This window comes from Chryseobacterium taklimakanense (assembly GCF_900187185.1).
In the GTDB taxonomy this organism is placed as follows: domain Bacteria; phylum Bacteroidota; class Bacteroidia; order Flavobacteriales; family Weeksellaceae; genus Planobacterium; species Planobacterium taklimakanense.
Genome location: NZ_LT906465.1, coordinates 1,151,175 through 1,208,845, shown reverse-complemented (window position 1 = coordinate 1,208,845; position 57,671 = coordinate 1,151,175). Strand labels below are relative to the sequence as shown.

The 57,671-nt window shown below is 42.1% G+C and carries 53 protein-coding genes and 1 other RNA gene (1 of these 54 only partly in view); 26 read left to right on the top strand and 28 right to left on the bottom strand.

Annotation, left to right across the window (positions count from 1 at the left end; all coding sequences use genetic code 11):
* Positions 1-263 precede the first annotated feature (263 nt).
* The 4 genes from CKV81_RS05715 to pfkA all read right to left on the bottom strand — a co-directional run bounded on the left by CKV81_RS05715 (position 264) and on the right by pfkA (position 4,226).
* Positions 264-1,073, bottom strand: coding sequence for an oxygenase MpaB family protein (locus CKV81_RS05715; RefSeq protein ID WP_407641683.1), 810 nt, complete (start codon positions 1,071-1,073; stop codon positions 264-266).
* Between the two features lie 395 nt (positions 1,074-1,468).
* Positions 1,469-1,870, bottom strand: coding sequence for a hypothetical protein (locus CKV81_RS05710; RefSeq protein ID WP_095071327.1), 402 nt, complete (start codon positions 1,868-1,870; stop codon positions 1,469-1,471).
* A 329-nt stretch (positions 1,871-2,199) separates the two neighbouring features.
* Entirely contained in the window at positions 2,200-3,204 is a 1,005-nt protein-coding gene (gene gap / locus CKV81_RS05705) for a type I glyceraldehyde-3-phosphate dehydrogenase (RefSeq protein WP_095071325.1), read from the bottom strand.
* Between the two features lie 32 nt (positions 3,205-3,236).
* Positions 3,237-4,226, bottom strand: coding sequence for a 6-phosphofructokinase (pfkA, locus tag CKV81_RS05700; RefSeq protein WP_095071323.1), 990 nt, complete (start codon positions 4,224-4,226; stop codon positions 3,237-3,239).
* Between the two features lie 101 nt (positions 4,227-4,327).
* Here pfkA and CKV81_RS05695 point away from each other — a divergent pair, with 101 nt between their 5' ends.
* From CKV81_RS05695 to CKV81_RS05680, 4 genes are all read left to right on the top strand, one after another.
* Positions 4,328-4,681, top strand: coding sequence for a hypothetical protein (locus CKV81_RS05695; protein ID WP_095071321.1), 354 nt, complete (start codon positions 4,328-4,330; stop codon positions 4,679-4,681).
* Between the two features lie 71 nt (positions 4,682-4,752).
* On the top strand, positions 4,753-7,140 hold the full coding sequence (locus CKV81_RS05690; protein WP_095071319.1) for a TonB-dependent receptor: 2,388 nt from the start codon (positions 4,753-4,755) through the stop codon (positions 7,138-7,140).
* A 20-nt stretch (positions 7,141-7,160) separates the two neighbouring features.
* Positions 7,161-7,721 carry a hypothetical protein gene (locus tag CKV81_RS05685; protein ID WP_095071316.1) on the top strand — a complete coding sequence of 187 codons (561 nt, stop codon included), beginning with the start codon at positions 7,161-7,163 and terminating at the stop codon, positions 7,719-7,721.
* Positions 7,722-7,864: 143 nt separating this feature from the next.
* A complete protein-coding gene (locus CKV81_RS05680; protein WP_095071314.1) occupies positions 7,865-9,199 on the top strand; it encodes a trigger factor in 1,335 nt (444 codons plus the stop codon).
* Positions 9,200-9,355: 156 nt separating this feature from the next.
* On the opposite strand, the gene CKV81_RS05675 is transcribed toward CKV81_RS05680, so the two are convergent.
* Complete coding sequence (locus tag CKV81_RS05675) at positions 9,356-10,234, bottom strand: IS982 family transposase (RefSeq protein WP_095070070.1); 879 nt, start codon at positions 10,232-10,234, stop codon at positions 9,356-9,358.
* Positions 10,235-10,653: 419 nt separating this feature from the next.
* Between CKV81_RS05675 and CKV81_RS05670 the strand changes: the two genes are divergently transcribed.
* Positions 10,654-14,100, top strand: coding sequence for an insulinase family protein (locus tag CKV81_RS05670; RefSeq protein WP_095071312.1), 3,447 nt, complete (start codon positions 10,654-10,656; stop codon positions 14,098-14,100).
* A gap of 177 nt (positions 14,101-14,277) precedes the next feature.
* On the opposite strand, the gene CKV81_RS05665 is transcribed toward CKV81_RS05670, so the two are convergent.
* Together CKV81_RS05665 and CKV81_RS05660 are read right to left on the bottom strand one after the other, a co-directional pair.
* A complete protein-coding gene (locus CKV81_RS05665) occupies positions 14,278-14,865 on the bottom strand; it encodes a DUF3109 family protein (protein WP_095071310.1) in 588 nt (195 codons plus the stop codon).
* A 10-nt stretch (positions 14,866-14,875) separates the two neighbouring features.
* Complete coding sequence (locus CKV81_RS05660; RefSeq protein ID WP_095071307.1) at positions 14,876-15,781, bottom strand: DUF6427 family protein; 906 nt, start codon at positions 15,779-15,781, stop codon at positions 14,876-14,878.
* Positions 15,782-15,823: 42 nt separating this feature from the next.
* Between CKV81_RS05660 and CKV81_RS05655 the strand changes: the two genes are divergently transcribed.
* Positions 15,824-16,054 (top strand): hypothetical protein, encoded by a 231-nt coding sequence (locus CKV81_RS05655; protein WP_095071304.1) that lies wholly within the window; start codon positions 15,824-15,826, stop codon positions 16,052-16,054.
* A gap of 72 nt (positions 16,055-16,126) precedes the next feature.
* On the opposite strand, the gene CKV81_RS05650 is transcribed toward CKV81_RS05655, so the two are convergent.
* From CKV81_RS05650 to lpxK, 4 genes are all read right to left on the bottom strand, one after another.
* Entirely contained in the window at positions 16,127-16,564 is a 438-nt protein-coding gene (locus CKV81_RS05650) for a universal stress protein (protein ID WP_095071301.1), read from the bottom strand.
* A gap of 133 nt (positions 16,565-16,697) precedes the next feature.
* Positions 16,698-18,170 (bottom strand): alpha-amylase, encoded by a 1,473-nt coding sequence (locus CKV81_RS05645; protein ID WP_095071299.1) that lies wholly within the window; start codon positions 18,168-18,170, stop codon positions 16,698-16,700.
* Between the two features lie 75 nt (positions 18,171-18,245).
* Complete coding sequence (dinB, locus tag CKV81_RS05640; protein ID WP_095071296.1) at positions 18,246-19,325, bottom strand: DNA polymerase IV; 1,080 nt, start codon at positions 19,323-19,325, stop codon at positions 18,246-18,248.
* A gap of 65 nt (positions 19,326-19,390) precedes the next feature.
* Positions 19,391-20,416 carry a tetraacyldisaccharide 4'-kinase gene (gene lpxK / locus CKV81_RS05635; protein ID WP_095071293.1) on the bottom strand — a complete coding sequence of 342 codons (1,026 nt, stop codon included), beginning with the start codon at positions 20,414-20,416 and terminating at the stop codon, positions 19,391-19,393.
* 233 nt (positions 20,417-20,649) lie between these two features.
* Between lpxK and CKV81_RS05630 the strand changes: the two genes are divergently transcribed.
* The gene (locus CKV81_RS05630) at positions 20,650-21,432 is read left to right on the top strand and encodes an XRE family transcriptional regulator (protein WP_095071290.1); all 783 of its coding nucleotides are present in this window, start codon (positions 20,650-20,652) and stop codon (positions 21,430-21,432) included.
* A 38-nt stretch (positions 21,433-21,470) separates the two neighbouring features.
* Here CKV81_RS05630 and ssrA read toward each other — a convergent pair.
* Positions 21,471-21,871: a transfer-messenger RNA gene (ssrA, locus tag CKV81_RS05625) on the bottom strand.
* A 333-nt stretch (positions 21,872-22,204) separates the two neighbouring features.
* Here ssrA and CKV81_RS05620 point away from each other — a divergent pair.
* Positions 22,205-22,969: a carboxypeptidase-like regulatory domain-containing protein gene (locus CKV81_RS05620; protein WP_095071287.1), complete on the top strand. Its 765-nt coding sequence runs from the start codon at positions 22,205-22,207 to the stop codon at positions 22,967-22,969.
* A 2-nt stretch (positions 22,970-22,971) separates the two neighbouring features.
* Positions 22,972-23,799 (top strand): peptidase associated/transthyretin-like domain-containing protein, encoded by an 828-nt coding sequence (locus tag CKV81_RS05615; protein WP_095071284.1) that lies wholly within the window; start codon positions 22,972-22,974, stop codon positions 23,797-23,799.
* On the opposite strand, the gene CKV81_RS05610 is transcribed toward CKV81_RS05615, so the two are convergent.
* The 5 genes from CKV81_RS05610 to CKV81_RS05590 all read right to left on the bottom strand — a co-directional run bounded on the left by CKV81_RS05610 (position 23,796) and on the right by CKV81_RS05590 (position 28,979).
* Positions 23,796-24,314, bottom strand: a complete 519-nt coding sequence (locus CKV81_RS05610; RefSeq protein WP_095074291.1) for a GNAT family N-acetyltransferase — start codon at positions 24,312-24,314, stop codon at positions 23,796-23,798. The genes CKV81_RS05615 and CKV81_RS05610 overlap by 4 nt on opposite strands.
* Before the next feature lie 67 nt (positions 24,315-24,381).
* Positions 24,382-24,618 (bottom strand): PspC family transcriptional regulator, encoded by a 237-nt coding sequence (locus CKV81_RS05605; protein WP_095071281.1) that lies wholly within the window; start codon positions 24,616-24,618, stop codon positions 24,382-24,384.
* Positions 24,619-24,677: 59 nt separating this feature from the next.
* The gene (locus CKV81_RS05600) at positions 24,678-25,940 is read right to left on the bottom strand and encodes a DUF2851 family protein (RefSeq protein WP_095071278.1); all 1,263 of its coding nucleotides are present in this window, start codon (positions 25,938-25,940) and stop codon (positions 24,678-24,680) included.
* Between the two features lie 103 nt (positions 25,941-26,043).
* Positions 26,044-27,180: an N-acetyl-alpha-D-glucosaminyl L-malate synthase BshA gene (gene bshA, locus CKV81_RS05595; RefSeq protein WP_095071275.1), complete on the bottom strand. Its 1,137-nt coding sequence runs from the start codon at positions 27,178-27,180 to the stop codon at positions 26,044-26,046.
* Positions 27,181-27,278: 98 nt separating this feature from the next.
* On the bottom strand, positions 27,279-28,979 hold the full coding sequence (locus CKV81_RS05590; RefSeq protein ID WP_095071272.1) for a glycoside hydrolase family 3 protein: 1,701 nt from the start codon (positions 28,977-28,979) through the stop codon (positions 27,279-27,281).
* A gap of 135 nt (positions 28,980-29,114) precedes the next feature.
* Here CKV81_RS05590 and CKV81_RS05585 point away from each other — a divergent pair, with 135 nt between their 5' ends.
* Both CKV81_RS05585 and deoD read left to right on the top strand, forming a co-directional pair.
* A complete protein-coding gene (locus CKV81_RS05585) occupies positions 29,115-29,627 on the top strand; it encodes a hypothetical protein (protein ID WP_095071269.1) in 513 nt (170 codons plus the stop codon).
* 94 nt (positions 29,628-29,721) lie between these two features.
* Positions 29,722-30,429, top strand: coding sequence for a purine-nucleoside phosphorylase (gene deoD / locus CKV81_RS05580; protein ID WP_095071266.1), 708 nt, complete (start codon positions 29,722-29,724; stop codon positions 30,427-30,429).
* Here deoD and ribA read toward each other — a convergent pair.
* The 9 genes from ribA to CKV81_RS05535 form a co-directional block, all read right to left on the bottom strand.
* Positions 30,426-31,028: a GTP cyclohydrolase II gene (ribA, locus tag CKV81_RS05575; protein ID WP_095074289.1), complete on the bottom strand. Its 603-nt coding sequence runs from the start codon at positions 31,026-31,028 to the stop codon at positions 30,426-30,428. The genes deoD and ribA overlap by 4 nt on opposite strands.
* Positions 31,029-31,062: 34 nt before the next feature.
* On the bottom strand, positions 31,063-31,524 hold the full coding sequence (locus CKV81_RS05570) for a hypothetical protein (RefSeq protein WP_095071263.1): 462 nt from the start codon (positions 31,522-31,524) through the stop codon (positions 31,063-31,065).
* The gene (locus tag CKV81_RS05565; protein ID WP_095071260.1) at positions 31,524-32,135 is read right to left on the bottom strand and encodes a DUF4254 domain-containing protein; all 612 of its coding nucleotides are present in this window, start codon (positions 32,133-32,135) and stop codon (positions 31,524-31,526) included. The genes CKV81_RS05570 and CKV81_RS05565 overlap by 1 nt, the downstream gene beginning before the upstream one ends.
* A 7-nt stretch (positions 32,136-32,142) precedes the next feature.
* Positions 32,143-32,322 (bottom strand): twin-arginine translocase TatA/TatE family subunit, encoded by a 180-nt coding sequence (locus CKV81_RS05560; RefSeq protein WP_095071257.1) that lies wholly within the window; start codon positions 32,320-32,322, stop codon positions 32,143-32,145.
* Between the two features lie 41 nt (positions 32,323-32,363).
* Positions 32,364-33,947, bottom strand: a complete 1,584-nt coding sequence (locus tag CKV81_RS05555) for a murein hydrolase activator EnvC family protein (protein WP_095071254.1) — start codon at positions 33,945-33,947, stop codon at positions 32,364-32,366.
* Complete coding sequence (locus tag CKV81_RS05550) at positions 33,944-34,738, bottom strand: DUF4292 domain-containing protein (RefSeq protein WP_095071251.1); 795 nt, start codon at positions 34,736-34,738, stop codon at positions 33,944-33,946. The genes CKV81_RS05555 and CKV81_RS05550 overlap by 4 nt, the downstream gene beginning before the upstream one ends.
* 98 nt (positions 34,739-34,836) lie before the next feature.
* Positions 34,837-35,853 carry a sugar phosphate nucleotidyltransferase gene (locus CKV81_RS05545; RefSeq protein ID WP_095071248.1) on the bottom strand — a complete coding sequence of 339 codons (1,017 nt, stop codon included), beginning with the start codon at positions 35,851-35,853 and terminating at the stop codon, positions 34,837-34,839.
* A 38-nt stretch (positions 35,854-35,891) separates the two neighbouring features.
* On the bottom strand, positions 35,892-36,323 hold the full coding sequence (gene dut, locus CKV81_RS05540) for a dUTP diphosphatase (RefSeq protein ID WP_095071245.1): 432 nt from the start codon (positions 36,321-36,323) through the stop codon (positions 35,892-35,894).
* Positions 36,320-37,738: an oligosaccharide flippase family protein gene (locus tag CKV81_RS05535; protein ID WP_095071242.1), complete on the bottom strand. Its 1,419-nt coding sequence runs from the start codon at positions 37,736-37,738 to the stop codon at positions 36,320-36,322. The genes dut and CKV81_RS05535 overlap by 4 nt, the downstream gene beginning before the upstream one ends.
* Positions 37,739-37,928: 190 nt before the next feature.
* Between CKV81_RS05535 and CKV81_RS05530 the strand changes: the two genes are divergently transcribed.
* From CKV81_RS05530 to CKV81_RS05495, 8 genes are all read left to right on the top strand, one after another.
* Entirely contained in the window at positions 37,929-39,263 is a 1,335-nt protein-coding gene (locus tag CKV81_RS05530) for a dihydroorotase (protein WP_095071240.1), read from the top strand.
* A gap of 158 nt (positions 39,264-39,421) precedes the next feature.
* Entirely contained in the window at positions 39,422-39,976 is a 555-nt protein-coding gene (locus CKV81_RS05525) for a lysoplasmalogenase (protein WP_157727374.1), read from the top strand.
* A 35-nt stretch (positions 39,977-40,011) separates the two neighbouring features.
* Positions 40,012-42,936, top strand: a complete 2,925-nt coding sequence (locus CKV81_RS05520; RefSeq protein WP_095071236.1) for a M16 family metallopeptidase — start codon at positions 40,012-40,014, stop codon at positions 42,934-42,936.
* A gap of 275 nt (positions 42,937-43,211) precedes the next feature.
* Positions 43,212-43,436, top strand: coding sequence for a DUF2683 family protein (locus CKV81_RS05515; RefSeq protein ID WP_095071233.1), 225 nt, complete (start codon positions 43,212-43,214; stop codon positions 43,434-43,436).
* The gene (locus CKV81_RS05510; protein WP_095071230.1) at positions 43,433-43,711 is read left to right on the top strand and encodes a Txe/YoeB family addiction module toxin; all 279 of its coding nucleotides are present in this window, start codon (positions 43,433-43,435) and stop codon (positions 43,709-43,711) included. The genes CKV81_RS05515 and CKV81_RS05510 overlap by 4 nt, the downstream gene beginning before the upstream one ends.
* A gap of 157 nt (positions 43,712-43,868) precedes the next feature.
* Positions 43,869-44,747 carry an SDR family oxidoreductase gene (locus CKV81_RS05505; RefSeq protein WP_095071227.1) on the top strand — a complete coding sequence of 293 codons (879 nt, stop codon included), beginning with the start codon at positions 43,869-43,871 and terminating at the stop codon, positions 44,745-44,747.
* Positions 44,748-44,863: 116 nt separating this feature from the next.
* Positions 44,864-46,066, top strand: coding sequence for an enoyl-ACP reductase FabV (gene fabV, locus CKV81_RS05500; protein ID WP_095071224.1), 1,203 nt, complete (start codon positions 44,864-44,866; stop codon positions 46,064-46,066).
* Positions 46,067-46,137: 71 nt separating this feature from the next.
* Positions 46,138-48,357: a M1 family metallopeptidase gene (locus CKV81_RS05495; RefSeq protein ID WP_095071221.1), complete on the top strand. Its 2,220-nt coding sequence runs from the start codon at positions 46,138-46,140 to the stop codon at positions 48,355-48,357.
* Positions 48,358-48,433: 76 nt separating this feature from the next.
* Here CKV81_RS05495 and CKV81_RS05490 read toward each other — a convergent pair whose 3' ends face one another.
* A complete protein-coding gene (locus tag CKV81_RS05490) occupies positions 48,434-49,417 on the bottom strand; it encodes a zinc metalloprotease (protein WP_095071218.1) in 984 nt (327 codons plus the stop codon).
* 379 nt (positions 49,418-49,796) lie between these two features.
* A complete protein-coding gene (clpB, locus tag CKV81_RS05485) occupies positions 49,797-52,400 on the bottom strand; it encodes an ATP-dependent chaperone ClpB (RefSeq protein WP_095071214.1) in 2,604 nt (867 codons plus the stop codon).
* Positions 52,401-52,635: 235 nt separating this feature from the next.
* Here clpB and CKV81_RS05480 point away from each other — a divergent pair, with 235 nt between their 5' ends.
* From CKV81_RS05480 to CKV81_RS05450, 7 genes are all read left to right on the top strand, one after another.
* Positions 52,636-53,724 carry a 2Fe-2S iron-sulfur cluster-binding protein gene (locus CKV81_RS05480; RefSeq protein WP_095071211.1) on the top strand — a complete coding sequence of 363 codons (1,089 nt, stop codon included), beginning with the start codon at positions 52,636-52,638 and terminating at the stop codon, positions 53,722-53,724.
* Between the two features lie 17 nt (positions 53,725-53,741).
* Positions 53,742-54,056 (top strand): hypothetical protein, encoded by a 315-nt coding sequence (locus CKV81_RS05475; protein WP_258454561.1) that lies wholly within the window; start codon positions 53,742-53,744, stop codon positions 54,054-54,056.
* 215 nt (positions 54,057-54,271) lie between these two features.
* A complete protein-coding gene (gene paaA, locus CKV81_RS05470) occupies positions 54,272-55,210 on the top strand; it encodes a 1,2-phenylacetyl-CoA epoxidase subunit PaaA (RefSeq protein WP_095071208.1) in 939 nt (312 codons plus the stop codon).
* A gap of 155 nt (positions 55,211-55,365) precedes the next feature.
* Positions 55,366-55,647, top strand: a complete 282-nt coding sequence (gene paaB, locus CKV81_RS05465; RefSeq protein WP_095071205.1) for a 1,2-phenylacetyl-CoA epoxidase subunit PaaB — start codon at positions 55,366-55,368, stop codon at positions 55,645-55,647.
* Positions 55,648-55,731: 84 nt separating this feature from the next.
* Positions 55,732-56,472 (top strand): 1,2-phenylacetyl-CoA epoxidase subunit PaaC, encoded by a 741-nt coding sequence (gene paaC / locus CKV81_RS05460; RefSeq protein WP_095071202.1) that lies wholly within the window; start codon positions 55,732-55,734, stop codon positions 56,470-56,472.
* A 95-nt stretch (positions 56,473-56,567) separates the two neighbouring features.
* Positions 56,568-57,023: a 1,2-phenylacetyl-CoA epoxidase subunit PaaD gene (paaD, locus tag CKV81_RS05455; protein ID WP_095074284.1), complete on the top strand. Its 456-nt coding sequence runs from the start codon at positions 56,568-56,570 to the stop codon at positions 57,021-57,023.
* A 69-nt stretch (positions 57,024-57,092) separates the two neighbouring features.
* On the top strand, positions 57,093-57,671 hold the 5' portion of the coding sequence (locus CKV81_RS05450) for an enoyl-CoA hydratase/isomerase family protein (protein WP_095071200.1). It continues 219 nt past the right edge of the window; only the first 579 of its 798 coding nucleotides appear in the window; the start codon lies at positions 57,093-57,095; its stop codon lies beyond the right edge, outside the window.

Genomic DNA, 57,671 nt, shown 5'->3' with positions numbered 1-57,671 from the left:
CGTCTTGTCCGCAGGACACAAGATGAAAGCCCGTTGAACGGAATCTCCGGTAGCTTTTCAAGAGCATTATGGTCCTCTTATGGGGATGTCGTTTTTGGAATTTAGATATATAGTTGCTCCCAAAGTTTGGACAGCAAATCTTAAAAGTTAAGTTTGATTTTGTGTGTTTTGAAGGTAGCAGTTTTGCAAATTTCCACATAGGAAAAATCCTTTCAAAGATTTTTCCGTGTAATGTGAGAATGTGTAAAACTGTTTCAATAGTTTTAATAATGAAAATCCTTAGGCGAATGTCTGATATAATCATCAAGCACTTTCATCTGGTTTTTGTTGCCTAATTCTACGTGTTTGCGGTAGTTTTCAGGATTTTTGAGGTCAAAATATTTCTGTGCGAGTCCATTCGCCTGAATAATCAGTTTTGGAAAGGCTGAAACAAATCTTGGTTTGGGAATTTCAAGACGTTCATTGATTTCGGGATCGAGCAGAAACCGGTTCATGCTCTGATGCAACCGCAGCAGTAATTTTCGCTGGAACTGAAATTTGTAAATTGTATTGGTAAGGTTTTCTTCAAGCAAAGCTCCGGCAAGCTGCACCGAGTCTTCGTCTGCCTCATCCTGCAAAGAGCTCCACAGATAAAGCTGTTCTACAGCCTGTTCCACATTTTCAGGAAGATATTCTTCAGGAATTCCCAAAAGATAACTGACGTATTTCCACAGGTGGAAAACGCCTTTTTCTTCTTCCGGTGAAATTTTGATGCCCAATTTCTTTAAACCCTGCATAAACACAAGAGAAAATCCCGTGTAGGTCGCAATCATATCCCACCAGTTGATCGGTTCGCCCCATTTTTCGTAATCCCAGTCAGGGACTTTCTTTTTGATGGTCAGCCGGGCATAAGAATGCATCAGCCGCGTTCTTACGATCAGCTGGTAAGCTTCGGAATTGATTTTCAAAGCGTTTTCGCGCGTGACGTGAACCCAGAATTCAAGCGTGTCTTTCAGTCTTTTAACCGCACCTTTTTTCAGTGCGCCGGTGAAAACCAGGGGTTTGTTGAGATAAGCATAATCGTAACCGCCCATCAAAGAGAAATCCCGGAGAACAATCATTGCATTGGTTCCCGTCCGCATATTGAATCTTGCGCCGGTATTTGCCAAATCTTCGTCAAACCAATGGGGAATGTGCTGCATTTGCAGAAACATTTTTTTCAGGCTTTCCGGGGCGTCGTCGGTTTCTGAGATTTGATTTGTGGTCCATTTTTGTACGATAGCGGTGGCCTCGTTGTACGGAAGTTTTAAGTAGGTGTCTTTTACAGCTTCGTCTCCCAGATGATCCACTTCGTGATAGAGGTGTGCGTATTTCTTAAAATTTTGAATGTCGGGTTTTTTACCGGCCCAGACGATAAGTTCTTTGCCGTTGCCTTCGTTCCAGTATTTTTGGAAATGTTGGCTGTTGTGAAATGTTGGTTTTGCCTGCATTATTTCTGTTTATAGAGTAAATAGGTGGTGATTGCGGTGACTAAAATTTGCGGAAATAGTGATAAGCCGCCAAAACTTCCGCCCGTCTGGAAAAATCCGTAACTACCGATGCTTGCTGAGACTCCCGTGGGATAATCGACACTGTTTGGGATTTTTAAAAACAACTGTATAACAATAATTGAAATGACGTAAAATATTGAGGTATAACCGAAGGTTTTGTATAAGTTTTTAGTTTCTGAAATTAAAATGAGTGCGATAATGAAAGGCGGCGCAGTAACGAGATGATAAATTATTTTTTCCAGAAAAGTTGGCGTTGCATCCGAAAAAACCAGTTCGCGTACGGCAAACTCGGAGGCGGTGATCTGTAAAATGAAAAAAATGACGGTGATTAGGATTTTCATTTTATATTAATTTGGGATGTTTCTGCAATTTTTACGCCGTATTTTCCGCAATAGGGATAGTAACGGAAATCCTTTTTTGGTGGCTGAGGTTCCCGAAGCTGCCAAAAAAGATTGCAGTGGATAGCCCGACCCGGGGTGCTGCCACAGGGGTTGGCAAGGGGATTGCCCACATTGATAATACGATGAGACTGCTTCGCTTCATTTGAAATGAGGATTTGTACTTTGATATGTTCACTAAGATGATTAAGAGTTTTTCATTTGCTTTCTACTTTATCAAAAAAAACCTCCCGAAAAATCGAGAGGTCTGGAGTTTATGATATTGCGTATGATTATAAAGATGCAGCGTGTACCAAAAGGTCAGTAAGTTTGTTGGAATAACCGGTTTCGTTATCATACCAGGAAACTACTTTCACGAAAGTTGGTGACAGCATGATGCCCGCGTCTTTATCGAAGATTGAAGTCCTCTTGTCGCCGATGAAGTCCTGAGAAACCACAGCATCTTCAGTATAACCGAGGATTCCTTTCAGCTCGCCTTCTGATGCGGCTTTCATCGCTGCAGAGATTTCGTCGTATGAAGTCGGTTTTTCAAGTCTTGCAGTAAGGTCCACTACAGAAACGTCAGCAGTTGGTACTCTGAAAGACATACCAGTGAGCTTTCCGTTTAGGGAAGGAATTACTTTGCCAACCGCTTTTGCAGCACCTGTAGATGAAGGGATGATGTTCAATAAAGCTGAACGGCCACCTCTCCAGTCTTTCATAGAAGGTCCGTCAACAGTTCTTTGTGTTGCGGTAGTAGCGTGTACGGTAGTCATCAAACCTTCTGCAATACCAAAATTATCGTGCAGAACTTTTGCCAAAGGTGCCAGACAGTTGGTAGTACAGGATGCGTTTGAGAAGATTTTCACGTCATCGGTAAGTTCTTTGTGGTTGACCCCCATTACGAACATCGGCGTATCGTCTTTTGACGGAGCAGAAAGAACCACTTTTTTTGCACCCGCGTTCAGGTGAGCTTCTGCAGTATCTTTAGAAAGGAATAAACCTGTAGATTCCACGATGTAATCTGCGCCTACTTCGTTCCATTTCAGGTTATTAGGGTCTCTTTCAGAAGTTACTCTGATTTTCTTTCCGTTGACAATAAGGTCGTTACCTTCAATCTGGATATCACCGCTGAATCTGCCGTGTACTGAATCGTATTTCATCATGTACGCCATGTATTCAGCGTTGATAAGGTCGTTGATACCAACGATTTCGATGTTGTCTCTCTCGAGCATCGCATTGAAAACTAACCCTCCGATTCTCCCGAATCCGTTAATACCTACTTTAATTGTTGACATAAGTTGAAAATTTATTAGATTAATTATTTTGTTTACAGTGCTAATATCTCTGAAATCTGAAGCAGATCCTGATTGATTTCGTTGTGTTTCTTGATGGCGTCTTCGATTGGCGTGTAAACCAGCTGATTGGAACGTATACCGGCCATCACATTGGTAAGGCCTTTCATCAAGCCGATGACAGCTCCGTAACCAAGCCTTGAGGCCAGAACACGGTCAGCGCAGCTAGGCGAACCGCCTCTCTGGATATGTCCTAAAATTGCCACACGGATATCGTAATCAGGAAACTTTTCTTTGGTTTTATTGGCCAGTTCGTAAGTGCTTGCCAGGGTTTCACCTTCAGCGATTACGACAATACTTGAATTTTTGCCGCGCTTTTTGGCTTTTTCAAAATTCCTGAAAAGGTCTTCCAGGCTGTCATTGCGTTCAGGGATCAAAATATCTACTGCTCCGGTTGCTATACCACTGTTCAGGGCGATGAATCCGGCATCGCGGCCCATCACCTCAATAAAGAAAACACGGCTGTGTGAAGTTGCGGTATCACGGATTTTATCGATGGCTTCCATCGCTGTGTTAAGCGCTGTATCGAAGCCGATGGTGAAGTCTGTACCGAAAATGTCGTTATCAATGGTTCCGGGCACCCCGATTACTTTAATGCCATGCTCTTCACTGAAAATCTGTGCTCCGGTGAATGTACCGTCACCACCGATGCAGACCAAAGCCTCAATGCCCTGTTGCTGGCAGTTTTCGAATGCTTTTTTGCGGCCTTCCGGTGTCTTGAATTCCATTGAGCGGGCAGATTTCAGAATGGTACCGCCCAAATTGATGATGTTACTTACGGAACGGGGTCCCATCTTGGTAAAATGACCTTCAATCAGTCCGTTATAACCTTCTCTCACTCCAACCACTTCAATACCGTGGAAAATTGCGGTTCTCACTACGGCGCGGATCGCGGCATTCATTCCCGGCGCATCGCCTCCTGAGGTGAAAACTCCAATCTTTTTTACTCTGGAATTCGTCGTCATATTTCCTTATTTCTGATGAGTAGCAAATTTACAAATTTTACCCCATATGACATTCATGATTTAAGGCAGGACGTTATTTAATAATTGTTTAACTTTGCCCGATGCTGAAAAATAAATCCATACAGAAATATATATCGCTGCTTCTGGTGTCGGTATATGCTTTCGTAGTCCTGTTTTCGGCAAAATTCCATCACCATTCGCACGGTTTTTTTCAGGATGGTGGGTTTTCAAAAACTGAAAAATCCGTCAGCAGTTTTTCAAAAATTACAGGCCCGAACGATTGTGTGGCCTGCCACTTTTTAACCCATAAAATATCTTTTTCTCCGGAAGAATTTGCCTATCGGATTTTTCCTGCTGAAGAAGGTTCACAGTACGAAACATTTTATCTGTGCAGGGAGTTCTCTTCTGATCTGCGCTATTTTTACCTTCGGGGGCCGCCGGTTTTTTTCATTTAAAAAAATTCTTATTCAAATGATTATGGTTCTGCATATTGATGCAGGGCTTGATGTATTTTAAATAATTTTAAATGAAATTACTATTAAATTTCGTGTGTTTCCTTGTGGGAATTACACTTTTTAATGCCCAGAAAACGTACACAGTTTCGGGAACAGTACAGGATTTTCATGACAAAACTTTCCTGAAGGATGCCCGAGTAACCATCGGTGAAAAGTCGACGATTACCGATGCGCAGGGAAGGTTTACCATTAGGGGTATTTCTGAAGGAAAACATAACCTTGCTGCCATGCACCCGGCATGTGAACCGTTTTCGGAAGTGATTGAAGTTTCAGAAAATCTGCACATAACTTTAAGCCTCGAGCATCACATCCACGATATCGAAACGGTGGCCTTGCACCGCCGGCAAACGTCTGCGGGTCTGACGACTGTGAAAACGCTGGATCACAGTACAATTGCCAGGAATTCAACTGAAAATCTGGGAAATATCTTACAGCGAATCTCAGGCGTCAGCACCTTGAAAACCGGAAACAGCATATCGAAACCTGTAATTCACGGGCTTTATGGGAGCCGCATCTCGATCATCAATAACGGTGTGAGGATGGCAGAACAGGAATGGGGCGTGGAACATGCGCCAAGCATTGAAACTACCAATTTTGAGAGGATCAATGTCATAAAGGGTTCAGGAACACTGAAATACAGTGGCGATGCTGCGGGCGGTGTAGTGGTTCTGGAGCCCAAAATCTTTCCTGCAAGAGATTCCATCATGGGCGAAGTTTTAATCTCCGGAATTTCGAACGGGCGGGGTGCTAAAGTTGGCGCAGATTTGGCAAAAATCTGGCAAAACCGGTGGTTTGTGCACGGTGCCGGGACTTATCAGAAACTTGGCGATTTGTACATCCCTCACCATACGCTGCAAAATACCGGAACGGAGGAACATTCGATGAATTTTTCCTTTGGTAACCGGAATTTTGTGCAGGGTTTTGAAGCCAGCTACAGCGGCATCAGCCAGAATTTTGGAATTTTCAGAGGGTCGCATTTGGGTGGACCGGAAGATTTCTACAATGCGGTTGCCAAGGGAAATTCTGTGGCTTATTATGATGATTTCCGGTACAAAATCACGAATCCAAAGCAGGAAGTCAGCCATCACATTGCCAAACTTGAAGCTTATAAAAGGTTTTATGGTTTTGGTAAACTGTCATTTCACTATTCTTTTCAGTTGAATAACCGGAAAGAATATGATTTGCGGAGAGGTGAACTGAATGATTTGCCATCGATGGATCTGCGTCTGATAACGCATCAGGCAAAACTGGAACATCTCATTGAGCGCGAAAAATGGCAGCTGGAAAGCGGAATTTCAGGCGCGCTGCAGGATAATTATCCGAATCCCGCCACGCAGGCAAGACGGCTGATCCCGGATTATTACCGCTATGATGCAGGCCTGTTTTCAGTTTTTCAGTACCGATTTTCAAAAAAGCTGAATGCTGAATTTGGTGCCCGGTATGACTTTAACCGATATGATGCCTACAAATATTACGATGAAAACGAATGGGAGAGAAGGTTTGAAAATCTTTTTTCAAACTTTGTGATCAAAAGAAGCGGCAGCAGAGTGCTGACGAGGCCGGTGCTGGATTTTCACAATATTTCTGCAAATGCGGGAATCAAGTACAGACCCGGCCAGAACTGGGATTTAAGTGTGAATGTTTCCCGGGCAAGCCGTACACCAAATGCGGCGGAGCTTTTTGCGGACGGGCTTCACCATTCGGCGGCGATTATTGAACGCGGTGATTTATCAATCAGGAAAGAGGAAGTTTATCATTTCAGTCTTTCAGCAAAGGGGAGAATTCCGGTGTTGAAAGGACTTGAGGTAGAAATAAATCCATATCTGATGACTTCTGACAATTTCATTAACCAGGTGCCGACGGGAATCCAGAATTCAAACCGGGGGATCTTTATGATCTGGGATTATCTTCAGACCAAAGCAAGGATTTATGGCGTAGATGCAGATCTGGAACTGAATTTTACAGATAATTTCAAGTGGAATTCTCAGGTTTCAGCATTGCGTGGCGATGACCTGAAAAATGATGAACCGCTGATCCTGATGATGCCGTTAAATTTCAAAAACTCCCTGGAATTCAGCTTAGGAAAACCGTCGAAATTATATTTCACTCTGGAAAATGAAACTTTCCTGAAACAAAACCATTTCCCGGTCCGGAATGTAAACCTGGACCTGATCGAAAGTGGTCAACTGGTCACCAGAACTCTGGATACTTCCACACCGCCGGCAGGGTACAGTGTTTTTAATGCTGCTGCAGGAATGGATGTTTTCAGAAATTTCAATGTCAATTTCAGAATCAATAATCTTTTGAATACAGAATACCGCGATTATCTCAACAGACTGAGGTTTTTCGCACCGGAATTGGGCAGAAGCCTGATTCTTACCCTTAAATATAACTTTTAAACAATTAAAATTTAATCAAAATGAAAAACATATTTAATCTGATCTTAGTTATTTTCGCTTCACTTTTCATCCTTTCCTGCCGTAACGCGGACGATGTTCCGGAAGATATTCACGAGCATGAAGAAATCGAAAAAATTACACTGACCGTAACTGAAAAATCCAATGCTGCGAATGTGCAGACCGTGAATTATATCGGGGGAAATGCTGATAAGGCACTTACCCTACAAAACGGAAAATCTTATCTGGTAAGCGTTGATTTTTTCCATAAGCATGATGACCATTATCACAGTATGCTTGATGAGATCATTAAAGAAAAAGATGAGCACTTCATCGTTTTTGAATTTGCAGGAATTGGTGCGAACTTAGTGAGGGCAGCGGATGACATTGTAAGAACTGACGGTAAAAAATTAGGTGTAAAAACGGAATGGAGCATCAATTCAGCACCATCAAACGCGAAGGTGAGCCTTAAACTTTTTCATACGCCAACGTCAGTAGATCAAAATTATCCTTCTGCCACAAACCAGCTTGGGAAAATGACCGGGGGTGAAGCGGATGTAAATGCCCTGATCAGCATTCAGTAATTAGGATATTCATCATTATTTCAAAATGCGGCAGTAATCTGCCGTATTTTTTTATAAACAGTTTGCTGATTATTAAGCATTTTTTAATAAAAAATTCCTATTTTTGCGAACCAAAATTTTAATAAAAACAATATTTAAAAATAATGAAGGTTACAGCACAAAATCACGATGAGGTAAGTGCATTGCTTACGGTTACAATAGACAAGGCTGATTATAAAGACAAAGTGGAAAAACAGCTGCACAACTATGCTAAAAATGCGCAGGTGCCAGGTTTCAGAAAAGGAAAAGTTCCGATGAGCATGGTAAGAAAGCAGTATGAGGCTCCAGTTTCTTTCGAGGAGATCAACAAGCAGGTTTCTGAAGCGCTGAACAACTATGTAAACGAAAACAACCTGAAGCTTGTGGGCCAGCCGGTACCGGTGCCAGTGGATGATTTGGACTTTAATGCAGAGCAGCTTTCTGTAGCTTTCGAGGTGGGTTACGAACCGGATTTCAAAATTGATCTTGCTAAATACGAAGCGCCACACTATAAAGTAGAAGCTTCTGATAAAGAAATCGGGCAAAGCATCGAAAACATGCAGAAGAGATTTGCTGAGAGAGAGGAGCAGGAAAAAATCGGTAAAGATTCTTATGTAACACTTCAGGTTTCGCAGGTTGTAGAGGCTGATGCAGAAGGCGAGCACCATCACCATCCTAAGACAGTTACGATAAGCAAAGACAATAAAGAAGCTTATGACCTGGTGAAAAAACTTAAGAAAGACGAAACCCTTAAGGTTTCTAAAGCTGATGTTCAGGCTAACGAAGAATTGGCAAAACAGCTTGGTTTCTCGAAGGATGAGGCGGAGCACCTTCACCACGATGAGCTTGAAGTGAAAGTGGTTGACATCTACGGACTGAAGCTCCACGAGCTGAACCAGGAATTGTTTGATAAAGTTTATGGTGAAGGAAACATTACATCGGAAGAAGAACTTAGAAATAAAGTGAAAGCTGAGCTTGACGAGTTCTTCCAGCAGAATGCAGACGTACATTTCGTCAACAAAATCCTGGAGCAGGTTAACGAAAAGGAGGAAGTAAAACTTCCGGAAGCGTTCCTTACAAAATGGTTAATGTTCAGCAACCAGAACATCACTTCCGAAGAGCAGGCTAAAGAAGTTCTGGAAGCCGAAAAAAATCAGGTGAAGTACCAGATCATCGAAGGGAAACTGATGAATGACAACGATATTAAGTTGGATTATGCTGATGTGTTGGCACAGGCAGAACAGTTGGTGAGAAACCAGCTGGCCATCTACGGAATACACCATTTACCGGATGAAGAAATCCAGAAATACGCTGTGGAGATGCTGAAAGACCAAAACCGGATTCAGCAGATCTCTTCAGAAGTAGCCATGTCTAAACTGAAAGACGTTATTCTTGAAAAAGCGACTAAAAAAGAAACTGCCATTTCTCATGATGAGTTTTTGGAAGAGCTTAAGAAATAAAAATTTAAAGACTAATATTGTAAACCGCTGAAATTTCAGCGGTTTTTTAGTTTTGTTAAAAATTAACATATTTTAACAAAATTATATTTGCTTAATTTTAATTTTAATTTTAACAACATAAATAATAAAACAAATTAATAATAACCTGTTGTGCATTTAGCACAAATTAACTTTTAGTTTATTTAAACTTCTTTTAAACACGAAGAAATTCAGGTATTGAATCATTGTGAAAGAAGTTATTTTTGACACTATTCTTGTCGCAAGACCTTGAAAGGTTTTTGCAAAGTTCGTGTTTATGGTGAACTGTCCGCACAGTTGCGAGATATTGGTTTCAATTCTCTTTCTTATTTTTGATTTCGTCCTTGAAAACTCCACAAAACCATGTTGATTCCTGCGCATAGGAACCGAAAGGTTAATCTTGGAGAAATTGAATAAATCCACTTGCAATTCTTTGCTGATATATCCTCTGTCTCCGATTAATAAACAATTTTGAAAATTTTCTTTAATATCGAAAAGATAATTTACATCGTGGACATTTGCGGGCGAAAAATCAAAAGAGTGAAAGATTCCATTCTTATCACAAACTGCATGTAGTTTATAGCCAAAATATCTTGACTTCTGCGCCGCACAATATCCAAATGCAGGTTTGATTTCATCCGTAGAGCAAATTGCGGAACGATTTGCCCTGCTTATTTTACATATTTCAATGGGTGTTGAATCCACAATGAAGACGTCGGTAAAGTCTGCAAACTTTCCGCTCAGAGTTTCCCGAATTTTCTCAATGTAAGGGAAAAGTTTTCTTTTCCTTCTGTTATATACGCTTCTTTCTATCTTTTCGTCCAAACCAGTTCCCGAAATACACCTAAACAACTGTAGTTCAGAGTTAATCGACATGTATTCTGCGGTAATATTAAGTGCCACAAGTTCCAAGTCGGACATTTTTGGAAGTCTGATTTGCTTCTTAGTGGTGATATGGTTGCAGGTTTTTGTCAATTCTTTTAAAATAATTTCGTAGTTTTGAATGAGATTGTTCATGTATTTAATGGCTTGGTAACCAATTAAATATACGATTTTTTAATCAAATGAACAATCTTTTTTCTTTTTAATTTCTAAATGCACAACAGGTTAATAATAGCTTTTTCAAAAATTATATGCTTATTTCAGGCTTAATGACTATTGCTTTCATTATTTCGTTGTTTATGAAGGGTGTATATTATATCGGTGTATTACAAGATTTGGGTCTTATGGTAATAGTGAGTGCTATTATCTATTATTTGAAGAAAAATTATCCTTTACTTAAGAATATATAAAATGTATTTTTTATGAAAAACCTTTAACCGCCGATTTTTCAGCGGTTTTTTTATGTAAACTTTATAAGATATTTAACAGTTTTTATTTTGTCGCATATTATTTTTAATCATTATCTTAGGCTCGTACTAAAAACCCAATTTTTAATGAAAAAACTATTATTATCGTTCTCACTGTTTCTTTTTATGGTGGGAAGTTTAATCGCACAGAACGTTCCGGTCGACAATTCGGTCAGGATCGGCACTCTGCCCAACGGGATGAAATACTACATCCGCAAAAATGTAAAACCTGAGAAAAAAGTGGAGATGCGCCTTGCCATCAACGCAGGCTCCGTGCTTGAGGATGAGTCTCAGCTTGGCCTTGCCCACTTTATGGAGCACATGAACTTCAACGGAACTAAAAATTTTCCGGGAAACAAATTGGTTGATGCCCTGCAGTCGGTAGGGATCAAGTTTGGCCAGCACCTGAATGCTTATACGAGCTTCGACGAAACTGTTTACATGCTCCCGGTACCGCTAGACAAGCCAGGGAATCTTGACCTGGGCCTCAAAGTAATGGAAGACTGGGCTTTCAACGCACTTTTAACGGATGAGGAAATCAATAAGGAAAGAGGTGTTGTTCTTGAAGAATTAAGGCTCGGATTAGGCCCCGAGAAAAGAATGATGGATAGGTGGCTTCCGAAAGTTGCTTACAACTCCCAGTATGCGAAACGCCTGCCGATCGGAAGCAAGGACATTCTTGAAAATTTTAAGCCGGAAGTTTTAAGAAAATTTCATCAGGAGTGGTACCGTCCGGACCTAATGGCGCTGGTTGTGGTGGGCGACATCAATGTAGATGAAGTGGAACAGAAGGTTAAAACGAACTTCGGTAAATATAAAAATCCCGCAAAACCAAGAGAAAGAACGGTTTACGGAATGCCAAGCCATAAAGAAACTTTGGTTTCTGTGGAAACTGATCCCGATGCAACTTCATCACAGGTACAGCTGATAATGAAAGACGACGGTCTGAAAAAACCGCTGATTACCGTAGCTGACTACAACAAATCCATTGTTCAGAATCTTGTAAACACGATGATGAATAACCGCCTCAGAGAACTTACCAATTCAAACAATCCGCCTTTCACCTTTGGATTAGTGAGCTATGGTAATTTCCTGAGAACGAAAGAAGCATTTACAGGAATGGCAGTGACCAAAGACGGCGGACACCTTGCCGCATTAAAGGTTTTGCTTGAAGAAATCGAACGTGCCAACAGATTCGGTTTTACCCAAACTGAACTTGACAGAGCTAAATCTCAAATTCTTTCCGGACTTGAAAGGTCATACAATAACCGTGATAAAACTGAAAGTTCATCTTTAGTGAACGAATATGTGCGGAACTTCCTTGAAGCTGAAGTGATTCCGGGAATTGCCTGGGAATATGAACAGAATAAAACTTATCTGCCGTCAGTAACTTTAGCACAAACCAATGAGGTGATCAAAGGATTTGTGCGTGATGATAACAGGGTAGTGGTTTTCACAGGACCTAAGAAAGACGGAATTTCATATCCGAACGACGCTCAGGTTCTTAAAGTTTTTGATGAAGTTAAATTGGCTAAAATTGAGCCTTACAAAGAAAAAGCGACGATCGCAAATCTGGTAAAGGCTTTCAAATCCACAGGTAAGATTGTAAAAACTGAAACTGATGCGAAACTTGGAACTACCACATTCACACTAAGCAACGGCGCCAAAGTAACTTATAAGAAAACCGACTTCAAGGAAGATGAAATTCTGTTTTCAGCGAGAAGTTTGGGTGGTAACTCACTGCTTAATGATGCAGATTATATCAAAACGCAGTTTGCATTTCCTGCACTTGCGGAAGCTGGTGTAAACGGATACAGCAAAAATGACATTGCCAATTACCTTGCCGGAAAACAGGTGAGCGTGAATCCGTCTGTCGGAAACCTGACTGAAGGTTTAAGCGGAAGAACGGTTCAGAAGGATCTGGGAACGATGATGGAGCTTATTTATTCTTACTTTACCGGACTGAATTACGATCCCGCAGCTTTTAACGCTTATAAAGAAAAGCAAAATGCAATGTTTGCAAACCTGGCTTCGGATCCTAATTTCTATTTCCAAAATGAATTCCAGAAATTCAGAAACCAAAATAACCCGAGGTTTACCGGCCTTGTTCCTTTCGAGGCAGATTGGGCAAAAACCGACTACAAAAGAGCTTACGACTTTTACAAAGAAAGATTTGCCAACGCCGGAAACTTCCACTTCTATTTTGTAGGAAATATTGATGAGGCAAAACTGAAAGATTACACAACGCAGTATCTGGCGAGTTTACCTTCTGCAAACAAAACTTCAACTTACAAAGATACTGGCTACAAGCCGGTTTACGGAAACCATACCAAAGTTTACAAAAAAGGTAAGGATCCGAAAAGTATGGTACAGCTGATTTATGGTGGCCTTGCGAATTATAACGAAAAAGAAGATCTGGCACTGGCCGCTCTGGGTGAAGTAGCTACGATAAAAGTGATTGAAAAATTAAGAGAAGAAGAAGGCGGCATCTACGGCGGTGGCGCAAGAGGTGGTATGGCCAAAGTTCCCTACGGTTCCTGGTTCTTCAGCATCAATTTTCCTTTAGGGCCGGAAAACGTTGACAAACTGACCAAAGCAGCTTTAGCAGAAATGCAGAAACTGATTGATAACGGGCCGGAACAGAAAGACCTGGATAAATATAAGGAAGGAGAGCTTAATGACAATAAAGTGCAGCTGAAAGACAACAACTACTGGCTTTCCAATATGGTAAATTATCAGCTGGAAGGTGGCGACAGATACGAAATCCTGAATTATGAGGAGAAAGTAAAAGCCCTTACCGTAAAAGATCTGCAAAACGTTGCTAAAAAATATCTTACAAAAAACAATTTGATTTCGGCAACACTGATGCCTGAAGACGGTTGGGAAGCGAACGTGAATAAAGAGGCTAAACCTGCAGCTTCAGCAGCTCCGGCGACTGCGGTGAAAGACCTTACAGTACAGCAGGTGATTGATAAATACGTTGCAGCGCTCGGCGGGAAAGCAAAACTTGAAGCAGTGAAATCTGTAAAAACGGTTTCCACGATGAAAGTTCAGGGGATGGATTTAACGATAACCACGCTTCAGATGGCGCCTAATAAAATGAAAATGACCCAAAGTATGATGGGCAATGATATGGCCGTAAGCGTTTTCGATGGTGAGAAAGGCTACGTTTCACAAATGGGGCAGAAGATAGACCTTACACCTGAACAGGTAAAGCAGTTCAAAGTCAAGAAAATGTTTGACGCGCTTTCGATGAAAGCTTCAGATTACAAATCTGTTGAAAAGGTATCAGAAAACGGAAGAAATTACTATGTGCTGACATCTGATAAAGGGAAAACTTATTTCGATGCAGAAACCGGTTTGCTCTACCGTGGCGGTGCAGAAATGGGTGAAATGAAAATCCTGGAATACAAAGATTTCGGCGGAATTAAATTTCCGGTAAAAATGGAAATTTCAGCGATGGGAGAGCAGATTGAAATGGTAACTGCAGATGTAGTTTTGAACTCTGGGGTTTCTGAAGCAGACTTTAAATAGTGAAATAAATTCAGATATGTTTCGGGCGGCACGCTTGGCGTGCCGCCCTTTTTTCTGTCGAAAAAACTGATGGAAAAAGTGGACTTATATTAAAACGGTTACACGAAAGGGAGGATCAAAAACATAGAAATTCAAAGCGGGAAACATTTGCCCATATATTGGGTATCTCTCTAATCTTTATCGGCTGCCGAATTCTTTTTTCCACTCATCAGCCGCATCCGACAAAATACTGTAGAATTCTTCACCATATTTCCTGATGATCGGGCCTTTCAGAAATTTATAAACCGGAACCTGCAGCTCTTTGCCCAAAACGCAGGCATCATTGCAGATTGGCCATTCGTGGTAATTTAATGCTGTAAAAGTGGAATATTCACTCACACGAATGGGGTAAAGATGGCAGGAAATCGGCTTTTGCCAGTCCACCGCGCCGTCTTCATAAGCTTTTTCGATACCGCATTTGGTAATGCCTTTTTCATCAAAAATAACATACGCGCATTCTTCACCATTAACCATCGGCGTCACAAAATCGCCGTCCATCGGGTCTACCGTCCAGGTTCCCTGTTCCTCCAGAGCTTTAACGCCTTCCGGACGCAAGTAGGGTTTTACCTTATCAAAAATTTCTTCAAGGATCCTGGTTTCTTCACGATCCAAAGGTGCGCCCACATCACCTTCTACACAGCAGGCGCCTTTGCATTTGGTAAGGTTGCACACGAATTCTTCGGAAAAAATATCCTCAGAAATTAATTTATCTCCTATTTGAACCATTTTTTCTTTTTTATAAAATTTGAAAATAACTGCCCGCTCTATACACCAGCAGACAAATAATGATGATCCACAAGCCGGCTTCCTTCATCCAGTACTTCGGGAAATATCTCAGCATACGGCTCAGAATGATGCTCGCCGGAAATGCCAGCAGCAAAAGGTATTCGTAACTTTTTCCCATATACAGAATAATAGTTACCAGCTGAGCCAGAGTGAAAATCAGTATAAACGTATATTTGAACCTGCTGATGGGGCTTTTGGCATTGAAATGATTAAAATGGTCTATCACCGCATAAACCATCAGTCCAAAAACTGGAAACAGGAAATAAACCGGATAGAAATCAGTCATCGGTCTGCCAATTTTTACAGGAAGATATCGGTCATCAAACGTGGTGAACCCAATGAAATACATCAGGCAGAAATACGCGCCCAGCATGAGAACCATTCCTAAAAACAGTCTGAATATGTTTAACGGAATTTGCTGCGAAGTGGCTATAATGTGCAGTATTACGAAAATAAGCATCGGCCAGGTTGTGGGCAGGAAAATGAAATTTACCACCAGTATAGCGCCCACCAAAACGTAAGACCGCTTACGGAAATGCTCCTCGGTACTTGTTAAGATCAAAAGAAGAAATGAGTTGGTAAGCAGCGAAACTGCAATACCTATATCCAGATCCCCGGGGTAAAGTGCAAATATAAAAACCGTGTAAAGGAACAGCGGTAAGTGGGTTTGGTAAGTCAGATTGATCTGGTTGAAAACAAAATAGGCCAGTGCGACACCACAAAAGGTGATTACTGCAGAGATGCCGTTCAAGTAGCTGAAATCAAGGACATTAAATGCAATTACAACAAAAAGAAGAAAAATAATGTAGACCGGTATGGAAAAAATATTGCTTTCTTTTGAAAGTAATTTGAACATTTTTTATAAATTTGTGCAAAGTTAATTTAAAAAAGGAAAATAATGACATCTTTCTGGTTATTCTTAAGCGGTCTGTTCAAGTGGTCATTCGGGTTTTATGATGCGTTAGGTTACGTTTTGAACTGGATCTTATTTTTGGTTGCAACCGCACTGTTCGTCTACTGGTGCTGGGAACTTGTAGTTCCGTTGGGCAACAATAAGGATAAGGACTACACACCGCCATCCCCGGAAGCAAAACCTTATTATGATCCTGAAATTATGAAAAAAGGTTAATTAATTGATAGTTAAAAAAATACCGTTCTGTAAGCACAGAGCGGTATTTTTTATTTTCGTGGTTTTAAAAAATTAGATGTGGCACGGAATTACCAAAACCGGAATGCCTGAACTTTTAGTAAGGTCCTTCGTCAGGCTGCCGACAAACACGTCATAAATGCCGCTGCGGCCGTGGGAACCCATGACGATATAATCCGCGTTTTTTTCCGCCGCATATTCCAGGATGATTTCCTTTGCCGCTCCCTGTTTCAGCAGGTGTTCACAGTCTACGCCCTGCGCAATGATGCGCTGTTGCAGCGCATTAAGTTGCAGAAGCTCTTCTTTAATTTCATTTTGCTCCACCTCCGGAAAATATTGAAAACCCATATCTCCGACAGCAAAACCAATATCTGAAGGTGCTACATGAATCATGAAAATTTTACCGTTGGTTGCCCTGGCAAATTTTACCGCTCCGTCTAAAAGTTTTTCTGTAGAATCCGAAAAATCTACAGGTAATACAATATGTGTCATAGCTTTTGATTTTGTTTCCTAAAGTTACTATTATTTACTGATGTTCCCAAAATTTAATTTCTAAATTAAATCAGTTATCAATGGGTTCGTAAGCCAAAAATTTTATTTCAATAAATAATTTAAAGCTTCCGGATTACTCCGGAACCCAAACCGAAACGTTTCCCGCAGGACAGGTAAAATTTCCCCAGCCGTTCTCATCGATTTCGATTTTGTGGTCGAAACGCCCAAGCAAATCGTAGAAAGAATGTCCGGCATAAGCTGCTCCCACTTCCATCGGTTTTTCGTACTGGTCCTGGTTGCTCATCACTACCGCGCAACCTTTGTTGAAACCGTCGCCCTCGCGAGTCCAGCCAACACAGTGGGCATCTTCAAAATAGTCGCGTTGCAAACCGTAAGCGTTTTCTTTTCTTGCTTTTAAGAGGGCTTCAATACCATCGACTTTAGGCATAAAAACTTCGTAATCATTACCGTCTTTGCCTTTGTCCGAATAACCGGTTCCGTACAGATCAGGCGAAAATACACAGGGGTAACCGTCTTCTCTCAAAAGTATAAGTGCGTAAGCTAAGGGTTTAAACCAGGGTTCTACCGGTGCTTCAAGCTGCTGCAGTGGTTGCGTGTCATGGTTTGCAACTACGGTAACTGCCAGATCTGGGCGCGAAGCCACCAGAGTTTGGTCAAATATTCTTCTCAGATCATATTCGCCGCCAGCTTTTGAAGCGATGTGAAAGTTACGTTGCAGGGAGGCATCAAAAAGGCTCATGCAGCCTTCTGTAGCATCGATATAATCCAGCATAAGGGGTAAAAGCCCCGGCGCCCAGTATTCGCCCACGGCAAAAATATTCTTTCCGGTATTAGACCGCAGATTGTGGAGCCATTCTTTGTAAAAATCCGGCGATTGATGCTTAACCGCATCCAGACGAACGCCGTCGAAAAAAATCTGGTCGTGGTACCATATCGCCCATTTGCTGAGCTCTTCGCGCACAAAGGGATTGCGGTGGTCGATGTCATTATACATCAGGTAATCATAATTTCCTTTTTCATTGCCAATTACTTCTTCCCAGCCGTCACCGTGGTCGTGGATGATCTGGAATATTCCATTTTCGTGTCCTTCCGCATAGTCCACTCCTGAAAAACAGGTAAAATCCCATTCAAAATCAGAATATTTTCCGGCTCTTCCCGGAAAGGTGAATTTAGTGTAACTTTCAATCTCAAAAGGTTCTGAAATGTTTTTCTGGCGGTCGTGCTCATCCACCTTTACAGCGTGGAAGCGCTCTTTTTCGTCTCCGCCGGCTTTATGGTTCAGTACAATGTCTGCAATAATCGAAATTCCTTTGCTTTGCAGGGTTTTGCAGGTATCCAGATACTGTTCTTTAGTTCCGTATTTAGTAGCAACCGTTCCTTTTTGGTCAAATTCCCCTAAATCATACAGGTCATATGGATCGTAACCCACGGAGTAACCGCCGCCGCTACTTTTGTATGCCGGCGGAAGCCAAATGGAGGTAATTCCGAGTTCCTGTAACCAGTCTGATGATTCTTTGATGTGATTATAAAAAGTTCCGTTACCTTCCGTGTACCAGTGGAAGCCCTGAAGCATCGTAGCGTTCATTGAAAATGAATTTTTGGCAAAAATACGGCGTTGGAGGTCAAAACTCTTACAAGATTGTAAGATTGTTTTACATTGCTACTCAAAATCCGGGAAAGGCAACTTCAGCTGAACTGAAATTTGCTTCTTTTCCTGGGTATTGAGATTGGAAAGTGAAAGACCCAACAGGCGCACCGGTTTGTCGTACGGCCGCAGTTGCCATAAATTCTGGGCTGTTTCAAAAAGATTTTCTGAATCACCATAATAAACGTCCTGAGTTTTGCTGCGGGTATAAACCGAGAAATCCTTGTATTTTATTTTTAAAGTGAGCGTTTTTCCTTTGATATCTTTTCTGCCGAGGCGTTCCTCCAGGTCTTTGCTGATGATTTTTAACTGTTTGAATACGGCCTGTTCATCCAAAAGGTTTTCAAAATAAGTTTCTTCCACCCCGACGCTTTTCTGAATTCTGTGCGGTTTCACCTCACTTTTATGATGGCCGCGAACAACGTTGTAATAATAATTTCCCGATTTCCCAAAAAACCTGATCAGTTCCTCAAGTGATCTTTCCTTTAGATCCTTGCCTGAAAAAATATGCATTTCGTGCATCTTGTTGGCCGTCACTTTTCCGATCCCATAGAATTTTTCAATCGGAAGTTTCTCCATAAAATCAATGATCTGCGAAGGATGAATGGTTTTTTGGCCGTTGGGTTTATTGTAGTCGGACGCTACTTTTGCCAGGAATTTATTGACCGAAATGCCGGCAGAGGCAGTAAGTCCGGTTTTATCGAATATTTTCTGCCTGATCTCGCGGGCGATTTCGTTGGCAGATTCCATATCTTTTTTATTTTCAGTCACGTCCAGATATGCTTCATCCAGCGAAAGCGGCTCTACCAGATCTGTATATTCATAAAAAATCTCCCTGATCTGCTGGGAAATTTCCTTATACCGCTGAAAACGGGGTTTTACGACGATGAGGTGCGGACAGAGTTCAAGCGCTTTTCTTCCCGGCATTGCGGACCTGATTCCGAATTTTCTGGCTTCATAACTTGCTGCGGCAACCACGCCGTACTGTCCGCCGCCCACAGCAATTGCTTTTCCGCGGAGTTGCGGATTGTCGTGCTGCTCTACCGACGCATAGAACGCGTCCATATCGACATGTATGATTTTGCGGTGAGACATTTCCGCAAAATTAAAAATAAAAATCAGCCTGGTTGAAAGGAAAAACGCACCTGAGGGATGCGTTTTTAATTTTTTCTGATGTAATCCAGAATGGTCTGGTTAAACTCTTCCCTGTTCTCGATATTTACGTTGATGGGCCAATAGTAAATAAGCTGTCTTAAATAATCAAAAGTCTTCAGCCGTACATAATCTTTTTCGGTGGTGAGGATGATTTTATATTCCCCCAGTTTTTTGTATTCCGCGATGATATTTTTAATATCCTGATCGCTGAAATTATGATGGTCTTTAAATTTAAGGTGCTTCACCCGCTGCGAAAATTTCGACAGATGATTCAGCAGAGGTTGCGGATTTGCAATTCCGGTAATGAGCAGTATGTCGTAATATGCTAAATTGTTGTCCGGCAGCTTTTTATCAATGCTGTAAACATGCTCGTCATAGGAAATTGAAGAGAAAAATACCTTCTGATAATGCTGCGGACGAATCCTTGAGATGTAATACTGTTTTTTCTCCGCAGTCAAATCATCCGGGCATTTGGATACCATGATGATATTGGCTCTTCTGGCGCCGCTTCTGCTTTCCCTTAAATTTCCTGCCGGCAGTATAAAATCTTTAAAGTAGGGATCGTTATAGTCGGTCATCAGTATATTGAAGCCCGGCCTTATGGCGCGGTGCTGCATGGCATCATCCAACACAAGCACATCCAGGTCCATATCTTCAATAACCTTTTTTGCACCTGGAACCCGCTGTTCGCTCACGGCGATTACAAAACGGTTTTTAAACCTCTCGAAAAGCTGCATCGCCTCATCGCCCACAGTTTTATAGTTGCTGTCATAATTGGTAATGCCGTAGCCTTTGGTAACCCTGCCGTAACCGCGGGAGAGAACGCCGGTTCTGTAATATTTCGAGAGAAACTCTGCCAGGTACATCACCATCGGCGATTTTCCGCTGCCGCCCACAGACAGGTTTCCCACGTTGATTACAGGAGTTTTGAATTTTGTTGATTTAAAGATCCCCAGATTATACAAGGCATTGCGGGTCGCAGTTGCCAAATTATAAACCAGAGAAAAAGGGTAGAGATACCATCTTTTCACACAAAAAATATTAAGATTATTTTTTTTGAAAAAGCGCTTTGCCTTTTCCCAAAACTTTCTGCAAAATTAAGGTTTTACATTAGAATTTGTAAGCTATCCCCCGCGTGATTTTTCCACAATGGTTTTGATTTGCATTTTATTTTAAAACTGATTTACAAGCCAAAACAAATCGGTTATTTTTTTATAATTAATTATATCATTTTTTTTTAAATTTGTAGTTATAAAATATATCAATGTCAGTTTTTTCAGAAAATATAAAACATTTGCGCGCTCAGCTGCAGGTTTCACAGCAATCGGTCGCTGACAGCCTGAAAATCAGCAGAGGCCGCTACGCAAAATATGAAGACGGTTCCAATGAGCCACCGATCGATATTTTAATCAAGATGTCCAAATTCCACAGGATCAGTGTCGACCTTCTGCTTACGGTGAATATCCGTAAATATCCGCTGGACGAGATTCTTGCTCTGCCGGATAACAGGATCGTTTTGCCGGTTTCAGTAGATTCAAAAGGTGAAAATAAAATAGAAATTGTACCCCATAAAGCATCCATGGGCTACCTGAACGGCTATTCGGATCCGGAATATATCGAAGGTCTGCAGTCGCTGTCCTTACCATTTTTACGTAACGGGAAATACCGCGCGTTTCCTGTAACCGGTGACTCGATGCCGCCTTTCAATGACGGAACCTTCATCGTCGGAAAATATGTTGAATCATTCAGCGATCTAAAAAATGGAACGCCGTACATATTTATAACCCAAAACGAAGGAATTACTTATAAAAGATTTCAAGGCGCTTCCGAAAAGTCCGTTAAGGTGAGCCCCGACAATGAATTTTATGAGCCCTACGAAATCAGTAAATCGCAGATCCTCGAGATGTGGGAATTCAGCTGCAGCATCAATACCAGGGAATTTTCACTTAAAAAGAATGATGATCTGTCGCCTAAAGAAGTTTACATCCTGCTGAAGAAAGAAATCGACCTTTTAAAAACAGAACTGCACGCCAGAAAAGAGCAGTAAAAATAGAAACCCGCTGCAGAAGCGGGTTTTCAGATATTTTGTGGAGCTGGAGAGATTCGAACTCTCGTCCAAACAAGCAATACGCAAGCTTTCTACATGCTTATTTTGCCTTTGGTTTTCGTCCGCAAGCAGAGGACAAACACCCAACTTACGGCTTATCTTCTTTGGTTTTCGTTCCCGGGCCGAAGATTCCCGGAACTTATTTTCGCATTTCCTATGCCTCGTGCTCAAACGCCGCGAAACCGAGCTTTTGCGAGACATCTTGTTTCCCTACTATACTTCGGGAAAAATGTTAATCCTACTAAACTTCAGATTAAGCAGCAAGAGCATACTCTTCGTTGCCAGTTAAAAATTTACAGCAAGGGATTATAGAGATCGCGCTGTGGTTCTCTGCATGCTTACTTACCCATTGGTCTTGCTGTCGAAACCGGTCAGCCCCATTTTTTTGGATAAGGGTGCAAAAGTAAAGAAAAAATCGTTCCAAAATCAGAATTTGCGGTCATTTTTATTTTCAGGAGCTGTTTCCGGCTTTCCGCTACTACTCCTCGCTCGGTCGCTCCACTGCGTTCCGCTCCCTCGCTGTGGGGTAACCGCTACAATCCCGGGCTATTTACGGGCAGGCATTCTAACATTATTTTAACTAAAAAGAAAATCGTAAATTCCCAAAAATTCTTAAAACGCGTTAATCTGTTTTAAACTTTCACATCCATAAGGGATGCATCGTGTAAACAGTTCATAAACAGTTATAATTTTGCCTCTATAATCAGGTCTTTTGAAAAGAATTTTACTTTTAACCCTATTTTTCTCCTGCGTCGTCATTTTTGCTCAAAACATTCCGGGCAAAGTCGTTACAGACGGTGAAGTACCGCTTTCCTCCGTGCTCATCATCAATATGCGTACCGGCCAGAAAACCTATACCGACGGCGAGGGAAATTTCTCCATCGAAGCGCTGCCAAAGGACGAATTAAGGTTTGTGAAAGCCGGTTACGAGCGCAGCGCGGTCACCATATCTTCAGCAGAAAGCCGTGTCTATGCCCATTTAAGACAAGCCTATCACAATATTGAAGAAGTGAAGCTCAATGCAGTGAAACTTTCAGGAGATCTGAACAGGGATTCCAAACTTCTGGCAAGAGAAGACAAAACCGCCCAGCTGAAAAAAAATATCGGCCTGCCGGCTTCTCCGGAAAAACCGCGGGAAAAACCGGCCGAACTGGTGGACGATGTTTTGAAACCGCTGGCTTTTGGGGTTCTGAATATTCAGGGCGTTTACGATATCATCAGCGGGGATGCCCGCCGCAAAAAACATCTTTACGAACTCGAAGACCAGCAGTCTGATGTGTACTGGATCCGTAAGCGTGTTTCCGATGATTATTTCACCAATGCCGGTGTGCCCCAGAGACGAATTCCGGAATTTATAGAATTTTCCTTCACGGAGAATCCCAAAATCCGGCAGTTGGTAAAGGTGAGGAACCTGTCCGGCGTCCTTGTGGAGATGGAAGAATCTTTTCCTGTCTATATTTTAAGATTAAAACAGTAACTATGAATAAATTTTTACTTTTTATTTTCATTTTAGCCTTTGGTTTTGTGGGCGCCCAGCAATATGTCATAGGTCATGTGACGACCGACGCCGGGACAAAAGTTCCCGGTGTGCTCGTATTCAATGTGCATACCGAAGAAACGGCAAGAACCGACAGCGATGGCAATTTCATAATCAGAGCAAGATCTTCCGACGAACTGAGGTTTATAAAAAACAATTTCGAGCGGGTTTCAGTAAAAGTGCAGCCTGATCATTTTACAAGACCATTGAATATTGCCATACAGTTGCGCGCACAGCTTATCGAAGAGGTTGAAATCGCTTTCAAGCCAACCGGAAACCTGCGAAAGGATGTCCGCGCGCTCGACCGCCCGAAAAAAGTGGAAGAACTGAATAACAACCTTGCAAAATGGGTGCAGTCGGGGCCTGCCATGGCTTATCCTTCCAACAAAATGCCTTCGTCTTTGGTCCTGGGCCCAGATATGAAATCGGGTCAGCTGTCCCTCTTCTCCTCTGGTGGCGGCGGTTTGCTCGGAGCCGCTATAAAGTCAATTTCCAAAGCGGTCCAACCTGCCAAAACCACTGCAGACTATGCAGAAACTCAGGCTTTTTACAAGCGCGTAAAAGAGAATATCGACTTGGGCTATTTTTATAAGCACGGTATAGACGAATATCAGTTTGAAATGCTGCTCGCCTTTGTTGACGGGAAATACCAGCTTGCTAAAAATTTCCGCAGCAATTTCAATAAAACTGCAATTGAATTTTACCTGAAAAAAGAACTGAAAGATTTCATGAACAGGAATAAAATGAAATCGGTGGAGGAGCCGGCTTAAGAAAGGCAGTAAACGACATCGTTAATTTCTTCACGCAAATGCCCCAGTTTTTCAGGTGTATAATTGGCTAAAAGCCACAGTGGTACGGGTTTCTTGTCCTGTGAGTAAGGCGGCTGCAGATAATCCTCATCCACAATCTGGAAACCGTTTCTTTTGTAGAAATCAATCCTTCGGCGGGCATCGTCATCCAAATCAGAAGGTTCTGCTTCAAGGATAATTTTGGAGTAATCGCGAAACAGTTTTTGGATGACTTCGCTCCCGAATTTCTGGCTCCGGAATTCAGAAAATATTTCAAAATGTTCAATGAATACAAATTCGGTGAGCTCCCATGCGATGAGGTAGCCAATGTATTTCAGGTCATTCAGCACAGAAAAAACTTTCACTTTTTCATTATTGAAAAGTTGGCTGAATTGTTCCCGGTTTCTCCTTTCGTCTTCGGGGAAAGAGTTTATGTATGAACTGTAAATTTCTTTAGTCCGAAAATCGTCCGGCGAAGTAATCTGAATGAATTCCATTTCACAAAGTAATTTAAAGGGCAAAAAAGAATTTACTGTTAAAGGAAAATTTTTTACAGAATGAATTTTAAAGATCAAAAACACTTGGCCTTCTGGTTATGAAAATATCCTTTACCCAAAGCGAAAATGCCAGAATAAGATAAATCAAAAAGAAAAACCCAACCGTCGCAAAAGTGGAGTAGATGAAGAACACCCGAAGTTTTGACACCGGAATTCCCAGTTTTGCGCCCATTCTTGTGAGCGTGCCAAACCATTCACGTTCTACGTTGTGGCGGATATTGGTGATGAATTTAGGTTCAGTCATTTTTGTTTCAGGTTTGAAGCTTCAAGGTTATAAGTTTGATACTCAAAAAGTTTTTAAGATCAAACCGTCATGGTCTTGAAAAATATACCGCAATTTAGACAATTTTTTGGTTCGCAGAAATTTTTGTAATGGTAAATAAATGCCTGCGATTCCAGGCTTTTTTCAATTTGAACACCGAGATTTTTCCAGCCTTTTATGATGCGGTTTTCTTCGGCGGTGATTTCCCGGTAAAAGTCCAGGATCTCGTCTGCTGTTTCTTCAGTATGATATTTGTGATAGGTGTATTTTATTGGTAACACGGCATTGATGATCAGGATTTCAACGAAGTTTTTCGTTAAAAATTTCTCATGGTTCACTTCAGAAATTTTTCCAAAATTAAAGTGGTTGTCCCAGTATCCGGAGGCCTTCACACGATGAAAAATTTCCAGCAGTTCTGCGATGGTTTTAGCATGAATAATTTTTGAGAAAAGGTTGGGCTGTTTGTGGTAAAGATTCGCCAGTTGCGAAAGCCGTACGGTCGGGAAATTTGGTGGCCGCAATCTTAAAAATTTTGGATTGAATTTCACATTCGGAAGTTGAAATTTCGTTTTCAGGAAATCAAATTCGCGTTTCCAGATTTTCATTTGGCAGTCTTCGGCATTTTCGAGCCAGTTCGCAGTTCCGAAAAATAACGCTTCCAGTTGCGTTTCGTTTTGCCTGATTTTATTGACGACGGAAAAATCAATACTTTCCGCGATTTGTTTAAAAATCGCTGCATTCACCTTCAATCCAAAAGCATATGCCAAATAATGAAAAAGAACGGCCTCGTAATTGTTTTTGAATTTTCTCAGGCTGGCTTCTATTTCCAAAGATTTTTCGTCGAGTTTCTGCAGCAGCTTTTCTTCTGCAAACTGGAAGGGGATGTTTTTTGGATTAAAAATTTTTTCGCACGCTATGAATTCGTTCTCATGAAGCAACTGTCCGTATTTCCAAAGCGTTTCCTCTTCGATATATTCTTTTAACTCCAGTGTCGGGATATTTTTGTCTGAAAATTCACCGATCTCGACATCATGCTGGTAAACCGCGTGCAGGATGAGGTTGTCAAAATTTGGGTCTCCGGAATGGTTATGGAAGATCCAGTCTGAAGATTTGGTGTGCAGTTCAATATTTCCCACCAAAACTAAATCCTTCATCTTAATCTTAGCCAGGAGAAAATCAGGCCCCGAATCGCTGTTCCATTTTCCAAAGTCGAGAATTTCTATAGCATTCCCTTCTGTATCTTTAAAATCAAAACTTTTAAAAATCTTGTAATTCCAAAGGTATTGAAGGAGTTTCTCGGTCATATTTTATTTTTCCACGGTAAAACTAATCTGTATAAATCCTGAATCCGTGCGTATTTTTTTAACACCGATAGCACAGATTTTCACAGATATAAATTCTGTGTGTTTAATTCTTAACAAAATTATTTATGGTCTCCGCATACATTTTCTCATAAATGGGGAGGATGTTTACCAGATCGAACTTCATCGCCTGCTCTTTAGCATTTTTCTTCATTTTTGCCAAAAGTTCTTGGTCGCTGAGCAGTTTTATCGTGTAATTGGCCATAGCCTCTACATTGCCCACTTCCGCTAAAAATCCGGTTTCACCCTGAATATTTACCTCAGGAATACCACCGGCATTCGAACTGATCACCGGCGTTCCGGCAGCCATTGCTTCGAGGGCGGCGAGGCCGAAACTTTCCTGTTCAGAAGGCAGAAGAAACACATCTGAAAGTTGTAAAATCCGGTACAGGTCATTCACTTTCCCCAAAAGACGGATTTTATCAATCAGGTCTGGGTTTTCTTCCAAAAAGGTACTGATTTTTTCCATATCCGGACCTTCACCGATGATGATAAGTTTCGATTTGACGTGACTGTTCACCGTTTTGAAAATCGTTAAAACCTCTTCCACACGCTTCACCGGACGTAGGTTGGAAACATGGATCATTATTTTCTCGTCATCGTCGGCAAACTGATTTCTTTGACAGTACTTGATGTCCTCGAAATCAGAATTATCGATGAAATTGGTAATCACCTGGATGTCTTTTTTAATATTGAAAAACTTCAGGGTATCTGCTTTCAGGCTTTCTGAAACCGATGTCACCGTATCGCTCTGATTGATAGAGAATTCTACCGCATGTTTGTAACTGGGGTGTTGGCCAACCAAAGTGATATCCGTCCCGTGAAGGGTGGTTACGAGCGGAATATCTTTACCTTCTTCTTTCAGCATCTGCTTTGCAGTAAACGCCGCATAAGCGTAAGGAATCGCATAATGTGCGTGCAGCAAATCCAGTTTATAGAGGTTCACAACGCGGTAAATCATAGAACTCAGCGCAATATCATACGGCTGATACTGGAACAGCGGATAGGTCTGCAAGTTGACTTTATGAAAAAAGATATTGGGATTGGTAATATCCAGGCGTGCCGGCAAATTGTTGGAAATAAAATGAACTTCATAGCCTTTTTTGGCTAAAGACATCCCCAGTTCGGTGGCCACAATGCCGCTCCCGCCGTAGGTTGGGTAACAGAGTATTCCGATTTTCATTTTTTATTTTTGTTTCTCACAGATTACACAGGTTTCAGTTTTTCAGTTTAGAGTTATGCGGTTGAGAAAGCATACCAGCTGTGAAAATCTGTGCAATATTATTTAGTGGTTTGTTTAGTTGGATTCAAATCCATTCCCATGCCTGCTTTCAGTTTTTCGTTGACGAAAACAGGCAATCTGCCGTGAATTTTTGTTTGTCCGTGCAGCGATTTTGCTGCCGCTGTCATGGCATCGTCATTGTTCTCATAAGCTACCAGGACGGTTGAAATTTTTGAAATATCGACATCTTTTAAAGCGTATGCGGAACCAAAAACATTGAGAATGATATTTTGATTCTTACCTAGATCAGCCAAAACTTTCTTTGAGGCATCAGAAATTTTATAAGGTTTGTAAGCCGTAGAATTATCCTTGTGGAATCCGACAATCACTTTAGAATTCGCCGGAATTGATGAAATCTCATTCGCTCTTTTTACAATTACACTGGTTCTCAAATTCAGCTGATCTGCAAAAGTCTGATAAGGTGCTTCCTCCAGCGGAACGTAATAGTGAGTTTCTTTGCAGTTCAGCGGTAGGAGTTTTTTCTCATCTCTCAGGAGCGTTAATGCATTGGCGTACATTTTCTGAACGGTTTTCGTGTGGCTGTCGTTGTTCAGGTCTCTGTTGATATTTTCTGGATTTTTCGGCACATACTGTGTTAAACCTAAATAATATTTGGTCAAAAGAATCTTCTTTACACTTTCCTCTACGCGGTTTTGTGAAATTTCACCTTTATCAATCGCCTGTTGAATCAGGCGTTTCCCTTCCTTTACACCATCAGAAAAAAGCATAATATCGTTTCCGGCTTTAAACGCCAGTGCATCCAGTTCGCCCGGTTTGTAGCGTTTCGCAACAGCGCCCATATTCAAGGCATCAGTAATAATCAGACCTTTATAACCATATTTTTCTTTCAGCAGTCCGGTAATGATGCTTTTGGAAACCGATGCCGGAACGCCTGGCTGTTTTTCCAGGGCCGGAACATAAAGATGCGCGACCATCACGCCGCCAATTCCTTTATCCGTCAATGCTTTGAAAGGTGCGAGTTCCACTTCATTCAGTCTTTTCAAATCGTGGGAAACTACCGGCAAATCATGGTGTGAATCGGTACTCGTGTCTCCGTGTCCCGGGAAATGCTTTATTGCCGCCAAAACATTGCTGTTTTGAAGCCCCGCAGAATACGCCAGAGCCGATTTCACCACATTATCTACCTCCGAACCAAAGCTTCTGTTCCCAATGATGGGGTTGTTGGGGTTGGTATTCACATCTACAACAGGGGCAAAATCCCAGTTGACGCCCATTCTTTTGGCATCTTCCGCAATTTTTGCAGACATTTCTGTAATCAGACTTTTATCCTGAATGGCGCCTAAAGTCATGGCCCAGGGGAATTTTTTCGCTGCTGCAATTCTCTGGTATAATCCCCATTCTGCATCCATCCCGATCATCATCGGAACTTTAGATTTGCTCTGGAATTCGTTCAGTAAAGCAATATGCCGCGCCGCATCATCCTGCATCAGAATCAGGCCGCCCAGTTTTTCATTCACCACAAGATTCCGCACTTTATTGATTTCCTCTTCGCCGCGGTTTACGTAAAGCGCAACAATGAAAAGTTGCCCCAGTTTTTCGTCCTGGGAAAGAGAACTGTAAGTTTTGCTTACCCATGCCTGTGCTTTTCTTTCATCTTCAGCAGTCAGGTTGTTGGGTTTGTATTGTGCGTAAAGAGCTGATTTTAATCCTATGGATAAAATTAAAACCAGCACTGACATTTTTAATCTCATATTTTAAATTTTGTCCTTTGAACAAAAATACAATATTTAAAGATTTGTCGGCTCTTAACTTATCTTAATCTTTGGCACTTGTTTTGGATAATTGCCGGTACTAACAATCTAAATTTTGTAACAATGAAAAAACTGTTTTCCTTTTTAATGATAGCGTTGGTGGGATTCCTGGTTGTAAGCTGTACTTCTGATAGCAGAGATGATTCCCCAGATAATGATACCTATCCTTTAGTATATGACCTTACGGCGAGCTTCCAGAGTGTTAATGGCAAGTATGTCATCAGCAAGTCGTTCAATGCAATCCCGTCCACCGATGTTATTTTGGTATACAGAAAATCCGGTGTTGATGGAGCCAATGCAGTTTGGCAGCAGATACCAAGAACTTTATTTCTCCCGGAAGGCGAATTGGATTATGACTTTGATTTCACGAGACAGGATTTTGCAATCTATGCCGGTGGAAATATTGATATTGCAGCGCAGAATGCGGCATTCAAGAATTCTTATCTGAATAACCAGACTTTCAGAGTGGTGTTTGTTCCGGCAGCTGCGACGGGCAGGGCAAATGTAGATTATTCAAACTATGAAGAAGTGATTAAATATTACAACATCGACGATTCTAAGGTTGGAAAACTTTAACCAAAAATCATTTAAATATCGATCCCGCGTAACAGCGGGATTTTTTGTTCCTAAGGTATTTTCTTATCTTTGATATGAATTTTAAATAAAAGATATGAGCGTTCACATCAGTGCCAAGAAAGAGGAAATCGCCAAAACAGTACTTCAGCCGGGAGATCCTTTGAGAGCAAAATTCATAGCAGATCATTACCTTACTGATGCAAAACTAGTAAGCACGACCAGGAATATTTTTTACTATACAGGTCTGTACAAAGGACAGGAAATCACCGTGGGCGCCAGCGGAATGGGCGTTCCGAGTATTGGCATCTACTCTTATGAACTTTATACTGAATATGAAGTTGAAAATATAGTAAGAATCGGCACCTGCGGTGCTTATACGCCGGAGCTAAAACTGTTTGATATTCTTAATGTTGAAAATGCTGCCAGTGAAAGTACTTACGCTAAATTCGCCTGGGAGATTGATGAGGAAATCATCTCAAACCAGGGCAATCTGTTTGACGTCATCAGTCATACCGCGAAAGAATTAAGTTTAAAAACAATTCCAACAAATATTCACACCAGCGATATTTTTTACAGAAAAAGTGCTGAGGTGCCGCAAATTGCCACAAAATACAGCTGCCTTGCGGTGGAAATGGAAGCTTTCGCTTTGTTTGCCAATGCCCAGTTCCTTGGGAAAAATGCGGCCACAATACTTACAGTTTCTGATATTATCCCAACGCGTGAACAAATTTCTGCCGATGAAAGGGAACGTGCGCTGAGAACAATGATGGAACTCGCCCTGGAATCTGCACTGAGGTTTTAAGAATTTTCCTGATTTGAATTTAAAAGGTGACCAAAGTACGTTTTCTTAACTTTTAGATAATCGCGGCTTTCATCCGTAGCTTCGATCTGCAGAGGAATTCTGGAATTCAGGATGATCCCGCTCTCCTCAACGTATTTCATTTTATCCGGGTTATTGGTAAGAAGATTAACTTCCTTCACGCCCAGATCTTTTAAAATTTCAATCGCTACAGAAAAATCACGGTCATCTGCCGGTAAACCCAGCTGCAAATTAGCCTGTACCGTATCCAGACCTTTCTCCTGCAGAGCATACGCCCGGAGTTTATTAATGATGCCGATGTTGCGGCCTTCCTGCCGCAAATAAATGATGATACCGCCATGATCGTTGATGTAGCTCATCGCGTAATCCAGTTGCTGCCCACACTCGCATTTTCTGGAATGGAACACTTCACCGGTAATACATTCTGAATGAAAACGGACATTGACAGGTTTTGAGAAATCTGTTTTTGGGGAAATTAGCGCGATATGCGGCATCCAGTTGGTTTCATCCTCAGAATAGGCGATCATTTTGAAGATGCCAAAATCGGTCGGAACATTAGATTCCGCTTGTTTTTTAATCATCATGAAAGATTATGGTAGCGAAATTAAAAATTTTTTATCTGATAGTATCTTTCTTTAAAGATTCAAGCTGGGAAATATTGCTTTTGATCCTTACGAGATATCGGTTAATGACTTCATCCTCAGGGGTGCTGAGGTATTTTCTGAGCTGCTGAATCTTCTTATAGGATTTTTCGATGTTGAATAAAGCGTTTTCCTGCCCTACAAGATTGAATGACTGCACTGCATACACATATTCCTTTACATTAAATTTCAGCTTGCTGACCTCAGCATTGAGAGCAGAATTCTGGAACCTGGGAAATGTGGAAATTTGGTTGCTTAACTCCGCAGAGTAAAAATCTATTCCTGTTTTGGCAGTGAACGTGCCTGGAAAAGTGTTGATGTTTACAGGAATTGCTTTGGAATCGTTTATACTTTCTGAAATCGGGGACAGTGACAGCTTCTCCGTTGAGCAGGAGGAGACTGCCAGCAAGATACCCAAAAATTTCAATAACTTCATTACTTTCTCATCTTATGATAAAGGATCGGGTTAAGATTTTCATCATTATACATCTTCATTTGCTTGTACACTTTCATCTTAACGTTACCGTTCTCAATATCATCGAGGAGCTGATCTATGGCGTTGCAGAGATCTTCTTTCTGTTCCAGCAGGACATTCAGCTTGCTCTGGCAGTTTGACCTGTGTTCTTCGGAAGCAGATTCACGGTTGGCTTCCAGATTCATGTGGTAAACTTTAAGTGCCAGTATCGAAAGCCTGTCCACAGCCCACGCCGGAGTTTCAGTATTGATCGTAGCTGCAGCATTAGGTGTAATACTGCTGTATCTCTGGTGAAACCAGCTGTCAATAAATTCTACTAAATCTGTACGCTGCTGGTTTGATTTATCAATTCTTCTCTTTAGTTGTAATGCTTCGGAAGGGTCAATATTTTCATCTCTGATAATATCCTCCAAATGCCACTGAACGGTATCAATCCAGTTCTTTGCATACAAAAGCCGTTCCAAACTCGCATTTTCGTACGGGTTTGGTTCGGCAGCATCTACATGATCGGTGATATGGTAATCGCTGATTGATTTGTTGAAAATCGACCAGGCAAGCTCTGTAAAGGACATAATAAAACTAGTTTGCGCTGTTGTCCTTATGATGCTCTTTTGGTTTTTCGTCGTCTTTTACAGCGTCTTTGAATTCCTTGATCCCAGACCCTACGCCTCTGAAAAGTTCAGGAATTCTCTTTGCCCCGAATAGTACGATGATGATAAGGGCTATTATCAATATTTCTTTAAATCCGAATGGTCCCATTGTTACTTAAATATTTTTGTGCAAATTTATTTCTTTTTTTCTTATCTCAACCAACCTAAAGGATCCACTGGCGTGGTGCCGTTCCAAATCTGAAAATCAAGCGTGTATGATCCGTCGAAATCTGCGCCCACAGAGCCAACCGGCGTTCCGGCAGAGACTTTCTGGTTTGGTGAAACTGAAGTGGATTCCAGGTTTGAGTAAATGGTAAAGTAGCTTCCGTGGCGCACTACAACGGTTTTCGTACCGCCATCTACAAATACTCTTGTCACTTCGCCAGGATACACGCATTTAGCGACTGTTCCGCGGGCTACGGCGATTTTAATTCCGGTATTTTCTTCAACGATATTTTTAAAAACCGGGTGCGGCTGTCTCCCGAATCTGTGGGTGATAGTGCCGTACACCGGCATCGCAAGGTTCCCGCGGTTGGCTGCAAAATTTCCGGCTGAGGTGGCACCTACGCCAAAATCAGTCATGGTTCTAGCTTCTGCTGCTTTTTTTGCATCCTCATTTCTTTTAGCTAAGTCGGCTTCGGCAGCCCGTGCAGCAGCAGCCTTATCAGCAGCAGCTTTGGCTCTTGCAGCGGCCTCGGCAGCGTCTTTTGCGGCGGCTATTCTTCTGGCTTCAGCTCTTTCAGCTTCGGCAGCATTTTTGGCATCTTCAAGCCTTTTAGCCTCCGCAGCCGCGGCAAGCCGTGCCCGTTCCGCTTCTTCGGCTGCTTTTCTGTCTGCAATTTCTTTCAGTTTTCTTGCCTCTTCATCGGCTTTTCTTTTCGCTTCGGCAGCTGCAGCTATTCTTGCGCGGTTTTCTGCTTCTATTCTCGCTTTTTCTTTCTCTGCAGCGATTCTTGCAATTCTTTCCTTCTCTTCACGCTCTTTTCGTTCTGCTTCCTCTTTAGCTTTTGCGATAAGGATTTCTTCCGCAATAATCGCCCGGATTTTTGCTTCCAGATTTCTGGATTCCGTTTGCTTCTGCTGTAATTCCGTAGTGAGCTGTGCTTCATTTTTCTTGAAATTAGCCAGGAGAATTTCCCTTTGTTTGCGCTCAGCATCTATCGCCGTTAATTCTTTTTTCTGGGAAACGAGGATATTGTTTTTATCATTAACCGATTTTTGCCGGGAAGCGATGTTTTTTTGAATTTTTGTGGCAACACCCATGATTTCAGCAGCCTTTCTGTCCTGATAATCAGAATAGCTTTTCAGATACTGAACTCTTCGGATGGCTTCACCCAGATTTCCTGAGGAGAGGATAAAAGTTACCTTGTTCTGGACGCCTTTATTTTTGTAGGCTTTTACCAAAACATTCGCGTAATTTTTCCTGAGCAGGGCAAGCTCCTTTTTCTGACGGTTGATTTCGAGCTGCTTCAGGTAAATGTCGTCCTCAATAAGTTTCTTTTCCTTTTGGGTATTGTTGTAAACCTTTTCGCGAAGGGCGATTTTCTTTTGTACCTCGGCCAGGTAAGCTACAGAAAGTTTAGCCTCATTTTTTGTCTTGGCTAAATTGGCATTGATGGTGGCTATTTGTTTTTTGAGTTCGTTGTTTTGCTGCTGGAGCTGGGTTTTGGTCTGCCCAAAGCTTAAGCAAAAAGTTACAATTGCTAAAAATAAATAAACTCTCTTTTCTGTCATCTAATATTTACTTTAGTATAACCGCTTGGAACTGAATACGGTGTCTGAATGGTTGAGAAATCAAATTTCGTATTTTCAATCAACACCTGTCCGTTTTTTTCTCCTTTTATAATTATTTTAACATTTTGAGGGAAACGCTCTGTTCCAAACACATTCCAGTTAGAATACTGGACTTCAAGGCTGTTACTGCTGTTAATTTCCTGCAATAATACTTTATTTAAATCGAAATTGGAAGCGTAATCCAAATTAATTTTATATTCCGTCGTTTTGCCGTTTACAGTAACCTTTTGATTTTTTGATGAGTTGAGCGCATATCCCTGCATATTTTTGTTCAGGACAAAATCTTGCTCATTAACAGGAACAAAAGTTTTTCCCGTAAGTAAATTCTGGAACGAATTGTAGTTCAGGAAATTGACGTTTAAAAGATTGTTCAGGTAAGTAAAATCAGATTCAATATAAGTCTTGTTCCATTTTTCATACCCCTTAATTCCGGATGGTGTGGCGATTCCGCGCGCGACATTGAACAAAACTGCCGTCATGTTCATCCATACTTTGTTGCCATTTTCAATGTAAATGGTAGCATCGATGGTTGGAATAAAATTTCCGGTCTGCACATCAACTTTACTGTTAATTTTCACCTGATTAAATCCGGATTTTTTGGTCACCGTGCTGATGAACGCAGAACTGGAAACCGGAGCTTTCACATCCACAGGTTTTTTTTCAACTGATGGCTGAGTTTTGCACGACAGTAGCAACAAAGATGAGAAGGCTGCTAAAATATATTTTTTCATTGTCCTTAAATTTTAATTTGGTGAAAACTTGCAATATTAAAGCCAAAACACACAAATTGCTTTGTGTGTTTTGGGTAGCAGTATTTTAAATTTTAAAATTATTTTGAAAGAAAATCCAGTACAGAATAATCTCCCAGAGAAATTTCGCGGGCAACACCGAAATATTGCGCATTGTTACCAATCATTGAATTGCTCAGGTTACCGTGATTGATGACCGTTTTCTCCTGGATGAGGGAATTGTCGATGTTGGAATTCACGATGCTTGTGTTGTTTCCCAGAGATACATTAGGTCCTATTTTAGAATTGATCACTTCCACATTTTCACCAATGAAGCACGGCGGGATGATCATGGAGTTTTCAATTTGTGCCGAAGCCGGGAAATTTGCAAATTCCTCCTTTTCGTAGTTCAGGATTTTTCCGTTGGTTTCCACGGTAGCGTTCTTATTTCCGCAGTCCATCCAGTCATCCACTTTTCCGAGTGAGAATTTTCCTCCTTTCGCACGCAGGTTTTCCAAGGCCGTGGTCAACTGATATTCGCCGCCCTGCTTAATGTCGTTGGACATAATATAGTTGATCTCATCCATCAGTTTTTCTGCCGATTTGAAATAATAAATCCCAATAATCGCCAGGTCTGAAACGAATTCCTTTGGTTTCTCAACAAAATCGGTGATGAAGCCGTAATCATCAAGTTTTACCACGCCAAACGCAGAAGGATCTTCTACTTTTTTCACCCAGATTACACCGTCCGAGTTTTTATCCAGATTAAAATCTGCCCGGAAAAGTGTATCGGCGAAGGCCACCACAACATCGCCCTGCATGGAGTCTTCGGCACATTTGATCGCGTGTGCAGTTCCCAGAGGTTCATCCTGTGTATAAATGCTTCCTTTGGCACCCAGTTTTTCGGCAATCTTCAGCAGGGATTCTTCAACTTCAGGCCCAAAATCACCGATAATGAAGGCAATTTCATCAATTTTTTCATTGGCTACTTTTGCGATGTCCTCAACCAGCCTTTGTACAATAGGTTTTCCTGCAATCGGAATCAGGGGTTTTGGAACTGTAAGGGTGTGAGGCCGTAATCTTGAGCCTCTTCCGGCCATTGGTACAATAATTTTCATAATCTGTTTGTGCTTTTATGCATTAATATTTTAAAACGTCAGTGTGATGTGCTTCCAAAACCACCTTTGCCACGGTCGGTTTCTGAAATTTCTGCAACTTCTTCCCAAACTGCGCATTCGTGCTTCGCGATGACCATTTGCGCAATTCTGTCGCCGTCATTTACCGTGAATTCGGTATCTGACAAATTTATTAAAATTACGCCGATTTCACCTCTGTAATCCGCATCGATCGTTCCGGGGGTGTTGAGAACGGTGATTCCATTTTTCAGTGCCAAGCCGCTTCTGGGGCGGATTTGGGCTTCATAACCTTCGGGAAGTTCAATAAAAATCCCGGTAGAAACCAGTTTTCTCTGCAAAGGCTGCAGCGTAACCGGCATTTCAAGATGGGCATACAAATCCATTCCTGCTGCGCACGGCGTTTGGTATTTGGGCAGTTCGTGCTTTGATTTATTGATGATTTTTACTTTCATTTTCTAATTTTTTTGAGGACAAAATCTTTCTCCGTGTAAAAAACAATTCCGGCAAATATGATGAATAATAAATTTCCTGTCCAAATGTTTGCATTAAATAATTGATAAGAAGCGAAACTGAATACAGCCAAAAGTATCAGGATCATTGCGATTTTTCCCACCCGGTAGGGTATTGGATAATATTTTTGACCAAGAAAATAAGACAGCACCATCATGGTGAAATAGGCCAGCAAGGTAACCCACGCCGAAACCATAAAGCCGTATTCTTTCAGCAAAACGAGGTTAAGAACGATGGTGAGCGCGGCGCCAATCCACGATATTAACGTCCCCATTTTTGTGCGGTCGGTCACTTTATACCACGTTGAAAGATTGTAATAAATCCCGAAACAAAGGTTGGCAATGACGATAATTGGGATGATGTCAATCGCTGTCCAGTAAGATTTATTGGGAATGAAAATCATCTTCAGCCACGAGATATTCGCGATAATTCCCATCGCAACGAGCGAAGCAAAAAGCGTAAAATATTCAGTGACTTTTGCGTAGGTGTTTTTCGCGTTTTCACTGTTCATCTGTTTGAAGAAATAGGGCTCAATTCCCATCCTGTAGGCGGTTACAAAAAGCGTCATCAGCACTGCAAGTTTGTAGCAGCCACCGTAAGCACCGGCATCGCCGTCGGAAATAAAATGAATCTGAACGGCTTTGTCGAAATTTTCGTTCACCATAAACGCAAAACCTGCAATCATCACCGGCCACGAATATTTTATCATTCTGAAGAAGAGTTCTTTAACAAATTCAAATTTTACTTTCAGAATCACAGGTAGGAGCATCAGAACTCCGGCAACACTTCCCATCATATTGCTCCAGAAGGTGTAGGAAACTTTCTGTTTCATCCCCATTTTTTCGGAAATTTCTCCCGGAATCCAGATGAAAAGAGCCACCACCAAAACCGTTTGGATGAACGATTGCGCTACCCTGATTGCAGAATATTTAATGGGTTTGTTGTTAAACCGCAGCCACGCAAACGGAATTACACAAATGGTGTCCAGAAAGGCAATCCAGGCAAACCATCGGATGAATTCCGGGGTGTTGGAATAGCCCAGGAAGTTTGAAATGGGTTGGGAAAAGAGTAATGTTGAAGCTAAAAATACAGCGGAAAGTCCGAACAAAAACCAAAATGAGGTGTTAAATGTTTTCTGTTCATTGCCTTTTTCAGCGGAAAATCTGAAATAAGCTGTTTCGAAACCGAAAGTCAGCAGAATGTTGATGAAGGAAACAATGGCGTAGAGATTGGTAAACTGCGCAAACTCGTCCTTGTCGATAAATTTGATGTATAACGGATTGAGGATGAATATGATAATTCTTGGCAATATTGCGCCAATACCATAAATAATCGTTTCGCTTAAAAGTTTCTTCAATTCCCGAAAATTTTTGGCAAAGGTAAAGAATTAGCTTTTAGAAGTAAGATTTCAGAGGTCAGATATTTGTCGGATTCAATCTTAAACCAGCTAAATTTTGGCTTCAGGAAAACTTCAGTTAAATTTGTAGGTAAAGAAGGACTCCAAAAGTCTGAAATCTTTTGTCTGAAATCTAAAATCTTCCTGTTAAATGAAAACCTTCATCAAAAACGCCACAATCGTCAATGAAAATCAGATTTTTGAAAGCGATCTGCTCATTGAAAATGATTTAATTTTAAAAATTTCAAAAAATATCTCAGAAGAGAATATTGACAAAATTATTGATGCCAGCGGGAAATATCTGCTTCCCGGCGTGATTGATGATCAGGTGCATTTCCGCGAACCGGGGCTCACGCATAAAGGCGATATCGAAAGTGAAAGCCGCGCTGCAATTGCCGGTGGCGTGACCTCATTTATCGAGCAGCCAAACACGGTTCCCAATGCCGTAACCCAGGAACTTTTGGAAGAAAAATATCAAATTGCTGCAGAAAAATCCTTTGCCAATTATTCATTTTCCATGGGCGGCACGAATGATAATCTGGAAGAAGTTCTAAAAACCAATCCCCGAAATGTAGCGGCCGTCAAACTTTTCCTCGGTTCTTCTACAGGGAATATGCTGGTGGACAATCCCGAAACTTTGGAGGAAATTTTCAGCAAGGTGAAAATGCCGATTTGCGTGCACTGCGAGGACGAAAAAACCATCCGTGAAAATACTGAGAAGTATCAAAAGCAGTATGGCGACGATATTCCGGTGAAATTTCATCACCTGATTCGCAGCGAAGAAGCATGCTATATTTCCTCATCAAAAGCCGTTGAGCTGGCAAAGAAAACCGGAGCGCGGCTTCATATTTATCACCTTTCGACGGCAAAAGAAATGCAGCTTTTCCAAAATGATATTCCGTTAAAAGACAAGAAAATTACGGCAGAAGTTTGTGCCCATCACTTGCATTTTACGAATGAAGATTATGAAACCAAAGGAACTCTGATCAAATGGAATCCTGCGGTGAAAACCCAGAACGACAAAGACGGTCTTTGGGAAGCACTTCTCGATGACCGGATTGATGTGATTGCCACCGACCACGCGCCGCATACGTGGGAGGAAAAAGATAATGTTTACACGAAATGCCCTTCCGGCGCGCCGCTTGTGCAGCATTCTCTGATCGTGATGCTCGAATATTTCAAAAAAGGAAAAATTTCACTCGAAAAAATCGTTGAAAAAATGTGTCACAATCCTGCCATTTTATTTGATATTGAGCAGCGGGGATTTATTAGGGAAGGTTATAAAGCCGATCTGGTTTTGGTGGATTTGAATGGCAAATGGACGGTTTCCAGGGAAAATATCCTTTACAAATGCGGCTGGTCGCCGCTGGAAGGAACACAGTTTTCGGCCAAAGTGACGCACACTTTTGTTAACGGGCATTTGGCGTGGGATAACGGAAAGATTTCAAAGGAAAAACATGGTGAAAGGTTGTTGTTTGAAAGATAGGATTGTCGCTGCTTCTGCAGATTAATAAAATAAACCTGTTGACACAAAAATTGAAAATACACATTCCGAAGATACTTCTGCTCATCGCATTTACAGCCGATCTTTTTTTCGTTTATCAAAATCAAACTGCGCCACGTTTTTTCACAAAAACCCTGCTTGTGCCATTATTAATCCTGATTTGTCTACTCGAAACAAAACCACTCAGCCATTCAAAAACGCAGCCATTCAATTACTTATTCCTGACGGGTTTGATGTTCAGTTTCTTCGGAGACTTTTTTTTGCTTTTCAGTTGGGGTTTTCTGCCGGGATTGGGAAGTTTTCTTTTAGCCCATTTTTTTTATATTTTCTGTTTCACAAAATTGACGGTCAGAAAACATCTTCCGATTTTGGCAGCGGGGCTTTTGGTTTACGTTACAGTACTGATTTTCTATCTTTTTCCTTATTTAAAAGAAATGAAAATCCCGGTAATTATTTATGGTGTAGTGATTGCGGCAATGTTATATTTTGCTGTGCGCACTACTAATAAAAACCTTATTCTTGGAGCGGTTCTTTTTGTAATTTCAGATTCCGTTCTTGCAATAAATTTATTTGTAAAGAAAACAACAGTCTTAAGCATGATCGTGATGATGACTTACATTTCAGCCCAATGGTTTTTAGTGAAAGGATTGCTTTCAAATTCAAAAAAAATGAAGTTCACTGAAACAATTCACTAAAAACTTCGTCTAATAACCATAAAACCATAATAGATATGTTTAAGAAAAAGATTCTTATGCTTTTTGCTGCTGCGGTGATGTTCTCTGCCCAGGCGCAGGACTACCAGTGGAAAGAAGCAAAAAGTGGCGGTTACACCTATAAGTATGTAACCAATGACCCCACGCAGGCAAGATTTTACACGTTGAAAAACGGACTTACTGTAATTTTAAGCCCAACGAAAAAAGACCCGAGGATACAGGCGTATGTGGCGACGAAGGCCGGCAGCAAGACCGATCCGGCAACCAATACAGGTTTGGCGCATTATCTGGAACACATGCTTTTCAAAGGGACCGATAAATACGGCTCACTGGACTGGGCTAAAGAAAAGGCGGAACTCGACAAAATTGATGCGCTTTATGAGCAGTACAACAAATCCAATGATGAGCTCCAGCGCAAGACCATCTACAAAAAAATCGACTCCATTTCCGGTGTTGCTTCAAAGTTTGCCATCGCCAATGAATATGACAAAATGATGTCGGCAATGGGAGCGCAGGGTACCAATGCCTGGACGAGTTTTGAGGAAACCGTTTACACAGACGACGTGCCGGCAAGCGCTTTGGATAAATATCTTACAGTGCAGGCGGAGCGGTTCAGAAATCCGGTTTTGAGGATTTTCCATACGGAACTTGAAGCGGTTTATGAAGAGAAAAACCGAAGTTTAGACAGCGACAACAGCAAAGTTTTCGAGACGCTTTTCTCTACGCTTTTTCAAAATCACAACTACGGAAAGCAAACCACGATCGGAACGGTGGAGCACCTTAAGAACCCTTCCCTGGTCGAAATCCGCAAGTACTTCAATACCTATTATGTTCCCAACAACATGGGCATAATTATGTCCGGCGATTTCAATCCGGACGAGGCAATTGCAAAAATCGACAAAGCGTTCGCGTACATGCAGAATAAGCCCGTTCAGAAATATAGCTTCCAGCCTGAAGTTCCGCTCACAACGCCGGTCGTAAAGGAAGTGGTGGGCCCGGATGCAGAAAGTGTGGCAATCGGTTTCAGATTGCCGGGGAATAAAGATAAAGATGCGCTTCTGGCGGATTTGGTAGGTTCTATTCTAACCAACGGAAAAGCCGGCCTGCTAGATCTTAATCTTGTTAAAAAGCAGAAACTTCTGAGAGCCGGTGCATTTACATATATTTTACAGGACCACGGAGTGCTTTGGCTTAATGCAGCGCCAACCAGCGGACAGTCTTTGGAGGAAGTGCAGGCTTTGGTTTTAAATGAAATTGAAAACCTTAAAAAAGGAAATTTCGATGCGGATTTGCTGCCTTCAATCGTAAACAATATCAAAAAAGAAAAAATTCAGGAAACTGAAAAGTACAGCGACCGTGCTTCGATGCTTCAGCGGGCCTTCAATGCTGAGCTGGACTGGAGAGATCAGGTGGCTTATGTCAACAGTCTTTCAAAAATCAAAAAAGAAGATGTGGTGGCTTTTGCCAATAAATATCTGGGCAACAATTACGTGGCAGTGCTGAAAAGAAAGGGTGAAAATAAAAACCCGCAAAAAATTGAAAAACCTGCCATCACGCCGGTGGAAACCAATGCGGACAAGCAGTCGGCTTTCGTGAAAATGGTGAACGATATGCCGAATACGCCGTCACAGCCTGTATTTTTGGATTTTGATAAGGATATTCAGAAATCGAAACTTGGCAAAGCAGAAGTGCTTTACGTTCCGAATACCGAAAATCAGCTTTACAGATTGAGATACCGGTACAAAATCGGTTCTTTGAATGACCTTAAACAGCCTTTAGCAGCACAGTACATTCAGTTCCTGGGCACCGACAAAAAATCTGCGGAAGACATTTCCAAAGAATTTTACAAAATCGCATCAAGTTTCAATGTTTCTACGGGTGAGGAATATACTACGGTGACGATTGAAGGTTTACAGGAAAATTTCGACCAGGCAGTTAAACTTTACGAAGATTTGGTATTAAATGCAAAACCAAATGAAGATGCTCTGAAAGCCCTGAAGGCAAGACTGGCAAAATCACGGAAAGATGCCAAAGCCAACAAAGGCGCAATTCTCAACGGGCTGACGAACTACGCACTTTACGGCCCGAAAAATAAATTCAACAACACGCTTTCGGATGCTGAAATCAATGCGCTTACCGCTCAGGAACTGGTTGACAGAATGAGAAACCTGAACAGTTACGAACAGACGGTTATTTACTACGGCCCGGAATCTTTGAAAAACCTCACTGCAAAACTGGGACAACTTCACAAAATTCCGGCAAACTTTGCCGTGGCAGCCCCGCTTAAAAAGTTCGCCCAGCAGAAACAGACTCAAAATCAGGTACTGTTCACCGATTACGATATGGTGCAGGCAGAAACCCGCTGGATCCGCAACACCGACGCTTATAACCCTGCAAATACCACGATGGTCAGTGTATTCAACAATTATTTTGGAGGCGGAATGGGCTCGATCATCTTCCAGACCATCCGTGAGAGTAAAGCGTTGGCTTACAGTACTTTCGGATACTATGTACAACCGCAGAAAAAGGAGGACAGTTACTATATGATGAGTTATGTGGGTTCACAGGCTGATAAGTTTAATGATGCGGTAGGCGCTATGAATCAGCTCCTTACAAAGATGCCTGAACTTCCGGAGAATCTCGTTCTGGCTAAAACTCAGGTCAAAAAAGACATCCAGACGGAGCGCATCATGCAGGATGATATCATTTTCCGTTATCTTGCCGCGAAACAGCTTGGTCTAAAGGATGACATCCGTAAGCAAACATACGCCAGCGTCGATAAAATCACTATGGATGATGTGAAGGCATTCCATGCTGCAAATCTTGCCGGCAAACCATACACATATGCGCTGGTGGCCAGCGAGAAGAAGGTAAACATGGATGATTTGAAAAAAATCGGCGAAGTGAAGAAAATTTCTCTGGAAGAGCTTTTCGGATACTAAAAATTCATATTTGCAGAAAAAAATCTGGACAAATCCCCGTAATCCGCGGGTACAATAAAAGGCTGTCTGTTTTCAGGCAGTCTTTTTTATTTGGGCGCGTCCCGTCACCATTGTCTGCAATGATAACGGGACCGGGCTGTACGTTACAATTCCTCGTCCCGCTGCATTTCCCTTCGCTTACTGCGGGATTTTCACTTCCATCCCTCGCGCGAGAGCAGTTCAGCACAATATTTGAATCAAATTTTGTATATATTTGTAAAAGTCAATTCATTAAAATGGAAAGTATAACCGTATATCCAAAAAACGAAAAACAAAAATCACTGCTGAAGTCTCTGCTTGAGGAGTTGAAGGTTCGTTTTGTAATTGCTGAAAATGAGGAAGATGTCTTGCTTTCAGAAGAAGAATTCTATGCGAAAATTGACAAATCTGCAAAAAGTGCTGAAGCCGGAAAAACCAAGATTCTGCTAAAAGATAAGCAGAAAGAATTTTTGGGCTTATGATTTATGAAATCGAACTTTCAGAGGATGCAGTGGCAGACATTGAAAAACACAAAAAATCCGGCGACAAAAAATTACTTCAGAAAATCGACACTTTGTTAAACGAACTTCGTGAAAATCCCACCACAGGAACAGGAAAGCCGGAGAAATTGAAACATTACAAAATTCCAACATGGTCGCGAAGAATAAGTGGTAAGCACAGATTGGTTTACAGAATTCAGGATGAAAAAGTGGTCGTTTTGGTATTGTCTTTTTGGGGACATTACGATTATAAATAATCAAACTAAATAATAAGCGGAGTAATCACTTCGCTTTTCTTTGCTATTCATCAAATACCAAAAATCCTCAACGCTTCCTTCAAAATCCTTAACTTTAAACCTTTAATCAACGTCTGACATCTGTCATCTAACATCTGACATCTGAAATCTCAATACTATGAAATACACTGAAGGAATGCTGCGCGAAGACGCACTGAAAGATAAGGTAGCCATCATAACCGGTGGCGGAAGCGGACTTGGAAAAGCAATGACCAAATATTTTCTGCAACTGGGCGCAAAAGTCGTCATCACCTCGCGAAATCTGGAAAAATTACAGGCAACCGCAAAAGAATTAGAGGCAGAAACCGGCGGAAAAGTCCTCGCTGTGGCCTGCGACGTCAGAAATTGGGACGAGGTGGAAGCCATGAAGGAAGCGGCCATCAAAGAATTTGGAAAAATCGACATTTTGCTGAACAACGCGGCCGGAAACTTTATTTCACCGACAGAAAGACTGACGCATTCCGCTTTCGATTCCATATTGGATATTGTTTTAAAAGGCACCAAAAACTGTACACTTTCCGTCGGAAAATATTGGATTGATAATAAAATCCCGGGAACAGTTCTGAATATCGTCACCACTTATTCCTGGACAGGCTCTGCTTACGTCGTTCCTTCCGCCTGCGCCAAAGCCGGAGTTCTTGCAATGACGCGCTCCCTTGCTGTAGAATGGGCGAAATACAACATCCGCTTCAACGCCATTGCTCCAGGGCCTTTCCCAACCAAAGGCGCCTGGGAAAGACTTTTACCGGGCGATTTGGCTGAAAAGTTCGATATGAGAAAGAAAGTGCCGCTGCGCAGGGTAGGCGAACATCAGGAGCTGGCAAACCTTGCAGCGTATCTGGTTTCCGATTTTTCAGCGTACATGAACGGGGAAGTGGTAACCATCGACGGTGGCGAATGGCTGCAGGGCGCCGGAGAGTTCAACATGCTGGAAGCAATTCCGCAGGAAATGTGGGATATGCTCGAACAGATGATTAAGGCAAAGAAATCGAATTAAAAGTACGGATTAAAAATGTGGATCATCGGCGCTCGCTGCGCTCGCGCCACCATTTCAAAACTTTGATTTCATTGTAAATTTTCCTTAATTTGCAATGCTTTAAATAATACTGAACAATGATTATTCAACCCAGAACAAGAGGATTCATCTGTTTGACTGCGCATCCGGAAGGTGCTTTGCAAACTGTTAAAAATCAGATAGAATACATAAAATCAAAAGGTAAAATTGCCAACGGGCCAAAAAAAGTTTTGGTGATCGGTGCTTCTACCGGTTTCGGAATTGCTTCCAGAATTGCCGCCGCTTTCGGTTCGGATGCTGCAACCATCGGTGTTTTCTTCGAAAAACCTTCGTCTGAAGGAAAGTTGGGAACTGCAGGCTGGTACAATTCTGCCGCGTTCGAGCAGGAAGCACACAAAGCCGGGCTTTACGCCAAAAGCATCAACGGCGATGCGTTTTCTGATGAAATTAAGCAGCAAACCATAGATTTAATCCAGAAAGATTTGGGACAGGTGGATTTGGTGGTGTACAGCCTGGCTTCGCCGCGAAGAACACACCCTAAAACCGGAGTGGCACACGCATCTGTTTTAAAGCCGATTGGCGCACCTTTTACCAATAAAACCGTAGATTTTCATACAGGAGCAGTGACTGACATAACCATTGCCCCGGTTGAAAATGACGATGATATTTCCAATACCGTTGCGGTGATGGGTGGTGAAGACTGGAAATTCTGGATGGAAGATCTTAAAAATGCCGGAGTTTTGGCTGATGGTGTAAAAACCGTTGCATACTCGTACATCGGCCCTGAACTGACGTTCCCGATTTACAGAAACGGAACAATCGGTCAGGCAAAAAATGACCTGGAAGAATCCGTTAAACACATCAACGAAATGCTGAAAGACCTGAACGGGAAAGCCTACGTTTCAGTAAACAAGGCCCTTGTAACACAGTCCAGTTCGGCGATTCCGGTGGTTCCGCTTTATATTTCACTCCTATTTAAAGCGATGAAGGAAAAAGGAACGCACGAAGGTACCATCGAGCAGATGCAGAGATTATTTGCAGAACGGCTTTACACTGAAGATGAAAATGTTCCGCTCGACGAAAACGGCAGAATCCGTATCGACGACTGGGAAATGGCGGAAGACGTTCAGGCGGAAGTAGCTAAAAACTGGGATAAAGTGACGACAGAAAATCTTTCAGAAATCAGCGATATTGAAGGCTACAGGAGAGATTTCTTCAACCTCTTCGGTTTCGAGATCGATGGTGTGGATTATGAAAAAGATACTAATGAAGATGTGAAAGTTCCAAGTATCGCCGGCTAAAAATTCAACTTAAAAACTCATTTTGTAACGAAAATGAGTTTTTTTTATACTTATTCACCAAATCTGATCCAATGAATTTCAAATTTCCAAAAATGATAGCCGCTGCGCTCACGGTTATCTCGGTAAGTATGACTGCCCAGGATGCTCCAAAGTACGATTACAATGCAGCATTCAATCCGTTTTTCTACAAAAATAACGGTACAGAAACCCGATCTGCAAGCGGCAAACCCGGCCACAATTACTGGCAGAACCGTGCCGATTACATCCTGAACGCTACTTTGAACGAAGCCAAAAAAGAAATTACCGGCAGTGCGGAAATCACCTATACCAATAACAGTTTTGATAACCTGGAATTCCTTTGGCTGCAGCTGGACCAGAACCTTTTCAAGAAAGATTCCCGCGGAAATGCCATCATCCCGCTGTCCGGCAGCCGTAACGGAGCCAAAGGACAGGAGTTTGACGGGGGCTACACCATAAAAAATGTGGAAATTATCTCTACAAATGGCAAAAATATGAAGGTGGCTCCCAGGTATTTTATTACCGATTCCCGGATGCAAATCGACCTTCCACAGGAGCTGAAAGCGAAAGGTGGAGTGGTAAAATTTAAAATTGATTACGCTTTTGTGTCTCCGGATTACGGTTCAGACAGGATGGGAGTGGAGGATACCAAAAACGGTAAAATTTTCACGGTGGCGCAGTGGTTTCCGAGAATGGCTGTATATGATGATATCTCAGGATGGAATACGCTGCCTTACCTTGGTGCAGGCGAATTCTATCTGGAATATGGTGATGTTACGGCGAATATAACGGTACCTGCACACCATTATGTAGTGGCGTCGGGTGAGCTGCTTAACCCTAAGGATGTTTATACTTCTGAACAGAACAGAAAGTGGGACGAGGCCAGGAAATCCGACAAAACGGTCATCATCCGTTCTGCGGCTGAAGCCAATGCCGCAGCAAAGTCGTCAAATTCAACCAAAACCTGGAAATTTAAAATTGAAAATACGCGCGATTTTGCCTGGGCATCATCGCCGGCCTTTATTCTGGACGGTGCCCGAATCAACCTTCCGAGCGGCAAAAAAGCCCTCGCAGTTTCGGCGTATCCTGTAGAGAGTGACGGGCAGGGCGCATGGGGAAGATCTACCGAATACACAAAGGCTTCCATTGAAAATTACTCAAAAAGATGGTACGAATATCCGTATCCCGCCGCTGTGAATGTCGCAGGAAATGAGGGCGGAATGGAGTACCCGGGAATCGTTTTCTGCCATATGGATTCCAAAGGTTATGATCTTTGGGGTGTTACAGACCATGAATTCGGGCACATCTGGTTCCCGATGATCGTGGGTTCTAATGAGCGGCTCCATGCCTGGATGGACGAGGGGTTCAATACTTTTATCAATAATATTTCTGAAAAAGATTTCAACAACGGCGAATATTACCAGCCGAAACCGCTCTCCAGTATGGCCTTTTTCTTCAACAATGACAAAATGGAACCGGTGATGACGGCTCCCGACAATATGAAGGAAATGAATCTTGGCTTCCTGGCTTACTACAAACCCGGTGCAGGACTTCAGATGCTGCGCGAGAATATTCTGGGTGAAGAGCGTTTCGACAAGGCATTCCGCGAGTACATTAAGAGATGGGCCTTTAAACATCCTGCTCCTGATGATTTTTTCCGCACGATGGAAAATGTTTCCGGCGAAGATTTGAGTTATTTCTGGAGAGGCTGGTTCCAGAACAAATGGAAAATTGACCAGGCTGTGAAAAGCGTGAAATATAAAAACAACGATTATAAATCCGGGTCCGTTATCAAACTTGAAAATATCGGGCAGTTGCCCATGCCGGTGAAAGGCGAAATCACCTTTAAAGACGGCAGCAAACAGGAGTTTGCGCTGCCGGTTGAGGTTTGGAAAAGGAATACTGAATGGACTTTTGAACTTCCCACCAGTAAAGAGATTGCTTCCGTAAAACTTGATCCTAAAGGGACGCTGCCGGATGCCGACCCGTCCAACAATACCTTTAAATTTACCTCCGCTGTGGCAGAAAATGTAGATTTGAAAGCGTATCAGGGTACTTTTTCCAGCAAAGATGTTCCCTTAAAAATTGTTACGAAGGTTGAGAACGGTAAGCTCACTGCGCAGGCCACAGGACAGCAGCCGTTCCCGCTGGAATATGACGGCGAAGATAAATTTGTCTTCGAACTGGCGCAGATCGAAGTGGCGTTCAATAAAGACAAAAAAGGATTTACGCTGAACCAGGGCGGGCAAAGTTTTAAATTCACAAAAGAATAAGACGGACAGTTACCATAACAAAATCCCGTGAAAATACATTCACGGGATTTTTTATAAAATAATTTTAAAGATTTTCTTAGAGGTTTCTAAGTCCGGCTCTTACGCCGCTGGCTGCAACGATAGCCTGCATTCTTGCTTTCTGGCCTGCAGAAAACATGTACATTGCTGCATCATCAACATAATCCATATAATTCATGAACATTATGGAGCGTGATACGCCGCCACAAACGTCCATCTGCGGATAAGAAGGCGTTCCGTAATTATTGGAAGCCTGCGTAGGGGTGTCATCTACATAATCTGTTGCGCAGGTGCCGTCGCCCCAAATGTGGCGAAGGTTAAGGTAGTGACCAACTTCGTGGGTGGTTGTACGCCCAAGGTTGTATGGTGCTGCAGATGTTTTGCCGAAGTAATTTTTCGCCATCACGACACCGTCGTTCCAAAGCCCGGCAGATTCAGGAAAAGTGGCATAGCCCAGGATGCTTCCCATGTCGCCAACCACCCACATATTCAGGTATTGTGATGGGTTCGTAGCATCAATGCCGCCCTGTGAGGATTTCTTCATCGCATCATTCGTTCTCCATGACCTTGTTTTTGTAGCTTTTCTTACAGTTTTTACCAGACGGAATTTAATTCCTGTATTGCCTGCAGATACCGATTTGAATTCTGTTGGGATTTTAGTGGCATCAGCATTGGTTCCCGAGTAATCAGCGTTCAGTACATCAATTTGTGACTGGATCTGCGCATCAGAAATATTTTCAGCACTCGTTCTGTAAAGTACGTTTACCACTACAGGAATTTCCACCGTGCCATCTGCCAAAACTCTGCCCAAAGTTTTATCCTGGATAAACCTCGCAGTGCTGTTCTCGATATCTGCTGCCCTGGCTCTTGCTGCAGGATCGTTTGCGAGCATTTCATCTCTGATTTCTTCTGAAGGACAGCTTCTTCTTTCCGCAACGGCGAAATCTCCCCCTTGCGGATCCTGAGTTTCAGTCACTGCGTTGTCACTGGTACACGCTGTAGCCATTGCAAGGGCAAAAGCTCCAAATAACATTTTTTTCATAGACAAACATTTTTTTTGAATGATTAACGAAGGCGAATTTATATTAATGAAAATTAATACACAATACCTGAATGAAAATTTTTCCGTAAAAAAGATGAGAGGTGATTAATATTATTTGGCTTTTGTTGTATAAAATTTATTGTTTTAGGTGAGTAATACTGGTTTGTATAAAAAGAAAATATCATTTAAATTTAAATTGTATTAATGGTTTTGCAGTATAATTTAAATTTAATGCACTGATTGTGTGAATGCTTTCGTGAAAGTATAAATTTGATGAAATAAAAACGGGCGTTCCAAAAGTGGAACGCCCGCAAAAACACAAATGATGAAAAAAAATTTCATGCAAATATAAGGTAAATATTTTTATGCTCGAAATAATTTACTCGACAGGTCTGAAGACCAAACCGCTTTCTTCAAAGTAATCGAGTATAATTCTCTGGTTGTCTTCTATATTCCCCGCCAAAATTTCTTTTGAAAGTTTATTTAAAACTTCCTGCTGCAGCACCCTTTTCAGTGGTCTTGCTCCGAATGCCGGGTCGTAACCTTTCTGCGTAATATAGTTTAGGGCATCTTCAGTAGCGGTCATCATAATACCTTTTTTCTCCAGCATCTTGTTGAATCCTCTCAACTGATACTGTACAATTTTTCCGATTTCTTTTTTGCTCAGTGGTTGGAAAATAACCACCTCGTCGATACGGTTCAGGAATTCCGGCCTCAGGGTCTGCTTTAATAAATTGAAAACTTCGTTTTTGGTTTCCTCAATTACAAAAGGATCAATACGGTCTTCTGCGTCGCGTGTTGCCGCATCAAAACGTTCCTGAATGATCGGCGAACCAAGATTGGAGGTCATAATGATGATCGAATTCTTAAAATTCACCACACGCCCTTTGTTGTCGGTCAGCCTTCCGTCGTCCAAGACCTGTAATAAGGTGTTGAAAACATCGGGATGCGCTTTTTCAATTTCATCCAAAAGTACCACAGAATAAGGTCTTCTTCTCACGGCTTCGGTCAATTGTCCGCCTTCGTCGTAACCTACATATCCGGGAGGCGCCCCGACCAGTCGCGATACCGAATGCCTTTCCTGATATTCACTCATATCAATTCTGGTCATATTGTTCTCATCATCGAACAGGAATTCGGCGAGCGCCTTTGCCAGTTCGGTTTTTCCGACACCGGTGGTTCCCAGGAAAAGGAAACTTCCGATCGGTTTTTTCTCATCGTTCAGGCCGGCGCGGTTTCTGCGGATGGCATTGGCAACGGCGGTGATGGCTTCTTCCTGGCCCACCACCCGTTTGTGGAGCTCTTCTTCGAGGTGAAGCAGTTTTTCCCTTTCGCTTTGGAGCAGTTTTGTCACCGGTATTCCGGTCCATTTCGAGATGACTTCCGAAATATTTTCTGCCGTCACCTCTTCTTTAATCAGCTCGTTTTCATGGTTCTGCATTTCGAGTTCCAGTTTTTGCAGTTCGTCCTCTTTTTCACGCAGTTTCCCGTACTGGATTTCAGCAACTTTCGCGTAATCCCCAACTCTGGAAGCGCGTTCGGCTTCTAATTTCAGCGCTTCAATTTCTTTTTTAATATTCGTTAAATCCTCCGATTTCTGTTTTTCAGCGAGCCATTTTGCATTGATTTCGTTGCGCTGTTCGGTCACTTTCGCAATGTCTTCTTTTAAGTGGTCGATCTTCGTCTGATTTCCTTCCCGGGAAATTGCTGCAAGTTCAATCTCCATCTGCATCAGTCTTCGGTCCAGAACATCGAGTTCTTCCGGCTTGGAATTGATTTCCATCCTGAGTTTTGCTGAGGCTTCATCGATGAGGTCAATCGCTTTATCCGGTAAAAAACGGTCTGATATATAACGCTGCGACAGTTCTACCGCGGCAATGATCGCCTCGTCTTTGATGCGCACTTTGTGATGCGCTTCGTATTTATCCTTAATTCCGCGCAGTATCGAGATCGCCGATTCGGTATCCGGTTCTTCCACCATCACCTTTTGGAAACGTCTTTCCAGCGCCTTGTCTTTCTCGAAATATTTTTGATATTCATTTAAAGTCGTTGCGCCCACTGCACGAAGTTCACCTCTTGCCAAAGCCGGCTTCAGGATGTTGGCTGCGTCCATCGCGCCCTCACCGCCGCCTGCTCCTACCAAAGTGTGGATCTCGTCGATGAACAGGATGATTTGGCCGTCGCTTTTTATCACTTCGTTCACTACGGATTTCAGCCGTTCTTCAAATTCGCCTTTGTATTTGGCACCGGCAATCAGTGCGCCCATATCCAGTGAATAAAGCGTTTTGTCCATCAGGTTTTCCGGGACGTCGCCGGAAATAATCCGGTGGGCAATGCCTTCAGCAATCGCGGTTTTCCCTACACCCGGCTCACCGATTAGGATAGGATTGTTCTTCGTTCTTCTCGATAAAATCTGCAATACACGGCGAATTTCCTCATCGCGCCCGATCACGGGATCCAGTTTTCCCTCTGCCGCGAGCTCGTTGAAATTTTTCGCGTATTTATTTAATGACTGATAGGTTTCCTCGGAACTTGCTGACGTTGCTCTGGAGCCTTTGCGAAGTTCTTTAATGCCGCCCTCCAAAAGCGATTTGGTAACGCCCATGTCTTTCAGCATGGTGGAAACCGGGGAATTAACGTCGATTAAAGCCAGCCATAAATGTTCGATGGTCACATATTCATCACCCATTTTCTTGGCAATATTCGGCGCTTCCAGCAATACTTTATTTGCACTTTGGCTTAGATATATGTTTCCGCCTTCCACTTTCGGAAGGGTTTCCAGGCTTTCGCGGTTGCGTGCGCGCACGAGGTTCTCGTCGGCTTCAGATTTTTTCAGCAGAAATTTTGAGATATTTTCATCACTCTGGAAAATTCCTTCCAGAAGATGCTGCGGCTCTATACTCTGGTTGCCGAATTCCATCGCAACCTGTTGCGCTTTCTGGATGGCTTCCTGTGATTTTACGGTAAATTGGTTTAAGTTCATATTATGATTTTGGTTAATGTATTTGTTGTTGATTCGTTTTCAGCAAAAAGTATTCTTCACTGCTGAAAAACAAAAATTAAGACATATTTTCCGATAATTCTGTTGTTTTCAGGGGATTATAAGACAAAATTTCACTTTTTCAGTTTTTTGAATAAAGGTGTTAAGTCGGTTTTTGAATTCTCTTAAATTAATTATATTTGTTGAAATCACATCCTGTGATAATTTAAACCTAGAAATGCATCATTTTCATATTTTAAAGACTTCTAAAGTTAGTAAGGAAACCAACGACTGTATCAATATTGCTTTTGAAATTCCTGAGCACCTTAAACATAATTTCAAATTCAGACAGGGGCAGTATATCAACGTGCGCCGGATGATCGGTGGTGAGGATTTGCGCCGGTCGTATTCTATTGTCAATGCCCCTTCGGAGGGAATTGCGGAAATTGAAATCCTGGTAAAAAGGATGGATGACGGGCGTGTTTCCAGATTCCTTAATGATGAGGTTCAGCTCGGTGACGAACTGGAGGTGCTGGAACCGGCGGGACACTTTTACACCAGTTATCACCCCTCCAACGTGAAAACTTACGTGGGACTGGCTGCCGGAAGCGGAATTTCCCCGGTTTTGTCGAACATCAAGGAGGCGCTGTACCAGGAACCGAAATCAACGGCATATCTTTTTTTCAGCAACCGGTCGTTTGAAAATATAATCTTCAGAAAAGAAATCGATGCGCTGGCTGAAAAATTTGAGGGAAGACTGAAGGTGATTTATCTTTTGTCCAGAGAAAAACATTTTGAGGACGAACTTTTTGAAGGGCGAATCTGCGCCGGTAAGCTTGAACAGCTTTTTACGCGGTTTCCCGAAATTGATCCTGCGGAAACCACATTTTTCATTTGCGGACCTTCTGAAATGATCAAGGATGTTTCAGAATATCTCAAAAAGGACAAAAAAGTGCCTTCGCTTCAGGTCATGTACGAATATTACTCCGCACCGGATGATGAGGAAAGCCGCGAAATGAGCGAAGAATTCAAAGCGATTCCCAATATTGAAAGTTTTGTAACTTTAATCATTGATGATGATGAATACAATATTCATTTAAATTCAAAAAAAGAAAGCATCTTAGATAAGGCTCTAAAAGATAACCTGCCTGTGCCCTTTGCCTGCAAAGGCGGCGTGTGCTGTACCTGCAAAGCCCAGGTGATGGAAGGTGAGGTGTTTATGGAAAAAAACTTCGCACTTACGGAAGATGAGGTGGAGCGCGGTTTTGTACTCACATGCCAGTGCCATCCCACGACCAATATTGTGATGCTGAATTATGATGTTTAATTTCAGGACCGCTGGTTATGAAAATTAAAATTGGGAAAATAAAAACAACATCTCAGAAACTAAAACCAAACGCTATGACCGACTGGAAATTTGATTCTTTTATCAAGGTCGATAAGGAATACAGAGTGGAAGGCCTCAACATCTGGAACCATTACTGGCACTGCTCCGACAGAAAAGTGGAGGTGAAAGGACCTTTCGAAGGCCAGGTTTATTATTTTAAGGAATACTGCATTGAAACGCCTGAAAAAAAGGTCAATTTCGTTGCCGGAGAGTTCATCAACGGACAAATCGGGATTTACCTTAAAGATGACTTGAGAGATAAAAACTTATAATGTAAAAATGTACCTAATTTATTAATTTACCAATGAACCAATTTATCAATTTACCAATCTGACTGTTACATGGTTATAATGGTTACAGGTTTACGCTGCTACATGGTTACATTGTTATATTATTAGATTGTTAGATTGTTATATTGTTATATTGTTACACTGTTACATTGCTACACTGCTACACTGTTACATTATTAAATTGCTGCATTGAAATTATGGATCATAATAAATTTTTAGAATACGTACAGGCCGAAAACAAAGTGGAGCCAAAGGATATGATGCCGGAAGATTACCGCAAACTTTTGGTAAGGCAGATTTCTCAGCATGCGCATTCTGAGGTGGTCGGGATGCTGCCGGAAGCCAACTGGATTACCAGGGCACCGTCTTTGCGCAGAAAGATGGCACTTTTAGCCAAAATTCAGGATGAGGCCGGGCACGGGCTTTACCTTTATGCCGCTACCGAAACTTTGAATGACGGCACCGTCAATGCTGACCGGGATTCTGCATACAGTGATATGCTTGCCGGGAAAGCAAAATATTCCAGTATTTTCAATTATCCCACTTTGAGCTGGGCAGATATCGGTGCGATTGGCTGGCTGGTGGATGGTGCTGCGATCATGAATCAGGTTATGCTGATGGGGAATTCTTACGGCCCTTATGCCCGGGCGATGGTAAGGATTTGTAAAGAAGAATCTTTCCACCAGCGCCAGGGTTATGAAATCCTGATGACACTCTGCCGCGGTACAAAACAGCAGAAAGAAATGGCGCAGCAGGCGCTGAACCGCTTTTGGTGGCCGGCACTCATGATGTTCGGGCCCAATGACGATGCCTCGCCCAATTCTCAAAAGTCAATGAACTATCGCGTGAAAAGGGAAAGCAACGATTCCCTGCGCCAGCGTTTTGTGGATGTTACCGTTCCTCAGGCTGAATTTTTAGGTCTCAAAATTCCCGACGAAAACCTGAAATGGAACGAAGAACGCGGCCACTACGATTTTGGAGATTTGCCTTGGGACGAATTTATGGAAGGGCTGAAAGGAAACGGTCCTGCCAATAAAAAACGCCTGCAAACCAAAATAAACGCCCAGAAGGAAAACGCCTGGGTAAAGGAAGCTGCCGTAGCGTACGCGGAGAAGTTTAAAAATGTAACCACGTAACAATGTAACAATGTAACAATGTAATAATGTAACAATGTAATAATATAACAATGTAACAATGTAACAGTCAGATTGGTAAATTGATAAATTGGTCTATTGGTAAATTGATACATTGATAAATTGTTACATTAATAAAATCCCGTAATTTTTGAAATATGAGTAATTTAGATATGTGGGAAGTTTTCATCCAGACCAAACCGGGGCTTTCCCATAAGCACGCCGGAACAGTGCAGGCAGCAACCGCAGAAATGGCGCTGCAGAATGCCCGTGATGTTTACACCCGAAGAATGGAAGGTACGTCGATTTGGGTGATACCCAGCAAATATGTGGTAACAAGTGAAGGGATGGACAAGGAAGCGTTCTTTGATCCGGCAGATGACAAACTCTACCGCCACCCGACCTTTTATCAGATCCCTAATGATGTGAAAAATATGTAGTCTTGTACCTCAAATGTACAATGTAAAATGAATCAAAACCATTAACTGTACTTTGTACCCTGTACACCGTACATTTTACATACAATGAAAAACTACCTCCTGAAACTTGCCGACGATACCCTGATCATGGGGCAGCGACTGGCTGAATGGTGCGGAAAAGGGCCTTATCTGGAAGAAGATATTGCGCTCACCAATATTGCGCTGGATTATCTGGGGCAAAGTTCAAACTTTTATAAATACGCCGCGCAGCTCCAGGGTGAAGGGAAATCTGAAGATGACCTTGCATTCCTGCGCTACGAACACGAGTACCTGAATGCGCAACTGGTTGAATTTCCAAACGGAGATTATGCGCAGACGATCCTCAAGGTGTATTTTTTTGCCGCTTACCAAAAGCTTCTTTATGAAAGGCTCTCTGCCAGCAGTGATGAGCAGCTTTCCGCATTGGCTCAAAAATCCCTGAAAGAAGTTAAATACCATTACACGCATGCCTCAACCTGGGTAAAGATGTTTGCTCAGGGAACTGAAGAAAGCAGTACGCGCCTCCAGAATGCACTCAGTAATCTCTGGGAGTATACCGGCGGTTTGTTTGATGAGGTTGATGGCGAAACGGATTTGGTAAAACTGGAGCTGATTCCGGATTCCAAAACGCTTTATGCAGACTGGAAAAATTTGGTTTCAGAAGATTTTGAAAAATTCGGAATAGAGATTCCTGAATCAGAATTTATGCAGAAGGGCAGCAGAAAAGGCGTTCACACCGAGTATTTCGGCTACATCCTCTGCGAACTGCAATATATGCAGAGAGCGTATCCCGGCTGTGAATGGTAGAAATAATGTGTTAATGAGATAATTTGAAAATTTGGAAATGAATAATCCTAAATTTTAAATTGTCTTTAATAATTTTCAAATTGGAAGATTTTCAAATTTTTACATTGCTTAAGCAAATCCCGGATCCCGAAATTCCCGTGATCAACATTGTGGAACTCGGCATGGTTCGGGATGCCAGAATGGTTTCGGAAAACGAAGCAGAGATCACCGTCACACCCACGTACTCTGCCTGTCCGGCGATGTATAATATTGAGGAAGACATCATTAATTTATTCAAAGAAAACGGAATTCAGGCAAAAGTTACAACGCAGATGTTTCCCGTTTGGACAACCGATTGGATTACCGGTGAAGCCCGCGAAAAACTGAGAAATTACGGCATCGCACCGCCCGAAATAGGCGCTGATGAGGATCATCTGAACATTCCAAAAAAATGTCCGCGCTGCGGCTCGGAAAATACACGGCAGATTTCAAGATTCGGTTCCACGCTTTGCAAGGCAAGTTACCAGTGCAGCGACTGTCTGGAGCCTTTTGATTATTTTAAATGCCATTAAGATTAAATTTACCAAATGAACAGTGTATCTGTTTAACAAGCAATAGTTTATACTTTAAAATTTTATAAAATGAACAGCCAGTTGGATATTGAAAGTAAGCTTGATGGCAAGCTGCAGATAATTTACCTCAACCGTCCCGAATCCTTTAACAGTTTAAATGCAGATTTACTGAAAGAACTCCGCGGGAAAATTTCAGCGTTTAATGCAGATGAAAATGTACGTTGCATCGCGGTTTCAGGCCGGGGAAAAGCCTTCTGCTCCGGACAGAACCTGAAAGATGCGCTTGCTATGGAAACCGGTGGAAACCAAAAAGTGATCCAGAAAATGGTGACCGATTATTACAATCCGCTCGTTTTGGAGATCACCAACTGCAGCAAGCCGGTCGTGGCGCTCGTCAATGGTCCTGCAGTGGGTGCCGGAGCCATGCTGGCACTGATTTGTGATTTTGCGGTGGCCACGGAAAGCTCGTATTTTTCTCAGGCATTCTCCAACATTGGTTTAATTCCGGATACCGCGGGAACTTATTTTTTACCGAAACTTCTGGGCCGTCAGCTGGCGCATTATCTGGCGTTCACAGGAAAAAAACTTTCTGCGCAGGAAGCGAAAAATCTCGGTCTGATCGCCGAAGTTTTTGCTGATGAAGAATTT

Bases quoted from the DNA above. Each gene is read 5' to 3' on its own strand.
- CKV81_RS05590 (WP_095071272.1), bottom strand. From the start codon at position 28,979: ATGTCAGTGCTGGTTTTAATTTTATCCATAGGATTAAAATCAGCTCTT.
- CKV81_RS05520 (WP_095071236.1), top strand. From the start codon at position 40,012: ATGTTTAAGAAAAAGATTCTTATGCTTTTTGCTGCTGCGGTGATGTTC.
- CKV81_RS05570 (WP_095071263.1), bottom strand. From the start codon at position 31,524: ATGAAGTTATTGAAATTTTTGGGTATCTTGCTGGCAGTCTCCTCCTGC.
- CKV81_RS05685 (WP_095071316.1), top strand. From the start codon at position 7,161: ATGAAAAACATATTTAATCTGATCTTAGTTATTTTCGCTTCACTTTTC.
- CKV81_RS05550 (WP_095071251.1), bottom strand. From the start codon at position 34,738: ATGAAAAAATATATTTTAGCAGCCTTCTCATCTTTGTTGCTACTGTCG.
- ribA (WP_095074289.1), bottom strand. From the start codon at position 31,028: ATGATTAAAAAACAAGCGGAATCTAATGTTCCGACCGATTTTGGCATC.
- CKV81_RS05675 (WP_095070070.1), bottom strand. From the start codon at position 10,234: ATGAACAATCTCATTCAAAACTACGAAATTATTTTAAAAGAATTGACA.
- CKV81_RS05680 (WP_095071314.1), top strand. From the start codon at position 7,865: ATGAAGGTTACAGCACAAAATCACGATGAGGTAAGTGCATTGCTTACG.
- CKV81_RS05545 (WP_095071248.1), bottom strand. From the start codon at position 35,853: ATGAAAATTATTGTACCAATGGCCGGAAGAGGCTCAAGATTACGGCCT.
- CKV81_RS05665 (WP_095071310.1), bottom strand. From the start codon at position 14,865: ATGGTTCAAATAGGAGATAAATTAATTTCTGAGGATATTTTTTCCGAA.
- CKV81_RS05565 (WP_095071260.1), bottom strand. From the start codon at position 32,135: ATGTCCTTTACAGAGCTTGCCTGGTCGATTTTCAACAAATCAATCAGC.
- CKV81_RS05475 (WP_258454561.1), top strand. From the start codon at position 53,742: ATGAAAATTAAAATTGGGAAAATAAAAACAACATCTCAGAAACTAAAA.
- CKV81_RS05690 (WP_095071319.1), top strand. From the start codon at position 4,753: ATGAAATTACTATTAAATTTCGTGTGTTTCCTTGTGGGAATTACACTT.
- CKV81_RS05660 (WP_095071307.1), bottom strand. From the start codon at position 15,781: ATGTTCAAATTACTTTCAAAAGAAAGCAATATTTTTTCCATACCGGTC.
- gap (WP_095071325.1), bottom strand. From the start codon at position 3,204: ATGTCAACAATTAAAGTAGGTATTAACGGATTCGGGAGAATCGGAGGG.
- CKV81_RS05555 (WP_095071254.1), bottom strand. From the start codon at position 33,947: ATGACAGAAAAGAGAGTTTATTTATTTTTAGCAATTGTAACTTTTTGC.
- pfkA (WP_095071323.1), bottom strand. From the start codon at position 4,226: ATGACGACGAATTCCAGAGTAAAAAAGATTGGAGTTTTCACCTCAGGA.
- CKV81_RS05645 (WP_095071299.1), bottom strand. From the start codon at position 18,170: ATGAACGCTACGATGCTTCAGGGCTTCCACTGGTACACGGAAGGTAAC.
- CKV81_RS05585 (WP_095071269.1), top strand. From the start codon at position 29,115: ATGAAAAAACTGTTTTCCTTTTTAATGATAGCGTTGGTGGGATTCCTG.
- dut (WP_095071245.1), bottom strand. From the start codon at position 36,323: ATGAAAGTAAAAATCATCAATAAATCAAAGCACGAACTGCCCAAATAC.
- CKV81_RS05715 (WP_407641683.1), bottom strand. From the start codon at position 1,073: ATGGGCGGTTACGATTATGCTTATCTCAACAAACCCCTGGTTTTCACC.
- fabV (WP_095071224.1), top strand. From the start codon at position 44,864: ATGATTATTCAACCCAGAACAAGAGGATTCATCTGTTTGACTGCGCAT.
- CKV81_RS05515 (WP_095071233.1), top strand. From the start codon at position 43,212: ATGGAAAGTATAACCGTATATCCAAAAAACGAAAAACAAAAATCACTG.
- CKV81_RS05560 (WP_095071257.1), bottom strand. From the start codon at position 32,322: ATGGGACCATTCGGATTTAAAGAAATATTGATAATAGCCCTTATCATC.
- CKV81_RS05670 (WP_095071312.1), top strand. From the start codon at position 10,654: ATGAAAAAACTATTATTATCGTTCTCACTGTTTCTTTTTATGGTGGGA.
- CKV81_RS05490 (WP_095071218.1), bottom strand. From the start codon at position 49,417: ATGAAAAAAATGTTATTTGGAGCTTTTGCCCTTGCAATGGCTACAGCG.
- CKV81_RS05510 (WP_095071230.1), top strand. From the start codon at position 43,433: ATGATTTATGAAATCGAACTTTCAGAGGATGCAGTGGCAGACATTGAA.
- CKV81_RS05710 (WP_095071327.1), bottom strand. From the start codon at position 1,870: ATGAAAATCCTAATCACCGTCATTTTTTTCATTTTACAGATCACCGCC.
- CKV81_RS05605 (WP_095071281.1), bottom strand. From the start codon at position 24,618: ATGACTGAACCTAAATTCATCACCAATATCCGCCACAACGTAGAACGT.
- dinB (WP_095071296.1), bottom strand. From the start codon at position 19,325: ATGTCTCACCGCAAAATCATACATGTCGATATGGACGCGTTCTATGCG.
- CKV81_RS05480 (WP_095071211.1), top strand. From the start codon at position 52,636: ATGCATCATTTTCATATTTTAAAGACTTCTAAAGTTAGTAAGGAAACC.
- CKV81_RS05695 (WP_095071321.1), top strand. From the start codon at position 4,328: ATGCTGAAAAATAAATCCATACAGAAATATATATCGCTGCTTCTGGTG.
- CKV81_RS05655 (WP_095071304.1), top strand. From the start codon at position 15,824: ATGACATCTTTCTGGTTATTCTTAAGCGGTCTGTTCAAGTGGTCATTC.
- CKV81_RS05600 (WP_095071278.1), bottom strand. From the start codon at position 25,940: ATGACCGAGAAACTCCTTCAATACCTTTGGAATTACAAGATTTTTAAA.
- CKV81_RS05495 (WP_095071221.1), top strand. From the start codon at position 46,138: ATGAATTTCAAATTTCCAAAAATGATAGCCGCTGCGCTCACGGTTATC.
- paaA (WP_095071208.1), top strand. From the start codon at position 54,272: ATGGATCATAATAAATTTTTAGAATACGTACAGGCCGAAAACAAAGTG.
- CKV81_RS05610 (WP_095074291.1), bottom strand. From the start codon at position 24,314: ATGGAATTCATTCAGATTACTTCGCCGGACGATTTTCGGACTAAAGAA.
- CKV81_RS05530 (WP_095071240.1), top strand. From the start codon at position 37,929: ATGAAAACCTTCATCAAAAACGCCACAATCGTCAATGAAAATCAGATT.
- clpB (WP_095071214.1), bottom strand. From the start codon at position 52,400: ATGAACTTAAACCAATTTACCGTAAAATCACAGGAAGCCATCCAGAAA.
- deoD (WP_095071266.1), top strand. From the start codon at position 29,722: ATGAGCGTTCACATCAGTGCCAAGAAAGAGGAAATCGCCAAAACAGTA.
- CKV81_RS05615 (WP_095071284.1), top strand. From the start codon at position 22,972: ATGAATAAATTTTTACTTTTTATTTTCATTTTAGCCTTTGGTTTTGTG.
- CKV81_RS05505 (WP_095071227.1), top strand. From the start codon at position 43,869: ATGAAATACACTGAAGGAATGCTGCGCGAAGACGCACTGAAAGATAAG.
- paaC (WP_095071202.1), top strand. From the start codon at position 55,732: ATGAAAAACTACCTCCTGAAACTTGCCGACGATACCCTGATCATGGGG.
- CKV81_RS05630 (WP_095071290.1), top strand. From the start codon at position 20,650: ATGTCAGTTTTTTCAGAAAATATAAAACATTTGCGCGCTCAGCTGCAG.
- paaB (WP_095071205.1), top strand. From the start codon at position 55,366: ATGAGTAATTTAGATATGTGGGAAGTTTTCATCCAGACCAAACCGGGG.
- CKV81_RS05650 (WP_095071301.1), bottom strand. From the start codon at position 16,564: ATGACACATATTGTATTACCTGTAGATTTTTCGGATTCTACAGAAAAA.
- bshA (WP_095071275.1), bottom strand. From the start codon at position 27,180: ATGAAAATCGGAATACTCTGTTACCCAACCTACGGCGGGAGCGGCATT.